Source organism: Streptomyces sp. NPDC023723, from assembly GCF_040639815.1.
GTDB lineage: Bacteria > Actinomycetota > Actinomycetes > Streptomycetales > Streptomycetaceae > Streptomyces.
On sequence record NZ_JBFAAP010000003.1, the window covers coordinates 57672 to 112200 of the forward strand.

The 54529-nt window shown below is 73.1% G+C and carries 57 protein-coding genes and 2 pseudogenes (2 of these 59 only partly in view); 34 read left to right on the top strand and 25 right to left on the bottom strand.

Annotated elements, in window-relative coordinates:
* The 3 genes in view from AB0G32_RS05270 to AB0G32_RS05280 are tightly spaced (at most 56 nt apart) and all read right to left on the bottom strand, a layout consistent with a single transcriptional unit that may run on beyond the window.
* On the bottom strand, positions 1–94 hold the 5' portion of the coding sequence (locus AB0G32_RS05270; protein WP_361158372.1) for an STAS domain-containing protein. The gene continues 362 nt to the left of window position 1, outside the view; the window shows 94 of its 456 coding nt (coding positions 1–94); it begins with the start codon at positions 92–94; its stop codon lies off the left edge, out of view.
* 56 nt (positions 95–150) lie between these two features.
* Positions 151–390 (bottom strand): hypothetical protein, encoded by a 240-nt coding sequence (locus AB0G32_RS05275; protein WP_361158374.1) that lies wholly within the window; start codon positions 388–390, stop codon positions 151–153.
* A 5-nt stretch (positions 391–395) separates the two neighbouring features.
* Positions 396–986, bottom strand: a complete 591-nt coding sequence (locus AB0G32_RS05280; protein ID WP_361158377.1) for a DUF5994 family protein — start codon at positions 984–986, stop codon at positions 396–398.
* Between the two features lie 273 nt (positions 987–1259).
* Between AB0G32_RS05280 and AB0G32_RS05285 the strand changes: the two genes are divergently transcribed.
* A complete protein-coding gene (locus AB0G32_RS05285; RefSeq protein ID WP_361159065.1) occupies positions 1260–1484 on the top strand; it encodes a hypothetical protein in 225 nt (74 codons plus the stop codon).
* A gap of 240 nt (positions 1485–1724) precedes the next feature.
* On the opposite strand, the gene AB0G32_RS05290 is transcribed toward AB0G32_RS05285, so the two are convergent.
* The 3 genes from AB0G32_RS05290 to AB0G32_RS05300 form a co-directional block, all read right to left on the bottom strand.
* Positions 1725–2729 carry an amidohydrolase family protein gene (locus tag AB0G32_RS05290; protein WP_361158380.1) on the bottom strand — a complete coding sequence of 335 codons (1005 nt, stop codon included), beginning with the start codon at positions 2727–2729 and terminating at the stop codon, positions 1725–1727.
* Positions 2726–3478, bottom strand: coding sequence for a glucose 1-dehydrogenase (locus tag AB0G32_RS05295; protein ID WP_361158383.1), 753 nt, complete (start codon positions 3476–3478; stop codon positions 2726–2728). The genes AB0G32_RS05290 and AB0G32_RS05295 overlap by 4 nt, the downstream gene beginning before the upstream one ends.
* A 111-nt stretch (positions 3479–3589) precedes the next feature.
* Positions 3590–4201, bottom strand: coding sequence for an NAD(P)H-binding protein (locus tag AB0G32_RS05300; protein WP_361158386.1), 612 nt, complete (start codon positions 4199–4201; stop codon positions 3590–3592).
* A gap of 155 nt (positions 4202–4356) precedes the next feature.
* On the opposite strand from AB0G32_RS05300, the gene AB0G32_RS05305 reads away from it, so the two are divergent.
* Together AB0G32_RS05305 and AB0G32_RS05310 are read left to right on the top strand one after the other, a co-directional pair.
* A complete protein-coding gene (locus AB0G32_RS05305) occupies positions 4357–5088 on the top strand; it encodes a TetR/AcrR family transcriptional regulator (protein WP_361158389.1) in 732 nt (243 codons plus the stop codon).
* A gap of 197 nt (positions 5089–5285) precedes the next feature.
* Positions 5286–6047, top strand: a complete 762-nt coding sequence (locus tag AB0G32_RS05310; RefSeq protein ID WP_361158392.1) for a polysaccharide deacetylase family protein — start codon at positions 5286–5288, stop codon at positions 6045–6047.
* A 16-nt stretch (positions 6048–6063) separates the two neighbouring features.
* Here the strand turns inward: AB0G32_RS05310 and AB0G32_RS05315 are convergent, their stop codons facing one another.
* The 4 genes from AB0G32_RS05315 to kdpF are packed head-to-tail and all read right to left on the bottom strand — an operon-like array spanning position 6064 to position 10646.
* Positions 6064–6735 carry a potassium-transporting ATPase subunit C gene (locus tag AB0G32_RS05315; RefSeq protein ID WP_361158396.1) on the bottom strand — a complete coding sequence of 224 codons (672 nt, stop codon included), beginning with the start codon at positions 6733–6735 and terminating at the stop codon, positions 6064–6066.
* Between the two features lie 5 nt (positions 6736–6740).
* Positions 6741–8888 (bottom strand): potassium-transporting ATPase subunit KdpB, encoded by a 2148-nt coding sequence (kdpB, locus tag AB0G32_RS05320; RefSeq protein ID WP_361158399.1) that lies wholly within the window; start codon positions 8886–8888, stop codon positions 6741–6743.
* Positions 8885–10549: a potassium-transporting ATPase subunit KdpA gene (gene kdpA, locus AB0G32_RS05325; RefSeq protein WP_361158402.1), complete on the bottom strand. Its 1665-nt coding sequence runs from the start codon at positions 10547–10549 to the stop codon at positions 8885–8887. The genes kdpB and kdpA overlap by 4 nt, the downstream gene beginning before the upstream one ends.
* A gap of 7 nt (positions 10550–10556) precedes the next feature.
* Complete coding sequence (gene kdpF / locus AB0G32_RS05330; protein ID WP_361158405.1) at positions 10557–10646, bottom strand: K(+)-transporting ATPase subunit F; 90 nt, start codon at positions 10644–10646, stop codon at positions 10557–10559.
* A gap of 380 nt (positions 10647–11026) precedes the next feature.
* On the opposite strand from kdpF, the gene AB0G32_RS05335 reads away from it, so the two are divergent.
* Both AB0G32_RS05335 and AB0G32_RS05340 read left to right on the top strand, forming a co-directional pair.
* Entirely contained in the window at positions 11027–11668 is a 642-nt protein-coding gene (locus tag AB0G32_RS05335; protein ID WP_361158408.1) for an SRPBCC family protein, read from the top strand.
* 41 nt (positions 11669–11709) lie between these two features.
* Positions 11710–12144, top strand: coding sequence for an ester cyclase (locus AB0G32_RS05340; protein WP_361158411.1), 435 nt, complete (start codon positions 11710–11712; stop codon positions 12142–12144).
* 21 nt (positions 12145–12165) lie between these two features.
* Here the strand turns inward: AB0G32_RS05340 and AB0G32_RS05345 are convergent.
* Positions 12166–12572, bottom strand: a pseudogene (locus tag AB0G32_RS05345) (ATP-binding protein).
* A 123-nt stretch (positions 12573–12695) separates the two neighbouring features.
* Between AB0G32_RS05345 and AB0G32_RS05350 the strand changes: the two are divergent.
* Positions 12696–13460: a GntR family transcriptional regulator gene (locus AB0G32_RS05350; protein WP_361158414.1), complete on the top strand. Its 765-nt coding sequence runs from the start codon at positions 12696–12698 to the stop codon at positions 13458–13460.
* 151 nt (positions 13461–13611) lie between these two features.
* On the opposite strand, the gene AB0G32_RS05355 is transcribed toward AB0G32_RS05350, so the two are convergent.
* Positions 13612–14922 (bottom strand): lanthionine synthetase LanC family protein, encoded by a 1311-nt coding sequence (locus AB0G32_RS05355; protein ID WP_361158417.1) that lies wholly within the window; start codon positions 14920–14922, stop codon positions 13612–13614.
* 219 nt (positions 14923–15141) lie between these two features.
* Here AB0G32_RS05355 and AB0G32_RS05360 point away from each other — a divergent pair, with 219 nt between their 5' ends.
* The 5 genes from AB0G32_RS05360 to AB0G32_RS05380 all read left to right on the top strand — a co-directional run bounded on the left by AB0G32_RS05360 (position 15142) and on the right by AB0G32_RS05380 (position 20302).
* On the top strand, positions 15142–15885 hold the full coding sequence (locus AB0G32_RS05360; protein WP_361158420.1) for a GntR family transcriptional regulator: 744 nt from the start codon (positions 15142–15144) through the stop codon (positions 15883–15885).
* Between the two features lie 348 nt (positions 15886–16233).
* Complete coding sequence (locus AB0G32_RS05365; protein ID WP_361158423.1) at positions 16234–17220, top strand: phosphotriesterase; 987 nt, start codon at positions 16234–16236, stop codon at positions 17218–17220.
* 34 nt (positions 17221–17254) lie between these two features.
* Positions 17255–18208 carry a phosphotriesterase gene (locus tag AB0G32_RS05370; RefSeq protein ID WP_361158425.1) on the top strand — a complete coding sequence of 318 codons (954 nt, stop codon included), beginning with the start codon at positions 17255–17257 and terminating at the stop codon, positions 18206–18208.
* A 48-nt stretch (positions 18209–18256) separates the two neighbouring features.
* Positions 18257–19372, top strand: coding sequence for an FAD-dependent monooxygenase (locus AB0G32_RS05375; RefSeq protein WP_361158428.1), 1116 nt, complete (start codon positions 18257–18259; stop codon positions 19370–19372).
* Between the two features lie 3 nt (positions 19373–19375).
* Positions 19376–20302, top strand: a complete 927-nt coding sequence (locus AB0G32_RS05380; protein ID WP_361158431.1) for an alpha/beta hydrolase — start codon at positions 19376–19378, stop codon at positions 20300–20302.
* 55 nt (positions 20303–20357) lie between these two features.
* On the opposite strand, the gene AB0G32_RS05385 is transcribed toward AB0G32_RS05380, so the two are convergent.
* Positions 20358–21287 (bottom strand): MBL fold metallo-hydrolase, encoded by a 930-nt coding sequence (locus tag AB0G32_RS05385; protein WP_361158434.1) that lies wholly within the window; start codon positions 21285–21287, stop codon positions 20358–20360.
* Between the two features lie 35 nt (positions 21288–21322).
* Between AB0G32_RS05385 and AB0G32_RS05390 the strand changes: the two genes are divergently transcribed.
* The 7 genes from AB0G32_RS05390 (at position 21323) to AB0G32_RS05420 (ending at position 29021) form a co-directional block, all read left to right on the top strand.
* On the top strand, positions 21323–23065 hold the full coding sequence (locus AB0G32_RS05390; protein ID WP_361158437.1) for a CocE/NonD family hydrolase: 1743 nt from the start codon (positions 21323–21325) through the stop codon (positions 23063–23065).
* A 191-nt stretch (positions 23066–23256) separates the two neighbouring features.
* Positions 23257–24126, top strand: a complete 870-nt coding sequence (locus tag AB0G32_RS05395) for an alpha/beta fold hydrolase (protein ID WP_361158440.1) — start codon at positions 23257–23259, stop codon at positions 24124–24126.
* A 103-nt stretch (positions 24127–24229) separates the two neighbouring features.
* The gene (locus AB0G32_RS05400; protein ID WP_361158443.1) at positions 24230–25063 is read left to right on the top strand and encodes a type II CAAX endopeptidase family protein; all 834 of its coding nucleotides are present in this window, start codon (positions 24230–24232) and stop codon (positions 25061–25063) included.
* Positions 25060–26241 (top strand): histidine kinase, encoded by a 1182-nt coding sequence (locus AB0G32_RS05405; RefSeq protein WP_361158446.1) that lies wholly within the window; start codon positions 25060–25062, stop codon positions 26239–26241. Before AB0G32_RS05400 ends, AB0G32_RS05405 begins: the two co-directional genes overlap by 4 nt.
* Complete coding sequence (locus AB0G32_RS05410; protein ID WP_361158449.1) at positions 26238–26903, top strand: response regulator transcription factor; 666 nt, start codon at positions 26238–26240, stop codon at positions 26901–26903. The genes AB0G32_RS05405 and AB0G32_RS05410 overlap by 4 nt, the downstream gene beginning before the upstream one ends.
* A gap of 67 nt (positions 26904–26970) precedes the next feature.
* The gene (locus AB0G32_RS05415) at positions 26971–28323 is read left to right on the top strand and encodes a histidine kinase (RefSeq protein WP_361158452.1); all 1353 of its coding nucleotides are present in this window, start codon (positions 26971–26973) and stop codon (positions 28321–28323) included.
* Positions 28320–29021, top strand: coding sequence for a response regulator transcription factor (locus AB0G32_RS05420; protein ID WP_361158455.1), 702 nt, complete (start codon positions 28320–28322; stop codon positions 29019–29021). Before AB0G32_RS05415 ends, AB0G32_RS05420 begins: the two co-directional genes overlap by 4 nt.
* Before the next feature lie 51 nt (positions 29022–29072).
* Here AB0G32_RS05420 and AB0G32_RS05425 read toward each other — a convergent pair.
* Positions 29073–29726: pseudogene (locus AB0G32_RS05425) on the bottom strand (phosphatase PAP2 family protein); the annotation flags it as partial.
* Positions 29727–29938: 212 nt separating this feature from the next.
* Between AB0G32_RS05425 and AB0G32_RS05430 the strand changes: the two are divergent.
* From AB0G32_RS05430 to AB0G32_RS05440, 3 genes are all read left to right on the top strand, one after another.
* Positions 29939–30205 (top strand): GlsB/YeaQ/YmgE family stress response membrane protein, encoded by a 267-nt coding sequence (locus AB0G32_RS05430; protein ID WP_361158457.1) that lies wholly within the window; start codon positions 29939–29941, stop codon positions 30203–30205.
* Between the two features lie 51 nt (positions 30206–30256).
* Positions 30257–30832 carry a TerD family protein gene (locus AB0G32_RS05435; RefSeq protein WP_361158460.1) on the top strand — a complete coding sequence of 192 codons (576 nt, stop codon included), beginning with the start codon at positions 30257–30259 and terminating at the stop codon, positions 30830–30832.
* Positions 30833–30918: 86 nt separating this feature from the next.
* Positions 30919–32160 carry an acyltransferase gene (locus AB0G32_RS05440; protein WP_361158463.1) on the top strand — a complete coding sequence of 414 codons (1242 nt, stop codon included), beginning with the start codon at positions 30919–30921 and terminating at the stop codon, positions 32158–32160.
* A gap of 121 nt (positions 32161–32281) precedes the next feature.
* Here the strand turns inward: AB0G32_RS05440 and AB0G32_RS05445 are convergent, their stop codons facing one another.
* Together AB0G32_RS05445 and AB0G32_RS05450 are read right to left on the bottom strand one after the other, a co-directional pair.
* Complete coding sequence (locus AB0G32_RS05445; RefSeq protein ID WP_361158465.1) at positions 32282–32590, bottom strand: hypothetical protein; 309 nt, start codon at positions 32588–32590, stop codon at positions 32282–32284.
* The gene (locus AB0G32_RS05450; protein WP_361158468.1) at positions 32587–32805 is read right to left on the bottom strand and encodes a hypothetical protein; all 219 of its coding nucleotides are present in this window, start codon (positions 32803–32805) and stop codon (positions 32587–32589) included. Before AB0G32_RS05450 ends, AB0G32_RS05445 begins: the two co-directional genes overlap by 4 nt.
* Before the next feature lie 161 nt (positions 32806–32966).
* Here AB0G32_RS05450 and AB0G32_RS05455 point away from each other — a divergent pair, with 161 nt between their 5' ends.
* The 6 genes from AB0G32_RS05455 (at position 32967) to AB0G32_RS05480 (ending at position 39185) form a co-directional block, all read left to right on the top strand.
* Complete coding sequence (locus AB0G32_RS05455; protein ID WP_361158471.1) at positions 32967–33263, top strand: winged helix-turn-helix domain-containing protein; 297 nt, start codon at positions 32967–32969, stop codon at positions 33261–33263.
* A 67-nt stretch (positions 33264–33330) separates the two neighbouring features.
* Positions 33331–33588: a winged helix-turn-helix domain-containing protein gene (locus tag AB0G32_RS05460; RefSeq protein WP_361158474.1), complete on the top strand. Its 258-nt coding sequence runs from the start codon at positions 33331–33333 to the stop codon at positions 33586–33588.
* A 129-nt stretch (positions 33589–33717) separates the two neighbouring features.
* On the top strand, positions 33718–36036 hold the full coding sequence (locus tag AB0G32_RS05465) for an esterase-like activity of phytase family protein (RefSeq protein WP_361158477.1): 2319 nt from the start codon (positions 33718–33720) through the stop codon (positions 36034–36036).
* A 70-nt stretch (positions 36037–36106) separates the two neighbouring features.
* Positions 36107–37234, top strand: coding sequence for a histidine kinase (locus AB0G32_RS05470; protein WP_361158480.1), 1128 nt, complete (start codon positions 36107–36109; stop codon positions 37232–37234).
* Entirely contained in the window at positions 37231–37998 is a 768-nt protein-coding gene (locus tag AB0G32_RS05475; protein WP_361158483.1) for a response regulator transcription factor, read from the top strand. The genes AB0G32_RS05470 and AB0G32_RS05475 overlap by 4 nt, the downstream gene beginning before the upstream one ends.
* A 2-nt stretch (positions 37999–38000) precedes the next feature.
* On the top strand, positions 38001–39185 hold the full coding sequence (locus AB0G32_RS05480; protein WP_361158486.1) for a serine hydrolase domain-containing protein: 1185 nt from the start codon (positions 38001–38003) through the stop codon (positions 39183–39185).
* A gap of 22 nt (positions 39186–39207) precedes the next feature.
* On the opposite strand, the gene AB0G32_RS05485 is transcribed toward AB0G32_RS05480, so the two are convergent.
* The 3 genes from AB0G32_RS05485 to AB0G32_RS05495 are packed head-to-tail and all read right to left on the bottom strand — an operon-like array spanning position 39208 to position 42866.
* The gene (locus AB0G32_RS05485; RefSeq protein WP_361158489.1) at positions 39208–40542 is read right to left on the bottom strand and encodes a DUF3500 domain-containing protein; all 1335 of its coding nucleotides are present in this window, start codon (positions 40540–40542) and stop codon (positions 39208–39210) included.
* A 33-nt stretch (positions 40543–40575) separates the two neighbouring features.
* On the bottom strand, positions 40576–42132 hold the full coding sequence (locus tag AB0G32_RS05490; protein ID WP_361158492.1) for an ATP-binding protein: 1557 nt from the start codon (positions 42130–42132) through the stop codon (positions 40576–40578).
* Positions 42129–42866: a response regulator transcription factor gene (locus AB0G32_RS05495; RefSeq protein WP_361158495.1), complete on the bottom strand. Its 738-nt coding sequence runs from the start codon at positions 42864–42866 to the stop codon at positions 42129–42131. Before AB0G32_RS05495 ends, AB0G32_RS05490 begins: the two co-directional genes overlap by 4 nt.
* A gap of 473 nt (positions 42867–43339) precedes the next feature.
* Here AB0G32_RS05495 and AB0G32_RS05500 point away from each other — a divergent pair, with 473 nt between their 5' ends.
* Together AB0G32_RS05500 and AB0G32_RS05505 are read left to right on the top strand one after the other, a co-directional pair.
* Positions 43340–43546, top strand: coding sequence for a cold-shock protein (locus AB0G32_RS05500; RefSeq protein WP_361158498.1), 207 nt, complete (start codon positions 43340–43342; stop codon positions 43544–43546).
* A gap of 218 nt (positions 43547–43764) precedes the next feature.
* The gene (locus AB0G32_RS05505) at positions 43765–45300 is read left to right on the top strand and encodes a DEAD/DEAH box helicase (protein WP_361158501.1); all 1536 of its coding nucleotides are present in this window, start codon (positions 43765–43767) and stop codon (positions 45298–45300) included.
* A gap of 27 nt (positions 45301–45327) precedes the next feature.
* Here AB0G32_RS05505 and AB0G32_RS05510 read toward each other — a convergent pair whose 3' ends face one another.
* The gene (locus AB0G32_RS05510; protein WP_361158504.1) at positions 45328–45699 is read right to left on the bottom strand and encodes a hypothetical protein; all 372 of its coding nucleotides are present in this window, start codon (positions 45697–45699) and stop codon (positions 45328–45330) included.
* 135 nt (positions 45700–45834) lie between these two features.
* Between AB0G32_RS05510 and AB0G32_RS05515 the strand changes: the two genes are divergently transcribed.
* Positions 45835–46173 carry a helix-turn-helix domain-containing protein gene (locus AB0G32_RS05515; RefSeq protein ID WP_361158507.1) on the top strand — a complete coding sequence of 113 codons (339 nt, stop codon included), beginning with the start codon at positions 45835–45837 and terminating at the stop codon, positions 46171–46173.
* Here the strand turns inward: AB0G32_RS05515 and AB0G32_RS05520 are convergent.
* Positions 46121–47008 (bottom strand): CPBP family intramembrane glutamic endopeptidase, encoded by an 888-nt coding sequence (locus AB0G32_RS05520; RefSeq protein ID WP_361158510.1) that lies wholly within the window; start codon positions 47006–47008, stop codon positions 46121–46123. The genes AB0G32_RS05515 and AB0G32_RS05520 overlap by 53 nt on opposite strands.
* A gap of 146 nt (positions 47009–47154) precedes the next feature.
* On the bottom strand, positions 47155–48084 hold the full coding sequence (locus tag AB0G32_RS05525; RefSeq protein WP_361158513.1) for an alpha/beta fold hydrolase: 930 nt from the start codon (positions 48082–48084) through the stop codon (positions 47155–47157).
* A 101-nt stretch (positions 48085–48185) separates the two neighbouring features.
* Here AB0G32_RS05525 and AB0G32_RS05530 point away from each other — a divergent pair, with 101 nt between their 5' ends.
* Positions 48186–48767 (top strand): helix-turn-helix domain-containing protein, encoded by a 582-nt coding sequence (locus tag AB0G32_RS05530; protein ID WP_361158514.1) that lies wholly within the window; start codon positions 48186–48188, stop codon positions 48765–48767.
* A 58-nt stretch (positions 48768–48825) separates the two neighbouring features.
* On the opposite strand, the gene AB0G32_RS05535 is transcribed toward AB0G32_RS05530, so the two are convergent.
* Both AB0G32_RS05535 and AB0G32_RS05540 read right to left on the bottom strand, forming a co-directional pair.
* Positions 48826–49851, bottom strand: a complete 1026-nt coding sequence (locus AB0G32_RS05535) for a hemolysin family protein (protein ID WP_361158517.1) — start codon at positions 49849–49851, stop codon at positions 48826–48828.
* On the bottom strand, positions 49848–51299 hold the full coding sequence (locus tag AB0G32_RS05540) for a hemolysin family protein (RefSeq protein ID WP_361158520.1): 1452 nt from the start codon (positions 51297–51299) through the stop codon (positions 49848–49850). Before AB0G32_RS05540 ends, AB0G32_RS05535 begins: the two co-directional genes overlap by 4 nt.
* Before the next feature lie 223 nt (positions 51300–51522).
* Here AB0G32_RS05540 and AB0G32_RS05545 point away from each other — a divergent pair, with 223 nt between their 5' ends.
* Both AB0G32_RS05545 and AB0G32_RS05550 read left to right on the top strand, forming a co-directional pair.
* Entirely contained in the window at positions 51523–51978 is a 456-nt protein-coding gene (locus AB0G32_RS05545; protein WP_361158523.1) for a TerB family tellurite resistance protein, read from the top strand.
* Positions 51979–52011: 33 nt separating this feature from the next.
* Positions 52012–52230, top strand: coding sequence for a twin-arginine translocase TatA/TatE family subunit (locus AB0G32_RS05550; protein WP_361158526.1), 219 nt, complete (start codon positions 52012–52014; stop codon positions 52228–52230).
* 508 nt (positions 52231–52738) lie between these two features.
* On the opposite strand, the gene AB0G32_RS05555 is transcribed toward AB0G32_RS05550, so the two are convergent.
* On the bottom strand, positions 52739–54364 hold the full coding sequence (locus AB0G32_RS05555) for a right-handed parallel beta-helix repeat-containing protein (protein WP_361158529.1): 1626 nt from the start codon (positions 54362–54364) through the stop codon (positions 52739–52741).
* Between the two features lie 113 nt (positions 54365–54477).
* Here AB0G32_RS05555 and AB0G32_RS05560 point away from each other — a divergent pair, with 113 nt between their 5' ends.
* Positions 54478–54529: the 5' end (the start) of a DUF6479 family protein gene (locus AB0G32_RS05560; RefSeq protein ID WP_361158532.1), read on the top strand. 323 nt of this gene lie beyond the right edge of the window; the window shows 52 of its 375 coding nt (coding positions 1–52); the start codon lies at positions 54478–54480; its stop codon lies off the right edge, out of view.

The following is a 54529-nucleotide window of genomic DNA, read 5'->3' on the forward strand; positions in this document are numbered from 1 at the left end:
GCGACACCGTGGTCAGGTCTATGTCGCCCACGACGGTGAACTCGGCCCGCGAGCCGCGGTTGTGCTGCTGGACACCGAACCGCGCAGGAGGCACGACATCTCCCCCGGTGGGTCCCTCGGCGGCACTCCGCAGGGCGAGCCGGGCCGGGTTCACACCGGCTTCTGGTGGGTACGGCGCCGGGGGCGCAGCCGGCCGCGTCCGCCGGCCCGGTGGTCCCGGCGGCCCGACGGCTGCCCGGCAGTGGGTTTCCGGTCCGGTACGACCGCGCCGTAGCGGCCGTAGTGGAAGGAGGCGATCCGGGCGCCGTGCTGAGAGTTGAGCCGGTGGATGAGGAACACGCCTGCCGCGACCACCGCCAGCAGCACGATCACCGTCACGAGGAGCTCCATCGTCCTCACACCCTTTCCGCCCGGTCCGCGGGCGCCGCGGTCACCACTCGGTCTCTCGGCGGGACGACCGGAGCACCGGCCGCCCGTCCCCCTTCGGACTCCCAGGCCGCTTCGCCGGTGCGGTCGGCCGCCGCGGTCGCCGACCGGTGCCCGGCCTCCGCCAGCAGCCGGCTCGCGGTCACGGCGCGGTGCGGATCGCTCCCGGCGGCCATCAGCCAGGCGGCCTCGGCGGACGGCGTGTGCGGGGGAACCACCAGCAGGTTCCAGCGGCCCAGGTGGTAGGAGAGCAGCAGGAGTTCGTGCGCGTCCTGTTCGAAGCGGAACCAGCCCACCTTCACCACGTGTCCGGCGACGGACACCTTGCGCGGGACGTCCGGCCACCGGACGGGATTCACCGTGACCCGGGTGATCCGTCCCCACAGCGGATCGAGCACGGACGCAAGGGCGGGCAGTTCGGCGGCGAGATCACGCGAGTGCGGCCACCAGGCGCCGTCCAGCAGGAGCGGCGACGAACCGGCGGGGGCGAGCGACAGACGCACGGGAGCGGCGGGGAGTCGGACTTCGGACGGCATCGGGCGGAAGACGGTCGCAGTCATGACGCGGACCCTGCCCCGGGCGGGCCGGAGCCGGCCCGGCGTAGTCGATCACCGGGAACGACACGGGCGCGAATGCCCGTACGCGGAATGCCCTCGGTACTTCGAGCCTACTCCTCGCGACGTCCGAGCGGGCCGTGCGGCCGACGTCCGTGCGACCCCGGTGCCCCGGGCCGACCGCGCGTTCGGACGTCGTCCCGGTCGCCCGGGGGGGCTCGGCGGCGCGGGCCGCGTAGAGTGGTCGGCACTCCGTTCGTGCCGCACAGCGAGGTCGTCATGACGTCCCAGGAAGCACCCGCCGCCGGGTACGCCGAGGTCCAGATCGTCGCCGCGTCGCCCGAGGTCGCCCGGCGGGTGGCGGAGGTCCTCCGCCACAGCTTCGCCGCGGCCGAGCAGCGCAGCTTCCCCGCCGGCGACGAGGGCGGGACCCGTCTCGAACTCACCGTGGACACCACCCGGGTGGAGGAACCGGCCCGCTCGTGGCTGGAGTCCAGCCGCTGAGCGGGTGCCCGCGCGGGCGGCGCGCCTCGCTCCGGGATCGGCCGACCGTTTCCGTTGACCGGACGGCGCGCTTGATCGCGCTCAGGCAGTGCCCGTCCGTACCGTCAGGGCCCGTCCGTACCGGCAAGGCCCGTCAGTGCCGCGGGTGCGGCGGCAGTCGCGGGCTCATCGGCTCCGTGAAGCCGGTGGTCCGCTCCGCGACGCGCTCCTCGGGGAACGGGGGGTGCCCGGGTGGCCCGGTCAGCGGGCCGCGGCGAGGGTGAACACCCGCTCGGCCGTGCGGTGGGCGATGGCCGTGCGGCGGGTCTCGGTCAGCGGGGTGTTCCGCAGGAAGTCGACGGCCGCCCGCGCGTCCTCGTACGGGGAGTCGATCGCGAACATCACGCGGTCCTCGCCCACCGCGCGCAGGGCCAGGTTCAGTACGTCCGGGTCGTCGATGCCGCTCGTGGTGAGCACGAAGTTGCGGCGGAAGTACTCGCTCGGTGTCAGTGCCAGCCGCGGCATCGGCGTCGCCGCGCCGGCCGTGGCGGTGGCGAACGCGTGCCGGTTGTCGATGCGGCGCAGCCAGTACGGAATGCCCTCGCCGAGGTGGCCGAGGACGAGGGTCAGATCCGGGTGGCGGTCCAGCGTGCCGCTCAGGATCAGCCGCATGGCGTGCAGGCCGGCCTCGGCCTGGTAGCCCCAGATCGCCCCGGGCAGCCCGTATGGGCGGTAGGGCGCCAGCATGCTCGGCACCCGTGGGTGCAGATAGACCGGCGCCCGGCTCGCCTCGGCCGCCGTCAGCAGCGGAGCGAACTCCGGCTCGTCCAGGTAGCGGCCGCCGGTGTGTGAGTTGATCATGATGCCGTGGAGGCCGAGCGGGCCCGTCGCCCGTTCGATCTCGGCGGCCGCGGCGGCCGGGTCCTGTGGTGCCACCGCGGCCAGTGCGCCGAAACGGTCCGGGTGCCGCCGTACGATCGCGGCCAGCGCGTCGTTGAAGTCCCGGGCCAGCGGCACCGCGTCGGCCGCCGGGTACGGCTGCACACCGGGCGGATTCAGGCTCAGTACCGCCATGTCCTGGCCGAGCGCGTCCATCTCCCGCAGCCGGGCGTCGAGGTCGACCAGCCGGGTACGGAACGCGGGCGTGCGCTCCATCGTGCGCATGCCGTGCATCTCGGTCGCGTCGCCCGGCCCGACGTCCAGGCCGTGCGCGACGCGCAGGAACGCCTCGGTGGCCAGGTGCTCCTCGACCGCGACGATCCTCATGCCCGGCGCCCGCCGTCGACCGACAGCGCGATCCCGGTGACATAGGACGCGGCGTCCGAGCCGAGCCAGACCGCGGCCGCGGCGGCCTCCTCGGAGGTGGCCATCCGGCCGAGCGGAGTCGTCGCCGACTGCAACGCGATCATGTCGGTGCCGGCCGCCACCCGTTCGAAGCCGGGGGTGCGGGTCGGGCCCGGGCAGACGGCGTTGACCCGGATGCCCTGCGGCGCGTAGTCCACGGCGGCGGCCTTGGTGAGGCCGACGACGCCGTGCTTGGCGGCCACGTAGGCGGGGGCGGTGGGGATCGCGTACAGACCGCCGTTGGAGGCCACGTTGACGATCGCGCCGCCGCCGCGGGTGCGCAGCGCGGGCAGTTCGTGCTTCATGCACAGGAAGGTGCCGGTCAGGTTGACGTGGACGACGCGCTCGAACTCGGCCGGGGGCAGCTCGTCCAGCCTGCGGTGGTGCGAGTCCAGGCCGGCGTTGTTCACGGCGAGGTCGAGACCGCCGTAGGCCGCGACCGTGCGCTCGACGGCCGTCCGCACGTCGTCCTCGTCGGCGATGTCGACGCGGAGCGCCTGGGCCCGGCCGCCGTCCTTCCTGATCGTCTCGGTGGTCTCGGCGGCCGTGGCCTCGTCGATGTCGGTGACCGTGACGGCGGCGCCCTGCCGGGCCAGTTCGATGGCCGTCGCGCGGCCGATACCGCTTCCGGCGCCTGTGACGAGTGCGGCTTTCCCCACGAATGCGTTCATGATGACCTCTGGATCTCGATGTGGGATCTCGATGTGGTTACTGCGGTGGCCACGCGTGCGGCAACAGGCCCTGACTCAGGGGCTCTAGCTCAGGGGCCCTAGCTCAGGGGCCTAGCTCAGGGGTACGACGATCCCGGCGCCGTGCCTGCCCGCCTCCGCCTCGTCCAGCAGCAGGGACGCCAGCGTGGTCCGGGAGATGCGGGGCGGCAGCAGGGGGCGGCGCAGCTCTGCCAGCGGCACGGTGCGGCGGGTGGGGCTGAGCGGGCCGTCGGTGACGTCCGGGGCGTGGAACACCGTGGCGCCGGCGGCCAGGGCGATCTGGTCGGCCTCCGCCTTCTCGGCCAGTTCCCTGCCGACGAACATCCGCATCACCCCGGCGTAGATCAGCCCGCCCGACCGGCTCGACACGCCGGCGCCCAGCGCGCCGAGCCACACCGTGCGCACGTCCGCCGCCGCGAGCGCCCGGGCCCCGGCGACCAGCGCGCCCGGCCCGTCGCCCTTGCCGATGCCGATGGCCGAGACGGCCACGTCGACGTCACCGAGGCCGGGGAAGTTCCGCTCCACGGTGACGTCCGCCTGCCGGACCTCGACCCGGCTCGGCGCGGGCACCGTGACCTTGGCCGGCGTCCGGACCAGGGCCACCACCTCGTGGCCTCGCTCCAGCGCCTGGCCCAGCAGCGTGCCGCCGGTCCGTCCCGATGCTCCGAGTATGGCGATGCGCATGATCATTCCCCTTGACTGAACAACTGTTGGTTACTTAAGTAAACAACCGTTGGTTACGGACGTCAAGGCGGGGCCGAGGCGACGGCCGAGGCGACGGCTCCCTGTACGGTGAACATCTGTTGTCGAACCGTTCGCACTGGTCAGAAGGGGCGAAGATGTCGGACGCGTCGGACCCGCCGGAGGCGTCGCCCGGGAAGCGGTCCGCTCCGCGGCGCCGCAACCCGCGAGGGCAGGGACAGCTGCTCAAGGCCCAGCTCGTGGACGCCGCGGCACGGCTGCTGGCCACCCTGGAGCAGCCGGAGACGCTGACCCTGCGGCAGGTCGCGCGGGAGGTCGGCGTGGCGCCGGCCAGCATCTACAGCCACTTTCCCGACCTGAGCGCGCTGATCCAGCACGTACTGCGGCTGCGCTACGACGAACTGGCCCAGCTGATGGACCGGGCCGCGCGGTCCGCCGCGGACCCGCTCGCCGAACTCGTCGCCCGCTGCACGGCGTACGTGCGCTGGGGGGTCGGCCAGCCCGGCCACTACCGCACCCTGTTCGGCGGGCGGATGCCGGACGACCTCGTCCCCGGGTCGGCGCACGGCGGCGGGGCGGAACTGCTCGAGGCGGTCGTTGCCGCCCTGGCGGCCGCCGCGGAGGGGGAGCGGCGGCAGCCCTCGCCGGCCCGGCAGTGGCAGGCCGGCCTCATGCTCTGGACCGCGCTGCACGGCCTGGTCAGCCTCTACAACGACCACGGGAACATGCCCTGGCCACCCCTGGACGACCTGATCGCCGACCTGGTCGGCCTGCACACCGGCCGGCCGGCCGCACAGATCGCGGCGCTGCTGCCCGGCCCCGGGGACGGCCCGGGGAGCGCCGGCCCTCCTCCCGTGCCGACCGCCTGACCCGCCGTGCCGACCGCCTGACCCGCCGGGTTGTCCGCCGGGTTGTCCGCCCGGTTGTCCGCCGGGTTGTCCGCGAACTCCCCCGGGATCGTCCGTGATCGGTAACGGACGCATCCCCCGGCCACCGGCCACCGTCCTGCCCAGTGATCCCGACGCGAACGAGGGACGACGGGCAACTGCGTGAAAGCGGGGCGGACATGGCACGGCACAACGGCGGACGGGGCTGGTACGGCAAGGTCGTCGGGGCGGCGCTCGGAGTGACGCTGCTGACCGTCGGCGCGTCGATGTGGACCGCGCAGGCCGGCTCGCCCCACAGGACGACGGCGTCCGCCCCGCAGAAGAGCGTGGTCAAGCCGGTCGCCGTGTCCATCGCGCACGCCTCCGACCAGGGCACCCGCGGCGTCAACATCACCATCGACGACGGCCCGGACCCCGTATGGACCCCGCAGGTCCTCGACCTGCTGGACGAGTACGGGGTGAAGGCCACCTTCTGCATGGTGGGGACGCAGGCCGAGGCCCACCCGGACCTGGTGCGGAAGGTCGTCGCGGCCGGGCACCGGCTGTGCGACCACACGGTGTCGCACGACACCGCCATGGACCAGAAGTCCGAGTCCTACCAGGCCAAGGAGATCCTCGACGCCGAACGCATGATCACCAAGGCGTCCGGGGGCGTACGGCCGATGTACTACCGGGCCCCCGGCGGCGCCTTCACCCCCTACAGCCGCAAGCTCGCCGCGTCCGAGGGCATGCGTCCGCTCGGCTGGAACGTGGACACCCGGGACTGGGAACTGCCGGGCACCGACGCCATCGTCTCCACCGTCGAGCGCGAACTCCCCAACGGCCCGACGCTCCTCTTCCACGACGCCGGCGGCGACCGCGCCCAGACCGTCGAGGCTCTGCGCCGGGTCCTGCCCTGGCTCAAGGAACAGGGCTACTCCTTCGGCTTCCCCGTGCGCTGAGCCCCGCCCCGGCCGGTCAGTCGTCGGCCGCGAGTTCCTTGAGGGAGAGGTTCAGTTCGAGCACGTTGACCCGGGGGTCGCCGAGGAAGCCGAGGGTGCGGCCCTCGGTGTGCTCGTCGACGAGTTTCTCGACCCGGGCCAGGGCCAGTCCGTTCTTCTCGGCGACGCGGTGGACCTGGAGTTCCGCGTACTCGGGGGAGATGTCCGGGTCCAGGCCGGAGCCGGAGGAGGTGACCGCGTCGGCGGGTATGTCGGCGGGCCTGACGGTGTAGCCGGGCACGGAGTTGTCCTTGACGACGGCGGCCTTGGCGGCCTTCACCCACTGGACCAGTTCCGCGTTGTCGGCGGAGCGGTTGGTCGCGCCGGACAGGATCAGGTCGTACTGGGTGTTGACGCTGTTGCTGCCGAGGCCGTTCGCCGGGCGCCCCTGGAACCACTTGAGGTCCGGCTCGGGGGTCTCCTGGCCGTCCTTGAGCGGCAGTTGGTACGCCTGCCCGATCAGTGACGAGCCGGCCACCCGGCCGTCCGCCGCCTCGATCTCGGAGCCGTTCGCCCGGCCGGGGAACAGGCCCTGGGCGATGCCGGTGATCACCAAGGGGTAGACGATGCCGGTGACGACGGTCAGCACGAGGAGGGCGCGCAGGCCCGCCCCGAGCAGCCGGGCGGTGCTGGTGATGGAGGTGTTCATGTCCTTCAGCCGATCCCGGGGATGAGCGAGACGATCAGGTCGATGACTTTGATGCCGACGAACGGGGCGATCAGCCCGCCCAGCCCGTAGACCGCGAGGTTGCGGCGCAGCAGCCGGTCCGCGCTGACCGGCCGGTACCGCACCCCCTTGAGGGCCAGCGGGACGAGCGCGACGATGATCAGCGCGTTGAAGACGACGGCGGACAGGATCGCGGAGTCCGGCGAGGACAGGCCCATGATGTTGAGCTTGTCCAGGCCCGGATAGACGGCCGCGAACAGCGCCGGGATGATCGCGAAGTACTTGGCGACGTCGTTGGCGATGGAGAACGTGGTCAGCGCGCCCCGGGTGATCAGCAGTTGCTTGCCGATCTCGACTATCTCGATCAGCTTGGTCGGGTCGGAGTCGAGGTCGACCATGTTGCCGGCCTCTTTGGCGGCCGACGTACCGGTGTTCATCGCCACGCCGACGTCGGCCTGGGCGAGCGCCGGGGCGTCATTGGTGCCGTCGCCGGTCATCGCGACCAGCTTGCCGCCGGCCTGCTCCCGTTTGATCAGGGCCATCTTGTCCTCGGGGGTGGCCTCCGCGAGGAAGTCGTCGACGCCGGCCTCGTCCGCGATCGCCTTCGCGGTCAGCGGGTTGTCGCCGGTGATCATGACGGTCTTGATGCCCATGCGGCGCAGTTCCTCGAACCGGGCGCGCATGCCGTCCTTGACGACGTCCTTGAGGTGGATGACCCCGAGGACACGGGCCCCGGCCGCGTCCTCGACGGCGACGAGCAGCGGGGTGCCGCCCGCCTCGGAGATCCGGGCCACGGTCGCGTCCGCGTCCCCGGCCACCGGGCCGCCGCGCTCCTCGACCCAGGCGAGGACCGAACCGGCCGCGCCCTTGCGGACCTTGCGGCCGGCCACGTCCACGCCGGACATCCGGGTCTGCGCGGTGAACTCGATCCACGCGGCGCCGGCCAGCTCGCCCTGGTGCCGCTCGCGCAGCCCGTACTTCTCCTTGGCGAGGACGACGACGGAGCGGCCCTCGGGGGTCTCGTCGGCCAGCGACGAGAGCTGGGCGGCGTCCGCCAGTTCGGCCTCGGTGGTCCCGCGCACGGGGACGAACTCGGCCGCCTGCCGGTTGCCGAGGGTGATGGTGCCGGTCTTGTCCAGCAGCAGGGTGGACACGTCACCGGCGGCCTCGACCGCGCGGCCCGACATGGCCAGCACATTGCGCTGCACCAGCCGGTCCATGCCCGCGATGCCGATCGCGGAGAGCAGCGCGCCGATGGTGGTCGGGATCAGGCAGACCAGCAGCGCCACCAGCACGACCATCGTCAGATGGGTGCCGGCGTAGTCCGCGAACGGCGGCAGGGTGGCGCAGGCCAGCAGGAAGACGATGGTCAGCGAGGCCAGCAGGATGTTCAGGGCGATCTCGTTGGGCGTCTTCTGCCGGGCCGCGCCCTCCACCAGGCCGATCATCCGGTCGATGAAGGTCTCGCCGGGCTTGGTGGTGATCCTGATGACGATGCGGTCGGAGAGCACCTTGGTGCCGCCGGTGACGGCGGACCGGTCACCGCCGGACTCCCGGATGACCGGCGCCGACTCACCGGTGATCGCCGACTCGTCGACCGACGCGACGCCCTCGACGACGTCCCCGTCCCCGGGGATGACGTCTCCGGCCTCGCAGACGACCAGGTCACCGACGCTCAGTTCGGTACCGGGGACCGTGCTGCCGTCGACCCGGGTGGCGACCGTGTCGGTCTTGGCCTTGCGCAGGGTGTCGGCCTGCGCCTTGCCGCGGCCCTCGGCGACCGCCTCCGCCAGGTTGGCGAAGAGCACGGTCAGCCAGAGCCAGGCGCTGATCGTCCAGCCGAACCAGTCGCCGGGGTCGGTGCAGGCGAAACCCGTGGTCAGCACGGAGCCGACCAGCACCACGAACATGACCGGCGACTTCACCATCACCCGCGGGTCGAGCTTGCGGAAGGCGTCCGGCAGCGACTTGACGAGCTGCTTCGGGTCGAACAGGCCGGCGCCTACGCGGGCCGGGGCGGGCTGCTGCCCGGTGGGGGTGGCTGTGGACACGACGTCCTCGTGCTGGTGCGTATCGGTGTCGGTGTCGGTGTGGGTGTCGTGGGTGTCGGTGTGGGTGTCTGTGTGGGAGGTCATGCCGCCAGTCCCTCCGCGAGCGGGCCCAGGGCCAGGGCCGGGAAGTAGGTGAGACCGGTGACGATCAGGACAGCGCCCACCAGCAACCCGGTGAACAGGGGCTTCTCGGTGCGCAGGGTGCCCGCGGTGACCGGCACCGGCTTCTGTTCGGCCAGTGAACCGGCGAGCGCCAGGACGAACACCATCGGCAGGAAGCGGCCCAGCAGCATGGCGAGGCCGAGGGTGGTGTTGAACCACTGGGTGTCGGCGTTCAGACCGGCGAAGGCCGATCCGTTGTTGTTCGACGCGGAGGTGTAGGCGTAGAGGATCTCGGAGAACCCGTGCGCCCCGCTGTTGGTCATCGAGTCGCCCGGGGTGGGCAGCGCCATCGCGCACGCGGTGAGGACCAGGACCAGCGCGGGGGTGATGAGGATGTAGCAGGCGGCGAACTTGATCTCGCGGGTGCCGATCTTCTTGCCCAGGTACTCGGGCGTGCGGCCGACCATCAGACCGGCGATGAACACCGCGATGACCGCCATGACCAGCATGCCGTACAGGCCCGAGCCGGTGCCGCCGGGCGCGATCTCGCCCAGCATCATGCCGAGCATGGTGATGCCGCCGCCCAGCCCGGTGTACGAGGAGTGGAACGAGTCCACCGCGCCGGTCGAGGTCAGGGTGGTCGCCACCGCGAAGATCGAGGAGCCGCCGATGCCGAAGCGGGTCTCCTTGCCCTCCATCGACCCGCCCGCGAGTTCCAGCGCCGGGCCGTGGTGGGCGAACTCGGTCCACATCATCAGGCCGGTGAAGGCGATCCAGATGCCGGCCATCGTCGCGAGGATCGCGTAGCCCTGCTTGACCGAGCCGACCATGAGCCCGAAGGCGCGGGTCAGGGCGAAGGGGATGAGCAGGATCAGGAAGACCTCGAAGAGGTTGGTGAAGGGGGTCGGGTTCTCGAAGGGGTGGGCGGAGTTGGCGTTGAAGTAGCCGCCGCCGTTGGTGCCCAGCTCCTTGATGGCCTCCTGGGAGGCGACCGCGCCGCCGTTCCACTCCTGCGAGCCGCCCATGAACTGGCCGACCTCGTGGATACCGGAGAAGTTCTGGATCACTCCGCACGCCACCAGCACCACGGCCGCGACCGCCGCGATCGGCACCAGGACACGGACCACTCCGCGCACCAGGTCGGCCCAGAAGTTGCCCAGCTCCCCGGTGCGGGACCGGGCGAACCCTCGGACGAGGGCCACGGCGACGGCGATGCCGACGGCCGCCGAGACGAAGTTCTGCACCGCCAGACCGGCGGTCTGCACGACGTGGCCCATCGCCTGTTCGCCGTAGTACGACTGCCAGTTGGTGTTGGTCACGAAGGAAACGGCGGTGTTGAACGCCTGGTCCGGGTCGATCGAGGCGAAGCCCAGCGAGCCGGGCAGCACGCCCTGGAGCCGCTGGAGCAGGTAGAGGAAGAGGACACCGGCGAGGGAGAAGGCGAGGACCCCGCGCAGGTAGGCGGGCCAGCGCATCTCCGTGTCGGGGTCGGCACCGATGCCCTTGTAGATCCACTTCTCGATCCGCAGGTGCTTGGGCGAGGAGTAGACCTTGGCCAGGTAATTGCCGAGGGGGACGTAGGCGAGCGCCAGCGCGGCGATGAGCGCGAGCAGCTGGAGCACGCCGGCGAGGACGGGGCTCATGTGCTGCTCAGAACCTCTCCGGGTAGATCAGGGCGAGGGCGAGATAGCCCAGCAGGGCGACGGCCACGAGCAGGCCGATGATGTTCTCGGCGGTCACAGCTTCGTCACCCCCTTGGCGACGAGAGCCACGAGCGTGAACACCGCGATCGTGGTGACGACGAAGGCCAGGTCGGCCATCGCGAGCTCCTAGTGAGGTCCGGAGAAGAATCTGCCACGTCGAGGAAAGCCCCTCTCTGGCCGGATTCGTACCGTCGTTGATGGCTCCCTTACGGCGGCGCGAGCACCTTTGACGCTTCTCTTACGACGGCGCTCCGGTCGTGCCTGGCGGACCGTGAACTAACAAACGCAAGTTTACGACCGTAGCCCCTTGTGACACCCGCCTTCACAGCCGTAGCCTTACACACGTAAGGCCGACCCGGGCGACGAGGAATCAGGCGTTCGGGCCCCGCTCGCCCCGCTTCGGAAGGAAACCGTCCCATGACTGCCACCCGCTCCCGCCTCGGTACGCACCTCGCAGCTCTCACCCTCTCCCTCGCCGCGGCCGGCAGCGTCCTCGCGGCCACCGCCGCCCCCGCCCAGGCGCACACCGGCCGTCCCGCCGACGCCGCCGTCGAGTGCCGGGGACAGGGCACCGACCCGGACGCCCTGGTGCGCTATGGCTCCGAGATCCTGATCCACGCGTCGCCGAGCACCGTCTTCAAGACCCAGACCGACGTGGAACAGTGGCCGTCCTGGCAGGACGCCGTCGCCACCAGCGAGCGCCTGGACTCCGGCCGCCTGCGCCCCGGTTCGTCCTTCCGCTGGACCACCCCGGTGGCCGCGACCCCCGTGACGCCCGCCACCACCCTCACCGTCACCTCCACCGTCCAGCAGCTCCAGCGCGACAAGTGCGTCCGCTGGACCGGCCCCGCGAACAGCGACGCCATCAACATCGACGAGGGCACCCACGTGTGGACGTTCACCAAGGTCAAGGGCGGCACCCTCGTCCGCACCGAGGAGACCTGGACCGGCGACCAGGCCGAGGCCGACGTCGACCTCTCGACCCAGGCACTGGGCGCGGGTCTCGAAGTCTGGCTGACGGACCTCAAGGCCGCCGCCGAGGCCCGCACCTCCTGCTGACCCGCCCGCCATCCGAACCGACCGACTGCCGAGGCACTCCCATGACCACAGACCGGACCCCCACCCCGACCGCCATGCTCGACACCTGGCTCGCCCTCTGGAACGGCGACGTCGCCCTGGCCCCCGGCCTGGTCGCGGACGACTTCCGCATCCATACCGTCCTCGCCGCCGGCGGCGACAGTGCCGCCATCCAGGGCGTCGACGGCCTGGTGGCCTTCGTGAGCGAGGGCCGCGCGGTCTTCCCGGACCTGAAGTTCGCCATCGACGTCCCGCCGCTGTTCGACGACGACCGCCTGTCCGTACGCTGGACGGCGACCGGCACCTACGGCGGCGGCTTCCCCGGCGCCGAGGCCGCCCCCGGCACCACGGTCACCTTCACCGGCACCGACACACTCCGCATCCGGGACGGCCGGTTCACCGAGTACTGGCTGAACTCCGACTCCCTGCACATGCTCAGGCAGCTCAAGGCGATCTGACCGCCCGCGGCCCGGTCCGTGTCAGAGGGCTGCCGGACACCCGGGCTCGGGAGGCCAGGCATCGGTCATCGCGAAGGAGACGACCGTTCCCCCGTAACGGCTCGGGCCGCAATGCCAGTAAGCGGCGAGGGAGGCGACCAGCAGCAGTCCGCGTCCGTGTGTGTCGTCGGCGTCCGGTCGGCGCGGGCACACCGACGCGGGGAGGCCCGGGTTGTGCACCTCCACACGCAGCACGGTCCCCTCTCGATACCACTCGACCCGTACGAGCCACGTCTCGTCCGACCGTCCGTGGAGGACCGCGTTGGTCACCAACTCCGAGACCATCAGCACGCAGTCGTCGACCGAGCAGAGCGGCCGGTACGGGGCAATGAACCGCCGGAACCAGTGCCGGGCCCGGGGGACGGACTCCGGGCCGGCCACAGGGCCATCGCCCCCAACCGAGGTGACTCCTCACGGGTCTGCCCCTTGGGGCAGTCCCGTGCGGCTACACGCAGCGAGCGGGCGCCCGACCTATGGCCTAAGGTGTCTAGAGAAGCGAGGAGGGTTCCGGAATGGCCACTACCGACGGCGACCGTCGGCCCAAATACCAGCGGATCGCGGACTCCTTGCGCGAGGCGATCCAGTCGGGCCAGTACGGTCCCGGTGACCGGCTTCCGGGCGAGAACGACCTCATGGCCACGTACGGCGTGGCCCGTATGACAGCCCGGCAGGCGCTGAGCGTCCTGCGGGACGAAGGTGTCGCCGAAGCCCGCAAGGGCGCCGGCGTGTTCGTCCGGGAGTTCCGCCCGCTCCGCCGCCGGGGCATCCAGCGGCTGGGCCACGACCAGTGGGGCAACGGACGTTCCATCTGGTCGGCGGACATCGACGACCGGGAGCTCGAGGTCGACCGGATCACCGTGACCGAGGAGGCGGCGCCCGCCCGCATCGGCGCGGTCCTGAACCTGGACGGCGAGGAGACGACCTGCGTGCGGCGCCGGCGCTTCGTGCTGGACGGCAAACCGGTGCTCCTCGCGACGAGTTACCTCCCCGCCGCTCTGGTCGCCGGATCAGCGATCACCCAGGAGGACACCGGACCGGGCGGCACGTACGCCAGGCTCGCCGAACTCGGCCACGAGCCCGTGCACTTCCGGGAGGAGATCCGCTCGCGCATGCCGTCGCAGGACGAAGCCGCGCAGTTGGACGTGTCCGCCGGTACCCCCGTCATCCTCATCCACCGCACCGCCTTCACAGCCGAGGGCCGCCCCGTCGAGGTCAACGAGATGACGCTGGACGCCGCCTCGTACGTCCTGGAGTACGACTTCGACGCGAGCCGCTGACCACCGCTCCCAGCAATCGCGACGTGCGGGTGCGAGGGGCGCGGACCGGGGCGCGAGGGGAAGCGCGGTTGAGACCGGACCGGGTTCCGCTCCTCCCGCGTACGTCAGCACCCACCTTCACCACACTCCCGCGAGCTACCGCGACCGCGAGTTACCGCGCCCGCGAGCTGGAGACCTGCGGCTGGTCCGGCCACGTGAACGCGTACCGGGGATCGCCGCCGCGGTTCAGCCGGACGAAGCGGAGGAGTTCGCGGACGATGCCCGCGTTGCCCATCGCCCAGCCGGCGTGGGGTTCGAGGTCGCCGGTGCCCGGGGTGGCCCGGTGGTCGAAGTTGGACCACCGGGCGCCCTCGGCGTCCCGCAGCGCGCGGGTCGCGAGGTCGGTGACGAGGACGTGGGCGAAGGCGTTGGCGTCGTCGTCACCGGCCCCGCCGCCGGACGGGGACCGCTGCTCGGCGATGCGGTCGCAGGCCAGGGCCAGGACGCCCGCGGTCCCGCAGCAGCGGCCGTTGTTGTCCCAGAAGCCGGGGCGCAGCCGTCGGGGCAGGCCGGAGTGGGTGACCGTGTGCCAGCAGCGGTCGGCGAGGGCGGACCAGCGCGGGTCGGCGGTGACGTCCCGCAGCAGCCGGAAGACCTGCGCGTCACCGGCCGGACCGTGGCACCAGCCGTAGCTGATGGGCTCGACCACATCCGGGCGGTGCTGCGGAGTGGAGTGCCGTACCAGGAGTCCCTCGGGGCCCGCTTCGTCGCGCGCCACGAAGTCCGCCGCGCCGGCCAGGGCGAGTTCGAGCAGGTCCGTACGGCCGGTGTCATGGCCGACCCTGGCCAGTGCCAGGACGATGCCCAGCGTGCCGTGCGAGATGTGGTGCAGTCGGGCGTCGGTGCCCGGCCGGTGGGCCCACCGCACGCCCGCCGAGGTCGGTTCCGCCGTGCGCAGATACGGCTCCAGGGCCAGCACGGCCAGTTCGGCGTCGCCATACTGGAGCGCGCCGAGGCCGATGCCGGCGTTGCCTCCCATCAGCTCGAACAGTTCGCCCCACCGCGTCCCGTCGAAACGGGACCGTACGAGGCCGGGCACACGGTCGGCGGCGGCACCGGCGGCCGTGTCGCCGAGGTCGTCGCCCACGGCCCGCAGGGCGACGCCGATCCCGGTGCGGCCGAAGTAGAGGGAGTCGTCGTCGAAGCCGTCGACGGAGTCCGCGAGGCTGCGGGACGCGCGCAGGGCGGTGTCGGCGTAGGCGTCGTCGCCGAAGTGCCGCCACGCCTCCAGGAGTACGGGGACGACGCCGGCCGTTCCGCTGTACAGCGTCGGGTTCACCTCGTCGCCCGTAGCGCTGTCCGACCAGGTCAGACCGCCGCCGGAGGTGTCCCGCGCCGCCCCCGTCAACCATCGCAGCCCGTCCACCGCGAGCGCCTCGGCCTCGTCGGCCGTCCTGTCCGTGGTGTGCACCGCCGCCGTCATGGTCCCAGGCTCGCACGACCTTCCGGGCCGCCCAGGGACGGACGGTCCAAGGTGCGGCCTCGCTTCGTCCCGCCGCCCCCTCGCGGCCGGAGGACGGGAAGGTACGCTCCTCCCCTGCCGGCCGTCCGTCCGTCCGTCCGTAGAATGTAATGCCAAATGATCTAATGCCAAGATCAGGCGGCGGCCCGAGACAGACGCGGAAGGTCAGGTCCAGGACTCATGGCGAACGGCGAACTCGACCTCTCGTCCGGGGTCCCCCTGTACCGGCAGATCAAGGACATCCTGCGGGCCGAGATCACCGGCGGCGGCGCCGATCCCCGGACGCCGATGACCGAGGCCCAGTTGCTGGACCGGTTCGGGGTCAGCCGGGCGCCCATCCGGCAGGCGCTGAAGGAGCTGGTGGACGAGGGGTACGTCTACCGGCGGCAGGGCAAGGGCACCTTCCCGGTCCCCGGCGCCCGGGTGCGGCGGCCCGCCGACGTGAAGCCCGGACAGTTGTACGAGTACCTCTACGACAGCGGGCTGCACCCCGCCTCCCGGGTGACCGGCATCGAGCGGACCGAGCCGCCGGCCCGGATCCGGCACCGCCTCGGGATCGAGAGCGGCGAGCGGCTGCTGCACTTCACCCGGCTGATCCTGGCGGAGGGCGAGCCGCTGGTGGAGGCGTCGGTGTACATCCGGGCGCCGGAGGAGTTCGGCCCGACCGCCGCCGAGCTGGAGGACAAGGGCTCCGCCTTCCAGTTGCTGGAGCGCGGCTTCGGCATCACCCTCGACCGGGCCGAGCACGAGGCCTGGGCGACGGCGGCGACCGCCGAGCAGGCGGCGACGCTGGGGGTGCGGGAGGGCAGTCCGCTGCTCGTCATCGAGACGACCTTCTACACGACCGGCGGCCTGCCGGCGGGCTGGCGGTCCGCGGTGCACCGCGCGGAGGAGTTCAAGTACCGGTTCGTCACCAGCGGATGACCGACGGGTGACCAGCGGCGGGTGCGATCCGTCGTCGCATCCGGCAACTCAGCCGTCACCTCATTCGGCACCCCAGCCGCCACCTCATTCGGCACCTCATTCGGCACCTCTCATTCGGCACCTCATTCGGCACCTCTCATTCGGCACCTCACTGCCCTTGACTTTAACATTACATTATATCAATATTTACAGGAGCCACCTATACGGCAGTGGACTACGACCCGCGCCCGCCAGGGCTGACGTCAGGTCCCCCGGTGCACTGCCCTCCGCTGTGGAGCCCCCGAAGGGACGTCGGGCCACAGCGCGCGTCACGCCGCGGCGGCCTGACGCCGACGAAAGGAAGTGCCCATGACGGCACCCACCGACCGGAGCGGCACCGTCGACACGGTCCTCGGCCCGGTTCCGGCCCACGACCTCGGAGTCGTCGCGGTCTACGAGGCCCTGCTCTCCGTGCTCCCGGGCGCCGAGCACGCCTTCGACATCCCGATGGACCGGGCCGCGATCTTCGAGACCCTCGCCAGGAAGCTGACGGACTTCCGCGCCCACGGCGGCGGCACGGTCGTCGACTCCACCGGCATGTTCCACGGGCGGGACGTGAAGCTGTACGAGGCGCTCTCGCGGTCGACCGGCGTGCACATCGTGGCGTCCACCGGCATGGGCCCCGAGGCGCTGCTCGGCGGCTACTTCCTCACCCCGCAGACCAACCCGCCGACGCCCTGGCCGGCCGAGAAGTTCGCCGATCTGTTCACCAAGGAGATCACCGAGGGCATGGTCGTCCCGCGCGTCGAGCGCCGGGGCGCCGCGGGTCTGGTGGCCACCGCCGCCACCCGCGCCGGCCTGACCGCGACCGACGAGAGCCTGCTGCGCGGCGCCGCCCGCACCGCCCTGGCCACCGGCGTCCCGCTGTCCGTCCGGTACGGCGCCGACCCGCTCGGCGACCTGGACGTCGTACTGGACGAGAAGCTGCCCGCCGGCCGCGTCGTCGTCGGCGGACTGGACCGCACGGACGCCGTGCTGGCCGGCGCCCCGCTCGCCGTCGCCCGGCGCGGCGCCTACGTCGCCCTGGACCACGTGGGACTGGACGACGATCCGGCCCACGTCACCGACCGCGAGCGCGCCGCCCTGGTACTCGAACTCGTCGCCGCCGGCCACGCGGACCGCGTGCTGCTGTCCGGCAACGCGATCGGGGTCGCCAAGGGGCTGCCCCCCTACGACCTGCCCTACAGCCACGTCTCCGCGGCGTTCGTGCCGCTGGTCAAGTCCCTGGGCCTGAGCGACGAGGACGCCCGGCGCATCCTCGTCGACAACCCGCGCGACCTGCTGACCCGGCGCTGACCGGACCGGACCTTCCGAACTTTGTGAGTGAGACATGTCAAGGGTAAACACCGTCCTGGGTCCGATCGCCGCCGAGGAACTGGGCATCGTGGCCATCCACGAGCACATCGGGTACGGCATGCCCGGCTCGGAACTGGACACCAAGTGGTGGCGGACGCCGGAGCAGCGGTACGCGGAGACCGTCCCGAAGCTGCGGAAGTTCCACGAGTACGGCGGCGGCACCTTCGTCGACGTCACCGGCATCTGCAACGGCCGTGACGTCGACTACTACAAGTCGCTGTCCGCCAAGACCGGCGTGCACATCGTCGCCTGCACCGGCTTCGTCGGCGGCGACACCGCGCTGCCGTTCTTCGAGCGGGCCGGCGTCGACTACCTGACCCGGCAGTTCGTGCACGAGATCACCGCGGGCATCGGCGGCACCGGCGCCCGGGCCGGGATCATCAAGGTCGGGGTGAGCCGCGGCGGCCGGATGACCGAGCTGGACCGGCGGATCTACCGGGCGGCGGCACGGGCCGCCGTGACGACCGGGGTACCCGTCCTCACCCATCTCGCCATCGACGCGGAGCCCGCGGTCGCCATCTTCCAGGAGGAGGGCCTCCCGCTGGACCGGGTGCTGTTCGGGCACGTGGACGACGGGGTGAACGCCTCCAGCACGCCGTGGACCTGGCTCGCCGGGCTCGGCGCCCGGATCGGCTTCGACACCTGGGGCTACGAGACGGAGCTGGCGGACCCGCCGTTCTGGGCCCGGCCCCGGCAGGAACGCCTGGACCACTTCATCGAGTTCACCGACGCGGGCTTCTTCGACCAGGCCCTGGTCTCGGCGGACGCCAACTGCTCCCCGCTGGGCTGGCCCGGCGTCGAGGGCCACACCGTGAACTACATCTTCGAGGACCTCATCCCCGACCTGCGCGGCGCGGGCATCGACGAGGCGCGGATCAAGCGGCTGTTCCAGGACAATCCCGCCGACTTCCTGACGATCCAAGACTGATCCGGCCGTGCCGCGCCGGGGACCTGAAAACATGAAAGCGAAGCAGCAATGAAGCCTTCGGAACTGAAGAACCTGAACGTCGCCGTGGTCGGCGCGGGATACGGCGGCGCGGCCACCGCCAAGGCGCTGAGCCTGCTCGGCGCCCGGGTCGACGTCTACGAGCAGGCGAGCCGCATCCGCGAGGTCGGCGCCGGCATCGGGCTGCGGCCGGCCAGCGTCGCCCGGTTCCACGAGTGGGGCATCTTCGAGGCGATCGCGGCGGTCAGCTCGCCCAGCGAGTACTTCGAGATCCTGTCCGCCACCGGTGAGCCGATCATGCGGGAGTCCTGGCCGGCCCACGGCGAGCTGACCCGGACCCACCTCATCCACCGCGGCGACTTCATCGACGCCCTGCTCGGCGTACTGCCCGACGGCATGGTCAAGGTGGGCCACAGACTGGAGCGCGTCCAGGACCACGGCACCGGCGCCACCCTGGCCTTCGCCAACGGCACGACCGCCGAGGCCGACCTCGTGGTCGGCGCCGACGGCATCAAGTCGGTGGTGCGCAAGGAGCTGTTCAGCGACCGGGAGCCGGTCTTCTCGGGCGAGCACGCCTACCGCGCGGTGATCTCCGTCGACGACGCCCGGGGCATGGTCACCGACGACAACCTGCGGATGTACATCGGCAAGGGCACCAAGGTCTACCTGCTGCCGCTGCGCCACCGCGGCCAGGTGTCGTTCGACATCACCGCGCTGTGCCCGGACCCCACCTGGGCGCCGAAGGTCACCCGGGACGACATCGTGGCCACCGTCCAGGGCTTCGACGAGCGCCTGGTCGACATCACCCGCGGCCTCGACCTGGACACCGTGAACATCCGCGCGGTCTACGACATCGACCCGGTCGACACCTGGCACTCGGACTCCGTCGTCCTCATCGGCGACGCGGCCCACTCGATGCTGCACCACCAGGGCCAGGGCGCCAACTCCGCCATCCAGGACGCCGGGGCGCTCGCCGACGCGCTGCGCGAGGCGGACACGCTGCCCGCCGCGCTGGCCCTGTTCCAGTCCGTCCGCAAGCCGGTCACCGACGAGTTGCAGCGCATCTCGCGCCAGGGCTGGACCGAGGAAGAGATCAGCGACGTCTTCCCCGGCCAGAAGCCGGCCACCGCCCCCAGGAGCCAGTGACCCATGCCGATCCACCCCGAGATCGCCAAGATCCTCGCCACCCTCCCGCCGCAGGACCACAGCGCCCCGCCGGACCCCGGCGCGCTGCGCGCCGCCGAGGCCGCCCGGGTCCCGCCGCTCGCGGACCGCCTCCCGCTGCACGCCGTCGAGGACACCGTCGCGGCCACCCCGGCCGGCGACGTCCCGGTACGGATCTACACGCCCGTCGAAGCGGACGCGTACGGCCTGCTGGTGTACTTCCACGGCGGCGCGTTCTTCTCCGGGAGCCTGGACACGCACGACACCGTCGCCCGGTCGCTGGCCAGCGAGACGGGGCACAAGGTCGTCTCGGTCGGCTACCGGCTGGCGCCGGAGGCCGCGTTCCCGGCCGGGCTCCAGGACTGCTACGGCGTGGTCCGCTGGGCCGCCGGGCCCGGCACCGGGCTGAAGTGGGACGGCGGCAACCTCGCCGTCGCCGGGGACAGCTCCGGCGGCACCTTCGCCGCCGCCGTCACGGCACTCGCCCACGACGACGGCTTCGACCGCATCACCCACCAGGTCCTCTACTACCCCTCCGTGGACCTGGACCTCGACACCGGCCGGTACCCGTCGATGACGGAGAACGCCGAGGGGTACGGGCTGGAGACAGCCGGTCTCAAGCCGTTCAACTCCTTCTACCTGGACGGCGGCGCCGACCCGGCGGACCCGCTGGTGTCCCCGGTCAAGCGCGCGGACCTGTCCGGTCTGCCGCGCGCCCTGGTGGTCACGGCGGAGTACGACCCGCTGCGGGACGAGGGCGAGCTGTACGGGCGGCGGCTCGCGGACGCCGGGGTCCCCACGACGGTCAGCCGGTACGCGGGGGCGAACCACGGGTTCGTGGTCAACTTCGGCTGGCTGCCCGAGTTCCAGCGGGTCTTCGCGCAGACCGCGCGGTTCCTCGGCCGGCGCTGAGGCCACGGGAGACGGAAAGGGGCGGCACGGTTGCCGTGCCGCCCCTTCCGGCCGCTCAGCGGAGGTAGCCGTAGCCGTGCAGCGTCGTGAAGAACGGCGACGGCTCCAGGCGCGGGTCGCCCGTGTAGCCGAGCTCCTCGGCGACCGGCGCGAACGGCGCGTACACGGAGTCCGGCTGCTGCGGTGCGCCGGGCGGGCACCGGCGTGCGGCGCGCGCGATCCGCGCCTCGATGTCCAGGCTCTCGTCCAGCGCGCGCCGGGCCCCCGCCGCGTCCAGCCGGACGTCGTACGGCACCCCGTCGGCGCCCCGGTAGGGATGACCGAGGAACAGCTCGCGCGGGCGGACCGCGTCGCGCAGCCGGCGCAGGCTCGCGCGGTAGGCGGCCGGATCCTCGTAGCCGGGGAAGCCGTTGGCGGCCCCGTGGATCTGCACCGCGTCGCCGACGAAGACCGACCGCTGCCCGTCGACGACGTAGCCGACGGAACCGGGCGTGTGCCCCGGCAGGTGGTGCGCGGAAACGGTGACGCCGCCGCCGAGGGAGAGGGTCTCGCCGCCCGTCAGCAGCACGTCCGGCTCCATCTCGCCCGAGATGACCGCCTGGGCCGTACGGGTCTGCTCGGCCTCGCCGTCCGGGTCGTTCAGATAGGACTGCCGTACGTCCAGGTACTGCCGCACATGCGCGCGCCGCGAGCGCAGCAGGTGGGCGTCGGCCTCGTGGATGACCACCCGGGCGCGGCGGCCGGTCAGCTCCCACAGGGCGTGGGCGCCGCCGAGGTGGTCGATGTGGCCGTGGGTGAGCAGGATCCAGCGCACTTCCTCGACGCTCCGGCCGAGCTTCTCCAGCGCCGGGACCATGCCGCCGGCCGGCGAGGAGGCGATGCCGGTGTCGACGATCGCCGGTTCGGGCGCGTCGATGAAGAAGCTGTAGAGGCCGAAGCGGCCCCACGGCGACCACAAGGGGTGGATGTCGACCTCGCGCGTCATGGCGTCTCTCCTCAGATACGGTTTAATATAATAATATGCCTAACATTGACATCCGCAAGGACCTTCACATCCGCAAGGACCTTCACGTCCGCAGGGACCTTCACGTCCGCAAGGACCTCCGCGTCCCGATGCGCGACGGCGTCACCCTCGCCGCCGACGCCTACACCGCGCCCGACGACGACACCCCGCGCCCGGCCCTCGTCGCGCTCAGCCCCTACGGCAAGGAACTCCAGGCCCTCGCCCTCACCACGCCCCCGCAGCGCCGCCCGAGCCCGATGTGGGACGGCTGCATAGAGGCCGGCGACATCCGGCGCGTCGTCCAGGAGGGCTACGTGCACGTCATCGGCGACCTGCGCGGCTCCGGCGCCTCCGAGGGCGAGCACATCGGCAACTACAACGCCGGCGGCGTCTCCCTCGGCCAGGACGCCCACGACTTCATCGAGTGGGTCGCGGCGCAGCCGTGGTGCGACGGCAACGTCGGCATGATCGGCATCTCCTACTTCGGCTCGATGCAGGTGCTGGCGGCGGCCGAGCGCCCGCCGTCCCTGAAGGCGATCTTCGTCAGCGGCGGCCACTACGACTTCTACGAGACGACGTACCACGGCGGTGTCATGTGGTTCATGCCGCGCGCCGCCCGGGAGGGGCGCGGCGGCGACTCCGGCTGGGCGTTCACCGACCGGGTGCGGTCCCGGATGCTGGAGACGTTCTCGCCGCAGGAGATCAAGGAGCGGGTCGCCAGGCGGCTGGCCGACCCCGACGTGGCCGCCTGGCCGAACCTGGTCCATGTCCTCAACTACCCCACCAACCACGAGGCATGGTTCGACATCGTCATGAACGAGGTCGACGGCGACTGGTACGAGGAGCGCAACCCGATCACCCTCGCGCCGAACATCGACATCCCGGTCTGGCTCCAGATCGACCAGGGCCGGGGCTGGACGATGGACGGCACCATCGAGCTGTTCCACGCGCTGAAGGGCCCGAAGAAGCTGGACATCGGCCCGTACCCGCCGATGCAGTCGCGCCCCTTCGTCGAGGAGCACGACAAGATGTTCCGCTGGTACGAGTACTGGATCAAGGGCATCGACAACGGGGTCATGGACGAGCCCGCCGTCACCGTCCACGTCGAGGGCTCCCGCGAGACGGTCACCGGCACCAGCTGGCCGCCGAAGGACGTCGAGCACCGCGCCCTCCACCTGCGCCCGCGCCGCAGGCTGTCCTTCGAGCCGGAGCCGATGGGCGCCGAGCACGCCGCCCCCGACGGCTTCTACCAGGCACCGCTGACGGTGACCGACAAGGTGGAGATCCTCAGCTGGTCCACCGCCCCGTTCACCGAGCCGACCGAGCTGATCGGCCAGGGCGCGGCGCACCTGTTCGCCGAACTCGACCAGAGCGACACCAACTTCATCCTCCGCCTGTGGGACGAGGCCCCCACCGGCGGCCGGCAGCTGATCACCTCCGCCTACCTCAAGGCGTCGCACCGCGAACTGGACGAGCGGCGCACCCGCGAGGGCGACCCGTACCACCCGCACACCCGGGCGGTGCCGGTCGAACCGGGGACGGTCGAGGAGTACGTGCTGCGCATCTACCCGTTCGCGGCCACCCTCCGGCCCGGCCACCGGCTGGTCGCGGAACTCTCCAACGCCGAACCGCTCGCCGACGAGCACAACGCGCTGCTCCCGCCGGACGCCTTCCACCTGCCGGTCGGCCGCCCGGTCACGCACAAGATCTACCGGGACGCCGACCACCCGTCCCGCCTGGTCCTGCCCTTCACGGTGTGACCGGTCACCCGCCTGTCCCCCGGTTCGTCCCCTAGCTCGTCCCCCAGCCCATCCCCCGCTCGTCCCCTGCTTGTCCCCCTGGTGAGCCACAAGCAAGTGCGCGCCAGGGGGTGACGCTTTCTCATCCGCCGATCCATAGCGTTCTGTTCGTGGCCGCAGGGCCCGGAACACACCGCTTACGGGAGGCAGAGATGAACCGCGTGATCAGGGCAACCGCCGTCGCCGCACTGTGCACCAGCTTGGCCGGCGCCGCCCTCGTGGCCGGCACCGTCTCCGCCCCGGCGGCGGACCGGTCCGGGGCCGCGCGCACCCAGACCGGGAAGATCCGGATCGACGGGTACTCGGTGAACGTCTCCTGCTCGGGCGACGCGCGGGCGAAGGGGCCGCTCGTCCTGCTGATGGCCGGCGGCGGCGACGGACTGGACACCATGGCCGGCCTCCAGAAGACACTGAGCGAGAAGTCCCGGGTCTGCTCCTACGACCGGCTCGGCGAGGGCGCCAGCGACCAGCCGGCCGGCCTCCAGACCGTCAACGACAGCGGCCGGATCCTCACCGGCGTCCTGGACCGCCTGGCCGGCCACCGCCCGGTCGTCCTGGCCGGCCACTCGCTCGGCGGCTACCTCGCCGCCCGCTACGCCCCCGCCCACCGGGACCGGATCAAGGGCCTGGTGCTGCTGGACGCGACCATTCCCGCCCTGACCGCGGGCCTGAACAAGGCGATCCCGCAGTCGGCCACCGGCCTGGCGGCCGAACTGCGCGACCAGACCCTCGCGGCCAACCAGGGCCAGAACCCCGAGCAGCTCGTCATCGCCGACACCGAGGTCCGCTCGGCCGGCCGCATCCCGGTGCGGATCCTCAAGCACGAGTCGCAGTACGCCGAGGTCCCCGAGTACGGACCCGCCCTGGAAGAGATGTGGACCGCGGGCCAGCGGCAGTGGCGCGCACTGTCCCCCCGCGCCACGCTGCGCACCGCCCCGGGCACCGGCCACTACATCCACGTGGACCGTCCCGACCTCGCCGTCGGGGCCATCCGGAACGTCACCGCCCAAGCCTCCCGCTGACCGACCACCAGACCGGCCGCCAGACCGACCGTCAGACCCACCGTCAAACCGACCGTCAGACCCACCGCCAGACCCACCGCCAACAAGACCGGAAAGTTCTCCCATGCGATTCATATGGCAGCTCCTGGCCGTCGTGGTCATCTCCATGGCCGGCGGCCAGGCCACCGCCGCGGTGGACGGCAACCCGTGGCTCCAGCTGGTCATCGGCGGTCTCTCCGCCGTCCTCGCCGTCCTCCTCTACGGCTGGGTGGTCCGGCGCACCGAGCACCGCCCGTCCACCGAGGTGGGCCGGGAGGGCGCGCCGGCCGCGCTCGGCCGCGGGGTGCTGATCGGCGCCGCGATGTTCACCGCCGTCATCGCGAACCTCTTCGTCGGCGACTACTACGAGGTCGACGGAGTGGCGTCGCCGTCCGGCGCGGCCGGACTGCTCGGCTTCATGGCCGCCGCCGCCGTCACCGAGGAACTGCTCTACCGGGGCGTGCTGTTCCGCTACGTCGAGAAGCTCACCGGCACCTGGATCGCGCTGCTCCTGACCGCGCTGGTGTTCGGCGGCATGCACCTGCTCAACCCGGACGCCAGCCTGTGGGGCGCCGTCGCCATCGCGGTCGAGGCCGGCGGCATGCTCGGCGCCGCCTATGTCGCCACCCGCCGGCTGTGGGTGCCGATCGGCGTGCACTTCGGCTGGAACTTCGCCGCGTCCGGTGTCTTCAGCACCGAGGTCTCCGGCAACGACACCCAGCAGGGCCTGCTGGACTCCGCCACCCACGGCCCGGTCGCGCTCACCGGCGGCGACTTCGGCCCGGAGGGCAGCGTCTACTCGGTGCTGTTCGGCGTGATCGTGACGATCGTGTTCCTGTCGCTGGCCCGCAACCGCGGCCACCTCGTCCCCCGCCGCCGCGCCGACCGCCAGGCCGCTCTCGCTAAGCTCGCCCGGTGACCTCGGTGACCGCCCTGCGCGCAGCCCTCGTCCGCCGCGGCGGCTGGCGCCGGCTGGACGTGACGGCCTGGTACCTCCCGCTCGGCCCGGTGCTGCTGGCCACGTCGTTCCTCCCCTCGTTGCAGAGCCACGGGACCCGGCTCGGCGGCGTGCCGGACCGGCCGTTCGACGCGCTGGCGGTGGCGGTCATCGCCCTGGAGAGCCTGCCGCTGACGCTGTTCCGGCGGTGGCCGGTGACCGGCCTGTCCCTGGTGTCGGCGGGCTTCGCGCTCGACCAGTTGCTCGGCTACCACTCGGTGGCCGGTACGGCGATGGCCTTCGCGCTGCTGGCCGCCGGCTCCCGGATCGACCGGCACCGCCGGGCCACCGTCCTCGTCCTCTCCGCGGCGTACGCGGTGCTGGCCGTCAGCCTGGCCCGGCTCGGCCCGGGGGAGTCGGCGAGCGGGTTCGTGATGTTCTACGGGGTGACGGCCCTGGTGTGGGCCGCGGGGTCGTGGCTGCGCACCGCCCGGCTCGCGGAGGCCGAACGCCGGCTGCGGGTCGCCGAGGAGTCCCGGATCGCCGAACGCACCCGGATCGCCCGTGAGTTGCACGACGTGGTCACCCACCATGTGACGGCGATGGTGGTGCAGGCGGAGGCGGCCCGCTATCTGACCGCCGCGCCCGACCGCCTCGAACAGACCCTGACCGCCGTCTCGGACACCGGCCGGCAGGCCATCAGCGACCTGCGGCACCTGCTCGACCTGCTCAACCCGGACCACGGCACCCGGCCGCCCGAGGACCGCGCGCCGCATGTCGGTACCCTCGGCACGCTGGTGGAACAGACCCGACGGGCGGGCCAGCCGGTGGAGTTCACCGAGGAGGGCACCGCTCCCCAGGCGGCCGGCAGCGCCCAGCTGGTCGCGTACCGGGTGGTGCAGGAGGCCCTCACCAACGCCCTCAAGTACGCCCACGGCATCCGCACGTCGGTCGCGGTGCGGCACGGCGAGAAGGAGACGACCGTGGAGGTCGGCACGGAGGCGACCGGTTCGGGGGCGGGGTCCCCCGGCGGCAGCGGGCGCGGGCTGGCCGGGCTGCGGGAGCGGGTCGAGCTGCTGGGCGGCGAGTTCAGCGCGGGCCCGCGCGCGGGCGGCGGCTTCGTGGTCCGGGCCCGCATCCCCGCCGGGAGCCCGTCATGAGCGCGGCGCCCACCCGGGTCCTGGTCTGCGACGACCAGATGCTGATCCGCACCGGCCTGGTGACGATCATCGACGCCCAGCCCGACATGGAGGTGGCCGGCGAGTGCGGCGACGGCCGGGCCGCCGTCGACCTGTGCGCCGAACTGCGCCCGGACGTCGTGGTGATGGACATCCGGATGCCCGGCCTGGACGGCATCGAGGCCACCCGCCTGCTGGCCGGCGCCGGGGTGGCCCATCCCGTCAAGGTCCTGGTGGTGACGACGTTCAACCTCGACGAGTACGTCTACGAGGCGCTGCGCGCCGGAGCCGGCGGCTTCCTCCTCAAGGACGCGCCGCCGGACCGCCTGCTGCTCGGCATCCGCACCGTCGCCTCCGGCGCCGCCCTGCTCGACCCCGACGTCACCCGCCAACTGGTCGGCAAGTACGCCGCCCGCATCCGCCCCACCGACGCCGGCCCGGCCGGGGACGTCCCGCTCACCCCCCGGGAACTGGAGGTCCTGCGCCTGATCGCGGACGGCCGGTCCAACACCGAGATCGCCGCGGCCCTGCTGATCAGCCGGGAGACCGTCAAGACATTCGTCTCCCGCATCCTCACCAAACTCGGCCTGCGCGACCGCGTCCAGGCGGTGGTGTACGCCTACCGGCACGGCCTGGTGACGTAACCCTCCCGGTATTCCCCGTACTTTCGGCAGTGTCCGGGTCCGGTCCGCGTCCCTAGGGTCGGGTTCCGTGAGGTCACTGATCAGGTCGGGGGTGCCGCCGCTCGTCGCCGCGGCGGGGACGGTCGTGCTGAGCGCCGCGAGTCCGTGGTGGGCGGTGGCGACGGCGGTGCTGGCGGGCCTGGGCGGCGCGCGGCCGGGGTCCGGGCGGGCGGCGGCCGGGGTGCTGGCGGGCGTACTGGGCGTGGCCGTCGGGGCGGTGGGTCTCGTCCCGTCGTGGATCGGGTACGGCGACCGGTTCGTGGCCGTGCTGGTCGGGGCGGGCGTTCTGCCGTGGTGCGCGGGCCGGTTCCGGCGCCAGTACCGGGCGCTGGTGCGGGCCGGCTGGGAGCGGGCCGAGCACCTCGAACGCGAACAGCGGCTGGTGGCCGACCAGGCCCGACTGCGCGAACGCGCCCGGATCGCCCAGGACATGCACGACCTGCTCGGCCACGACCTCAGCCTCATCGCCCTGTCGGCGGGCGCCATGAAACTCGCTCCCGGCCTCTTGGCCGAACACCGGGAGGCCGCCGGGGAGATACGGGCCCGCGCCGCCGCGGCCGTCGACCGCCTCGGTGAGGTGATCGGCATTCTGCGGGAGGACGCCGCCCCGGCGGCCACCGCCCGTGTCGAGGACCTGGTCGACGGCGCGGCGGCGGCCGGGCTGCCGGTCACCCTGACCATCGAGGGCGAGCCCGGCGACCTGCCCCCGGCCGCCGAACGGGCCGTGCGCCGGGTGGTGCAGGAATCCCTGACCAACGCGGCCAGGCACGCGCCGGGCGCGGCGGTTTCGGTGGCGGTGCGGTACACGGCGCGGGAGGTGGCGGTGCGGGTGACGGACGAGGGCACGGGTGCCGGTCCGGTGCCGGGCGGCGGGCGCGGACTCATCGGGCTGGACGAACGGGTCCGGCTGGCCGGGGGTGCACTGGCGTATGGCCCGCGGGGGGCCGGTTTCGCGGTCACCGCGCAGGTGCCCCGCGCCCCCGGGGCGGCGCCTGCGCCCCGCCTGGCGACGCTGCCCCAGGAGCACCAGCGCGAACGGCGGCGGCTCAGGCGCGTCGGGTGGGCGGCCCTCTGGATGCCGCTGACCGCTGTCGTCCTGCTCGGCGCGGGGCTGCGAGCCTGGGACGTGTACCTGGTCCGGGCGTCGGTGCTGCCCCCCGACACCTATGCCGGCCTGCGCACGGGCCAGGACCGGGCACGGCTGGCCCCGCTGCTCCCGGCCCGGCAGTCGCCGCACCGCCCGGCCGCGCCGGCCCCCTCGGGCACCCGGTGCGAGTATTACGCGATGACCGCGAACCCGTTCGCCGACGACTCGGGCGACGTCTACCGTCTCTGTTTCCACGCGGACCGGCTGGTGCTGAAGCAGAAGGTCTCCCCGTGAGCCGGGCGGCCCGGGCGGCCCGAGTGCTGATCGCCGACGACGAACCCCTGGTCCGTGCGGGCGTCCGCGCGGTCCTTTCCACCGACCCCGGCCTCGAGGTCGTCGCCGAGGCCGCCGACGGTCACCAAGCGGTGGAGCTGACCCGCGGCCACCGACCCGACGTGGCCGTACTGGACATCCGGATGCCGGGCCTGGACGGTCTGGGCGCCGCGGCGGAGATCCGCCGGACGGTGCCCGGCACCGGCATCGTGATGCTGACGACGTTCGGTGAGGACGAGTACATCCTGCGCGCCCTCGGCGACGGCGCGGCCGGCTTCCTCGTGAAGTCCGGCCCGCCCGAGGAACTGGTCGCCGGGGTACGGGCCGTGGCCGACGGCGCCGCCTATCTGTCACCCAAGGTCGCGGCCCGGGTGATCGCCCACCTCGCGGACCGGGGCAGCGGCGCGCGGGCCGAGCGCCGCGCCGCCGCCCGCGACCGGGTCGCCGCCCTCACACCCCGGGAGCGGGAGGTGCTGGCCTTCCTCGGCGCCGGGCTGACCAATGGGCAGATCGCCCGCCGACTGGGCCTGGTCGAGGGCACGGTGAAGGCGCACGTCAGCTCCGTCCTGGCCCGGCTGGCCGTGGACAACCGGGCCGCGGCGGCCGTGGTCGCCCACGAGGCGGGGATCGTCGTACCGCCGTCCGGACCGGGCCAGTAGGACGGTCGCGGCGCGGGTGGCGGGCGGCAGGGCGAGCGGCAGCAGGGCCGCCGTGGCCGCGGCCCCGAGCGCCGCGCCGGCCAGTACGTCGTGCGGGTAGTGGACGCCCGCCGCGACCCGGGCCACCGCCACGGCCGCCGCGAGCGGCAGGGCGACAGCGGCCAGCCGGGGACGGAGCGCGGCCAGGCCGACGGCGAGCCCGGCGGCCAGCGTGGCGTGGTTGCTGGGGAAGGACCAGTCGCCGGTCACCGGGCACTCGGCGACCGGTGCGGCCCCCCGCACCGCCCGGCAGGGCCGCTCCTCGTCCACCACCAGCTTCAGCGCCTCACTGACCGCGTAGGCCACCGCCGTACCGGCGACGGTGAGGCCGGCACCGGCGACCGCACGGGCGGCACGGTCCCGCAGCGCCGTCCAGCCCAGGTGGACGGCGAGCAGGCCGAGGACGGCCAGCAGCCCGTCGCCGGCCATGTCCGCCACCGCGGCCACCCAGGACGGCGCGTCGGCCACGGCCCCGTTCACCTGCCGGAACACCGCGGCCGAGGCCCCGCCGGTCACCCGGACCGGCCGCGCCTGTCCCAGCCCGCCCGGATACAGCAGCGCGACCGCTGCGGCGCCCAGCAGCAGTGCGGCCACGGCACGCGGGACGGCCGTCCGGGAGGTTCTCGTCTTGTCGGTCGTACGGGCCGACGCCGTCGTGTCAGTCATACGGCCCGACGCTAGGGACGGCCCCCCGGCACCACCCGGGCCGAAGGAGCCGCCGGACCCCCGACCTTCGTCACCCTTGACACGGCCGGCACCTGCCCCGCCGCCCTTCCGGCGCCCGAGGGAGGCATCCGCGCAGAATCTACAGACATGTAGAAGTTAGGCTGTCCGCAGTCGGCCCGACAAGCGGGGCGGTGGCAAGGAGTGTGGGAGACATGGGCATCGTCGCCTGGCTGGTACTGGGACTGCTCGCCGGAGCGATCGCGAAACTGATCCTGCCCGGGCGGGACCCCGGCGGCTGCGTCGGCACGACGGTGACCGGCATCGCCGGTGCCTTCCTGGGCGGCTGGCTGTCGGCGACGTTCCTGGACCGGCCGGTGCGGCAGGACTTCTTCGACGCCGCGACCTGGGGCTCCGCCGTCGTCGGCGCCCTGGTCCTGCTGATCGCCTACCGGCTGCTGTTCGGCCACTCCCGGCGCTGACGGCCCGCACCGCACCACCGACCCGGCACCAGAACCGAGAAGGAGTACGCCATGGGAGTTTCCCTGACCAAGGGTGGCAACGTCTCGCTCAGCAAGGAGGCCCCGGGACTGACCGCCGTCCTGGTCGGCCTCGGCTGGGACGTGCGCACCACGACCGGCACCGACTACGACCTGGACGCCTCCGCGCTGCTCCTGGACGCCGCCGGCCGGGTCCCCACCGACCAGCACTTCGTCTTCTACAACAACCTCACCAGCCCCGACGGCTCGGTCGAGCACACCGGCGACAACCTCACCGGCGAGGGCGAGGGCGACGACGAGTCGGTGAAGGTCGACCTGGCCGCCGTGCCCGCCGGCATCGACCGGATCGTCTTCCCGGTCTCCATCCACGACGCCGAGAGCCGCGGCCAGAGCTTCGGCCAGGTCCGCAACGCCTTCATCCGGGTCGTCAACCAGGCGGGCGGCCAGGAGATCGCCCGCTACGACCTCTCCGAGGACGCCTCCACCGAGACCGCGATGGTCTTCGGCGAGCTCTACCGGCACGGCACGGAGTGGAAGTTCCGCGCGGTGGGCCAGGGCTACGCCTCCGGTCTGGCGGGCATCGCGGCCGACTTCGGCGTCAACGTCTGAGCGAGCGGAGGAATACGGTTCCGCTTCTCGGGCAGGCGCCCCCGGTCACCGCTCATTCAGCCGGCAGATGGGAAGCGTTCTCCTTCATGGCCGAGGGACCGGACTCGACGACCGCGGAACCAAGCGCCCCGGCGACCCCCCGGAGCCCCAGCGGCCCCCGGGGTGCCCGCCGGGGCTTTCCCTCGGCGCCGGCCCGGTGCGGCCGCGTCGACGGACTGGACGGACTGCGTACCCTCGCCGTGGCGCTGGTCCTCGTGTACCACGTGGAGCCGGACCTCATGCCGGGCGGCTCGGTCGCCGTGGACCTGTTCTTCACCATCAGCGGCTTCGTCATCACCCGGCTGCTGCTCGCCGAGTACGTCCGCACCGGCCGCATCGCGCTGCTGTCCTTCTACCGCCGGCGCTGGCGCCGCCTGGTCCCCGCGCTGCTGGTCCTGTGCGCGGTCTGCGCCGTACTCGGCGCGGCCACCTCCCTGTGGGCCTTCGACGGCGCCTGGCAGGCGGCGGGCCTCGCGGCGGCGTTCGTCGTCAACCTCGTACGCGCCGCGCAGCCGGGACCGTACTCCGGCCTCACCGGCCCGCTCGCGCACACCTGGTCGCTCGGCGTGGAGGAGCAGTTCTACCTGCTGTGGCCGCTGATCCTGCTCGCCCTGCTGCACCGGCTGCGGGCCCGCGCCGTCCTGCTGTGCACGGCCGCCCTGTGCGCGCTGCCGGTCCTGTGGCGCTGCGTCCTGTGGGCGCCCGACGCCGCGCACCGCATCTACAACGGCACCGACACCCGGGCCGACCAGTTGCTGGCCGGCGCCCTGGTGGCGGTGGTGCTGGCCCGGCTGCGGGCCGACGATCCCCGGCTGGCCCTCCTGCGCACCTGGACGGCCCGGCTGTGCTGGCCCGCCCTCGCCCTGCTGCTGCTGGTGGGCTGGCGGGTGCCGGTCACCCAGGACGCCGGCGCCTGGACCGCGCTGTGGTACACCGCCGGTTTTCTCGCGGTGGCGGCCGTCTCCGCCACCCTGGTCACCGCCCTGGAACTGCACCCCGACGGCCGCCTCTCCCGCCTGCTGTCCCTGGCCCCGCTGTCCTGGACCGGCCGCAACCTCAGCTACGGCCTCTACCTGTGGCACTACCCCGTCGTCCGGCTGCTCGCCTCCCTCGGCATGACGGAGGGCCGGCTGGCGACGACGGTGCTGCTGACCGGGGTGCTGGCGCTGCTGTCGTACTGGTTCGTCGAGCGGCCGGTACTGCGGCGCGGGCGGCAGCGGAAAACCACCGGACAGCGAGGAGACACGAATGTTCGAGGGCTTCGAGACAGCGCGGGTCGAGGTCGCTGACGCGTCCGTCTGCCGGCACCTGCCCGACGCTGGTCCTCTGGTCCGGCCACCACATGGCGGAACAGGCCCCCGCGGAACTGACCGCCTTCGTCCACTGAACGCCACCCGGCCCGGACCCGCCCTACACCGGACCGCCGGACGGCCCGACCGCCGCTGAGCGCCTCCCGCGCGACTCCGCCACCCGCAGCACGTCGGCCAGACACTCGCACAGCCGGATCGCCGCGTACCGCACCTCGGCGTTCGGGGTCAGCGGGTCGCTCAGCACCCGGCCGGCGGCACCGAGCACGTCCGCCGCCACGGCGAGCTGCCGGGCCTCCGTCTCGTCAGCGAGCCGCGAGACGATCCCGCCGTCGTCACCCGGGGCGAGGAAGCAGGGCTTGCCTTCGGCGGACAGCCAGGGCAGCAGGCGCAGTTCGACGGGTGCGCTCATGCCGCCGCCTCCAGCACGTAAGGACGGACGAGGCGGGTCGCGGCGCCGTCGAGGGGAACGTGCCGGCAGTACGGGGAGTGCGGGAGGTCGAGACAGTCGGGCGCGGTGATCGGTGGGACGTGGCGGTGGCGAGGGCCGCCCGCCCGGTGGATGCCGGTGCCCGGACCGAGCAGAAGGCTCAGTTTCCGGGCGACGCGACGGATAAGGTCGTACATGTCGACGCTCCTCAAGCAAGCGTTGGCCGTGCCCCGGGGCCCTGCCAGGCCGCCGGGGTGTTCTCCGATCACCTTGCTACAGGACGCGTTAGGTAGCAATAGGAAGCATGCGGTTGCACCCGTACGTGGTGCGCTGCGATGCACCGCCTTAGCGTGCAGACATGGCTGACGAACACGACTGGACACCCGACCCGGCGAGTCACGTCTACGTGTACGTGCAGGTCGTGCACCACATCGCTGGACAGATCCGGTCGGGACGGCTTCCGGCGGGCGCTCGCCTCCCGGCCGAGCGCGACCTCGCCGATCAGTACGGCGTGGCCGTCAACACCGTGCGTCGAGCCATCCGCGAGCTGCGCGACCAAGGACTGCTGATCACCGTTCCCGTCAAGGGCACCTTCGTGCGCGCGGAGGAACCTCCCGCCGACCCGCCCCAGGATCAAGACGGCCCCACCGGCTGACACCACGTCGCCCCGCGTCTTGCCGCGTTCCGGCCCGAGGCGCACACCGGTGCAGCACCGTAGAGGGATGACTGCTCCCCCGCGCTACGAATACGTCAAGCTGGCAGACGCCATCGCCGCCGAGATCGCCGCCGGCAAGCTGCCCCAAGGAGCGGCGCTGCCGGGCGAGCGGGCCATGACGGAGCTGTACGGCGTCAGCATCGGCACCGTGCGGCGGGCCGTCGTCGAGCTGCGCAAGCGCGGCCTCGTCGCCACGCTCCCCGCGAAGGGCACCTATGTGATCGGGACCCCTGAGTCACCCGCCGACCCGGGATCCGGCGACTGACCGTCACGCCGATCCGGCCGGGAGGCGTACGTGATCTTCGCCTGCCGTTCACCGTCCCGTCCACCGGTCCCGGCCGCGTGATGGGACGATCCGGCCGCAGTGGACGTACCCACCCGTACCGGAGGACCGATGCTCCCGAAGAGAACCTGTGCCGCGCTCGCCACCCTGGCGGTCACCGCGGGCGCCCTGGCCGGCACCGCCTACGCGGGGACGGGCAAGGGCACGGACCACAGCTCGGGGCAGCGCACCGCCGCCTTCGCGCGCACCGCCACCTACCCGGTCTTCCAGAACCGCCCGGCCGGCGAGGACGCCGCCGCCCAGACCGTCGCCGAGATATCCGCGGTCAGCGAGGACGGCCGCACCCAGGTCTACACCGACGCCGCCGGCAAGCGGATCGGCTTCCTCGACATCAGCGACCCGAGCCGCCCCAAGGGCCTGGGCACCCTCTCCCTCGCCGAGCTGGGCGACGCCGAGGACGAGCCGACCTCGGTGACGGTCGTCGGGCAGTACGTGCTGGTCGTCGTCAACACCAGCGCGAGCTACACCGAGCCGTCCGGCCGGCTGGACGTCGTCTCGCTGCGTACCCGCGAGCGGGTCGCGTCGTACGACCTCGGCGGCCAGCCCGACTCGATCGCGCTCAGCAAGGACAAGCGGTACGCCGCCATCGCCATCGAGAACGAGCGCGACGAGGAGGCCACGCCGGCCGGCGGCGAGGAGGGCGACCTGCCGCAGGCGCCCGCCGGGTTCGTGCAGATCGTGGACCTGAAGGCCGCGAAGCCCACCGCGTGGGGCCTGCGCAAGGTGGCGCTGACCAAGGCCGACGGGTCGGCGCTGCCGGTCCTCACCGCCGCCGGGATCACCGAACCGACCGACCCCGAGCCCGAGTACGTCTCCGTCAACAGCCGCGGCCAGCTCGTCGTGACGCTCCAGGAGAACAACGGCATCGTCACCATCGACCTCGCCGCCGGCCGGATCACCAAGGCGTTCAGCGCCGGCACGGCGACCGTCACCGGCATCGACACCGTCGAGGACGGCGTCATCGACCAGACCGGCTCGATCACCGACGTGCCGCGCGAGCCGGACGCCGTCGGCTGGATCGACGACCGCTACCTCGCCACCGCCAACGAGGGCGACTGGAAGGGCGGCACCCGCGGCTGGACCGTCTTCGACAGCCGTACCGGCAAGGTGGTCTGGGACGCCGGCAACAGCTACGAGCACCTCGCCGCCCGCTACGGCCTGCTCAACGAGGACCGCTCGGAGAACAAGGGCACCGAGCCGGAGGGCCTCGCCATCGCCACGTACGACGGCGTCCGGTACGCCTTCGTCGGCTCCGAGCGCTCCAACTTCGTCGCCGTCTACGACATCAGCGAGCCCACCGAGCCGGTCTTCAAGCAGATCCTCGAAACCACCAACGGGCCCGAGGGGCTCCTCCCCATCCCCTCCCGGGGCCTGTTCGCCGTCTCCAGCGAGGAGGACGACGCGGAGGCCGGCGTGCGCGCCTCGGTGAGCCTGTTCAAGCTCGGCAGTTCCGCCGCCGGTCAGCCGACGATCTCCGCCGCCTCCGACTCCTCCGGCACCCCCATCGGCTGGGGCGCGCTCAGCGGCCTGTCCGCCGTGCCGGGCCGCGACGACGAGGTGTACGCGGTGACGGACGCGGCGTACGACACCACCCGCGTCCTCACCATCGACACCAGCGGCGGCCAGGGTGCCGTCATCCGCCGCGAGCTGACCGTCAAGGACGCCGCCGGCCGGCCGACCGGCTACGACGCCGAGGGCGTGTACGCCCGTCCGGGGGGCGGCTTCTGGCTGGCCGTCGAGGGCGCCACCGGCACCGGCAACCAGCTCGTCCGCCTCGACCGCGACGGGGTGACCCAGCAGGTGGTCCCCCTCCCCTCGGACGTCGCCGCCGGCCTCGGCTCGCAGGGCTTCGAGGGCGTCACCGCCACCACCGACGCCCGCGGCCACGAGATCCTGTGGACCGCCCTGCAGCGCGAGGTGAAGACCGACCCGTCCGGCACCGTCCGGCTCGGCCGCTACGACGTGACGGCCGGCACCTGGAGCTGGTACGGCTACCGGCTCGACAGCACCACCACGGACGGCGACTGGATCGGGCTGTCCGAGATCACCGTGGTCGGCGACCGGCTGGCCGTCATCGAGCGGGACAAGCTCAACGGCCCGGCCGCGAAGGTCAAGCGGATCTACACCGTCCCGCTCCCGAAGACCGCCGCCCCGGCGGGCACCCTCCCGGTGCTGGACAAGACCCTCGCCCACGACGTCCTGCCCGACCTGCGGGCGACCAACGGCTGGACGCAGGAGAAGCTGGAGGGCCTGACCGTCGCCGGGAACGGCCGGGTCTACGCCGTCACCGACAACGACGGCCTGGACGACTCCACCGGCGAGACGGTCTTCCTGGACCTGGGCCGCGGCCGCCAGGTCCTCGGCCGCTGAATCCCCGGCTCCCCGCTCCCCCTGGTCCGTTAGCGTATGGGCCCGCTGTTCCGGTCCAGGGGGGACTCAGATGAGAAGAGCGCTGTCCGACGCGGGCGTCGCACTGCTGGTGCAGGCCGCGACGACGATGCCGTTCGTGATCCCGCGCGCACCGGAGCTGGAACCGGCGACCTGGACGGCGTACGGGCTGAGTTCGCTCGCCGTGCTGCCGCTGGTGTGGCGGCAGCGGGCCCCCGTCGCCGTCCTGCTCGCGGTCCTGACGGCCACCGGTGGGTACGGGCTGACGGTCGACGGTCCCGGGCAGCCGCTGCCGTACGCCGGGCTCGTCGCCGTGTACACCGTCGCCGCGCTGTCCACCCCGGTCGAGCGGCTGGCCACCGGGGCGCTGGTGCTGGTCGCGGTGCCGGTGGGGGTGTGGTTCAACACGCGGTCGGCGCGCGAACTGGGCTTCTCCCTCATCGTGTTCGCGGCCGCCTACGCCTTCGGGCGGCTGACCGACGCCCGCCGCCGGGCCGCCCGGGTGGCGGCCGACCGGGCCGCCGCCCGCGAACGGGCCCGCATCGCCCGCGAGATGCACGACATCCTGTCCCACGCGGTGAGCCTGATGCTGGTGCAGGCGGAGGCCGGGCCGGTGGCCGTGCGGACGGCGCCGGCGAAGGCGGAGGCCGCGTTCGAGGCCATCGCCGCCACCGGGCGGGACGCCATGACCCAGCTCCGCGCCATGCTGGGCGTACTGCGCGACCGCGACGAGCCGGGCGACCAGCCGGGGAACGAGCCGGACGGTGATCCGCGCGCCCCGCAGCCCGGCCTCGACGACCTCCCCGCCCTGCTCGACCGGGTCCGGGCCGGCGGCCCGCCGGTGCGCTACGAGACGGCCGGAGACCCCCGTCCGGTGCCGGCGGCCACCGGCAGCACCGTCTTCCGGATCGTCCAGGAGGCGCTGACCAACGCGGTGCGGCACGCGGGCGCCCGCGAGGTGACCGTACGGATCGCCTACGGGCCGCCCGAGGTCCGGGTCCGGGTGACCGACGACGGACGCGGCGCCCGGACGGCCGCCCCCGCCGCCGGTCACGGACTGACCGGCATCCGGGAGCGGGCGGCGGCCCACGGCGGCACGGCCACCGCCGGACCGGGCCCGGACGGCCACGGCTTCGAGGTCGACGTCCGGCTTCCGGTTCCCGAGGAGGTGCCCCGGTGACCACGCCGATCCGGGTCGTCGTCGCCGACGACCAGGAACTGGTGCGCAGCGGCTTCGCGATGATCCTGGACGTCCAGCCGGACATCGAGGTGGTCGCGGAGGCCGGGGACGGCGCCGAGGCCGTCGAGGCGGTCCGCCGGCACCGCCCGGACGTGGCACTGCTCGACATCCGGATGCCGCGCGTCGACGGCATCGAGGCGTGCCGCGCCATCAGCGCGCTCGGCGGCGGCTGCCGCACGGTGATGCTGACCACCTTCGACTCCGACCGGTACGTGTACGACGCGCTGCACGCGGGCGCGAGCGGCTTCCTGCTGAAGGACGTGCGCCGGGACGACCTCACGCACGCGGTCCGGGTGGTGGCCCGGGGCGACTCGCTGCTCGCCCCGTCCGTCGCCCGCCGCCTGGTCGAGCAGTACACCCGCCCGGCCACCCGCCCGCGCCGGACCGACCCCCGGCTGAAGCTGCTCACCGACCGCGAACGCGAGACGCTGCTGCTGCTCGCGCGCGGCCTGTCCAACGCCGAGATCGCCGCCGAACTGCTGATCAGCGACCACACGGTCAAGACCCACGTCGGCAACCTGCTCGCCAAACTGGGCCTGCGGGACCGCATCCAGGCGGTGATCTGCGCGTACGAGACGGGTCTGGTGACGGCGGGCGATCCCCCGCCCGGGCGAGGCCCGCTCCCCCGCGCGGGCGATCCGCCGGGAGCGGCTGTTCGGGAGGGTGGGGTCCGTCCGAACGACGGCTCACACCACCGGAGTTGACCATGCGGAACACCGTCCGCGCCGCCGCCCTGCTCGGCACCGCGCTGCTGCTCGGCGGGCCGGCCGCCCCGGCGTCGGCCCTGCCCGCCACGACCGCCGCCGCATCCGCATCCGCGCCCGCGCCCGCGCTCGACCCGGCGGTACGGGCCGCGCTGGCCGGCGCCCTGACCGGACTGCCGACCGCGGACACCACCGCCGCCCTGGTCCGGGTCGGCGGCACCGCGGGCACCTGGCGGGCCGGCGCCGGCCTGCACGACCTGGTGAGCGGCCGCCCGGCCGACCCGGCCGGCCGCTTCCGCGCCGGCTCCGTCACCAAGGTCTTCACCGCCGCCGTCGCCCTGCAACTGGCCGCCGAGGGCCGCCTCGACCTGGACCGCACCGCCCGCTCCTACCTCCCGGACCTGATCCCGGCCGGGTACGCGCGGGTGACCGTACGGCAGTTGCTGAACCACACCAGCGGCATCCCGGCACCCGACCTGCCCGGCGCCACGGTGGAGGAGGCGTACGCGAACCGCTTCCTGCGCCACCGGCCCGAGGACATGGTCCGCTCGGCGACGTCGAAGGACCCGGAGTTCGCCCCGGGCACGCGGCAGCACTACCTCAACATCGGCTACACCGTCACCGGCCTGCTGATCGAACGCGTCACCGGCGACTCCTACGAGGACCAGGTCACCCGCCGCGTACTGGCCCCCCTGGGGCTGCGCGACACCCGCCTGCCCGGCGCCGACCCGCGCATCCGCGGCCCGCACAACCACGGCTACCAGACCATGACGCTGGACGACGGCACGACCGGCCCGCGCGACGTGACCGTGTGGGGCGCGACGGACGCCTGGGCGGCGGGCGACCTGATCTCCAGCACCGCCGACCTGGAACGGTTCACGACGGCCCTGTTCGCCGGCCAGGTGGTCCGCGGCCCGCTGCTGGCGGAGATGTTCACCCTCCCGGACGTCGTGGACCACGAGACCGGCGACCCGGCGGCGTACTCGGCGGGCCTGTCGATGAAGAAGCTGGGCGGGCGGGAGGTGTGGGGCAAGACCGGTGGCCGCTGGGGCTACAACACCGCCATCGCCTCGACCCGCGACGGCTCCCGCACCCTCGTCTACAGCGTCAACTCCACCGACGCCAAGGGCGAGGGGATGAACGAGGTGGCCCAGCGGCTGATGGTGGCGGCCTACGGACGGCCGTAGGCCGCCGCCTTCAGGAGTCCCCTCAGCGGTGGTGCGGGGACGTCAGGTAGTGCTGGCGGAGCAGTTCCCGGCCGTAGTCGTTGCCGTTGGGGGTGCGGATGACGGAGTGGACGTGCTTCTGGGTGGGGGTGCCCGCCGTCGAGTCGTAGGCGCCGGCCAGCGGGCCGGGGGCCTGGCAGTCGACCTCGATCCAGACCACCGGGCTCTGCACCCGGACGTAGAACGCCGAGTCGTCGGCGGTGCCGCCGGCCCAGGTGACGTAGGTGTCGTCGAGGTGGCCGGCGATCTCCGCCATCCGGACCTGCGCGGCGTCGGCCCTGGCGCGGTCCACGAACGCGGCGGCGACGGCGAGGAGTTTGCCGCGCTGGGCGGCGGTCAGGATGTCGGCGCGCAGCCCCTCGTACGCCTGGACCGCGTTGTCGGAGAAGGCGCCCGCCTTCATCGACTCGGCGGACTTGGTGGCGGAGGCGATGGCGGTCTTCCGCTGGGCGGCGGTCAGCGAGTTGATGAAGGCGAGGCTGGCCGCGACCTCCTCCTGGCAGACCTTCACGGTCGTGCCGTCGATGTCCATCTCGGTCGGCTCCGAGCCCCAGAAGCAGGGGCTCATGACCACCTGGTCGCCGAGCACGAAGTAGTTGATCACCAGGTGGTGGCCGTCGAACTGGAAGCCCCAGGGCTCGGTGGCCGACGGGGTGCCGAGCAGCGTCCAGTAGTAGGCGTCCTCGTTGAAGCGGTCGGTCTGGCTGATCGCCTCGCCGGCCGCCTGGTTGATCGCGCGGATCTTCTCCGTGGTCTCCAGGCCGTCCGCGCTCAGCGCCGACTTCAGCAGCGCGGTGCCCAGTTTCTTCTGCGCGTCGGTGAGGTCGGCCAGGCTGACGCCCTGGCGTTCGTAGGCGTCGACGTTGCTCCACAGCCGCCACTCGGTGGAGTGCACGGTGAACTGGGTGGCCGTCTTCTGGTCGTCGGTGAGACCGGCCAGGAAGGCTTCCGCGGCGGCAATGACCGGGGCGGTGGCGACCTTGGTGGAGTGGATCGCGTACAGGTCGTCGATCCGCTTGCCGTCGGTGGTCAGGCCGAAGAAGTCCTCGGTGATGGTCTGGTTGCCGGGGCCGCCCGCGCCGCCGCCCGGGTCGCCGCTGGGCGCGGCGCTCGGGGACGCGGTGGCCGAGGCGCCGGCCGTGGCGGTGTCGTCGGCCTGCGCCGCCCAGGCGGCGGCCCCGCCCATCGTGGCGACCGCCGTGGCGCCGGACGCGAGGAAGACCTTGCGCATGAAGCTCCGGCGGTCCGCGTGGGCCCGGCGGCCCGGCGCCGGACCCGGCTCCGGCTCGTCCTGCCGCCCGGTGTCGAGCTCGGTCATCGTCGCTGGCTCCCTTCGTTCCGGCCCGCCTTCCTACGGCCGGCCGCCTGAGCGCAACCCTGGTCGGCCGAGCTGAGGCCGAGCTGAAATGCCAGGACTTTCACAGGCGCCCGACAGCGCCGGCCACGCGTCGGGGGCGCTCGGCAGGGTGACGGTGAACTCGGTGCGGCCCGGCTCGCTCTCGACGGTGACCCGGCCGCCGTGCGCCCGGGTGATCGCGGCGGCGATGGCCAGCCCCAGACCGCTGCCGCCGCCCTCGCCCGGCTTGCGGGAGCGGGAGGTGTCGGCGCGGGTGAAGCGTTCGAAGACGGCGGGCAGCAGGGCGGGCGGGATGCCGGGGCCGTCGTCGCGGACCCGGATCAGCCGGCTGCCGGGCGCGCTCTCCACACAGACGTCGACGCGGGTGCCGGGCGGGGTGTGCGCCCGGGCGTTGGCCAGCAGGTTGGCGACGACCTGGGTGAGCCGGGCGGGGTCGCCGGTCACCGTGGCCGCGTCGGCCACGCGCAGCGCCAGCCGCCACTCGTGCCCCGCGCCCGCCGCCCGCGCGTCCCACACCGCCTCCGCGACCAGGGTGGCGAGGTCGACCCGCGTCGACTCCAGCGGGCGGCCCTCGTCCAGCCGGGCGAGCAGCAGCAGATCCTCCACCAGGCCGGTCATCCGGGCCGACTGGGCCAGGACCCGGCGCCAGGCCAGGCCCGGTTCGAGGTCCGCCGCGCCCCGGTCCATCAGCTCGGCGTACCCGGCGATCGAGGCGAGCGGGGTGCGCAGTTCGTGGCCGGCGTCGGCGAGGAACCGGCGCATCCGCTCCTCGCTGCGCCGCCGTCCGGCCAGCGAGGACTCGACGCGGTCGATGAGGTGGTTGAGCGCGACGCCCACCTGCCCGGCCTCGGTGCGCGGGTCGGTGTCCCGGGCCGCGACCCGGGTGAGCCGGCCGCCCTCCGGACTCTCCAGCGGGGCGCCGGCCACCTCGGCGGCGGTCGCGGCCACCCGGCCCAGCGGGCGCAGCTCGCGGCGGATGACCACCGCGCAGCCGCAGCCCGCGACCAGCAGACCGGCGCCGGCGATCACCGCCTCGGTGACCGCCATCCGGTGCACGGCGTCCTGCACGTGGTCCATCGGCAGCCCGGCCAGCACCGGCGCGCCCGCGCCGGCCACCGCGGTCACCCGGTAGGTGCCGAGGCCGGGGACGGTACGGGTGTGCAGGGCGCCGTCCGCGGTGAGGCCGGCCAGCGCGGCGCGCTGCGCGGCGGTGAGCGCCGCGCGGCCGCCGTCCTCGGTCACCACCTCGGCGGCGGTCACCGCGCCGCCGGCCGCGCCGGCCAGCCGGGCGGCGACGGTGCCGGCGCTCTGCCCCTGTTCGCTGAGGAAGCTCAGGTCGGTGGCGCCGCCGGTGCGGTGCCGGGCACCGCCCTGGCTGCGCGCCACGGCGTCCTGGACCCGCTGGTCCAGGTCGGCCAGCAGATGGGCGCGCTGCACCAGGATCGTGGTGACCCCCATCGCCGCGCACACCGCGCACAGCACGACGGTGGTGAACAGCACCAGCCGGGTGCGCAGCGACAGCCCCCGCACCCGGGCCCGTACGGTGCTCATGTGCCGTCGTCCGCGGCCCGCAGCACATAGCCGGCGCCGCGCACCGTGTGGATCATCGGCGCCCGGCCCTTGTCGATCTTCGCGCGCAGCCCGTAGATGTAGACCTCGACCAGGTTGCCCTCGCTGTCGAAGGCGCTGCTCCACACCGCGGCGAGGAGCTGCGCCTTGCTGAGCACCTGGCGCGGGTGCCGGATCAGGAAGGCCAGCAGGTCGAACTCCTTCGCGGTGAGCGCGATCGGCTCCCCGCCGCGCTGCACCTGCCGGGTCCGCTCGGCCAGCACCAGGTCGCCCAGGGTCAGGACCGGCCCGTCGGCCGCCGTCGCCCGCTCGGCGCCGGCCCGGCGCAGCAGCCCGCCCAGCCGCAGCATGACCTCCTGGAGCGAGAACGGCTTGGTCACGTAGTCGTCCGCGCCCGCCGACAGCCCGTCGATACGGTGTTCCAGCGCGTCCCGGGCGGTCAGCATCAGCACCGGCAGCCGGGCGTCCTCGTAGCGCAGCCGGCGCAGTACCTGGAGGCCGTCCAGGTCGGGCAGCATCCAGTCCAGGACGACGGCGTGCGGGGCGCAGCCGCGGGCCAGGGTGAGCGCGCCGCGCCCGTCGCGGGCCAGGAACGGCCGCCAGCCGGCCTCGGTGACGGCCCAGGCGAGCAGTTCGGTCAGCTCGGGCTCGTCGTCGACGATCAGCACCCGGACCGTGCCCGGGCGGGCTTCGGGGACTCCACGAGCGGCAGGCATACGCACACTCTGTCCGGGGACGCTGAGAGGTCCCTGTGCGCCACCCGTCACCCAGGTGGGTGTCTGTGGCGTTTGTCTCTCCGGCGGCCCCCCGGTGGCGCCGGGACGGTTCCCGGAGGCTGCCGGGTGGTTCCCCGGCGGACCGGCACGCGCGGGCGTCGCGGGAGGTCACAGCCGTGCGGCGCCGGGCCGGCGCGGCGCCGGCCCGAAGAGCCTGCACCGCGAGCGGAGCAATATCTGTGCTGACGAGGTAAGAAATTTTCGCGACCTCCGGGGAATATTCCCGAAAACGCCGCGCGCGGTCCGCCGACCCGCGCCCACGTGCGGAAATCGCCACCCCACTCGCCGAACGCGCCGTGCTAGTGTCGACGTCAGTTGCAGTTGGTTGCCAGTCTTTCCGACGGGGTGATCATCGCGGCGACCGAAGTACACACAGGGTGTGCTTCGTGCACCGTCCTCCTAAGGAGATTCTTATGGCTTCCGGTACCGTGAAGTGGTTCAACGCCGAAAAGGGCTTCGGCTTCATCGAGCAGGACGGCGGCGGCCCCGACGTCTTCGCCCACTACTCCAACATCAACGCCCAGGGCTTCCGTGAGCTCCTGGAAGGTCAGAAGGTGACGTTCGACATCGCCCAGGGCCAGAAGGGCCCGACGGCGGAGAACATCGTTCCCTCCAACTGACGACGCCGTCAGTCAGCTGACGCGTACTTCACAGCTGGGGCCCGCACCGTGGGGTGCGGGCCCCAGCTCATTGCATTCCGGAGCAGAACAGACGTGAATTCCACCGGAATTCACCCTGGCTCCCCGCCCCGTCATTCCGGCTCGTTCTCGCGATTCTCTGCGCCGCTTCACCGCTGCGGGAATTCCTTGACACGCGCCGCGTCAAGGAAGGTTCCCGTATGAACCGTGCACGTGCCGACCGCCCGTACGACCGCTCCGGCGGCTCCGGCGGTTCCGCCCGCCGCTCCGGCGGCGGCCCCCGGCGCCGTCCGCAGTCCGCCCAGGGCGGCGGACGCCGCCCGGCCGCGGCCCAGGGCGGCGAGTTCGCGCTGCCGAAGACGATCACGCCCGCGCTGCCCGCGGTCGACTCGTTCGCCGAACTCGAGCTGCCGCCGCGGGTGCTGGCCACCCTCACCGCCGAGGGCATGAGCGTCCCGTTCCCCATCCAGGCGGCGACCCTGCCGAACTCGCTGGCCGGCCGGGACGTCCTCGGCCGCGGCCGGACCGGCTCGGGCAAGACCCTGGCCTTCGGGCTCGCGGTGGTGGCCCGTACCCAGGGGCTGCGCGCCGAGACGAAGCGCCCGCTGGCCCTGGTCCTGGTCCCCACCCGGGAACTGGCCCAGCAGGTCACCGACGCGCTGACCCCGTTCGCCCGCTCGGTCGGGCTGCGGCTGGCCACCGTGGTCGGCGGCATGTCCATCGGCCGGCAGGCCGGCGCGCTGCGTTCCGGCGCCGAGATCGTGGTCGCGACGCCGGGCCGGCTCAAGGACCTCATCGACCGCGGCGACTGCCGCCTGGACGACGTCGCCGTCACCGTCCTGGACGAGGCCGACCAGATGACCGACATGGGCTTCCTGCCCCAGGTCACCGCCCTGCTCGACCAGGTGCGGCCGGACGGGCAGCGGCTGCTGTTCTCCGCCACCCTGGACCGCAACGTCGACCTGCTGGTCCGCCGCTACCTGACGGACCCGGTGGTGCACTCCGTCGACCCGTCCCAGGGCGCCGTCACCACCATGGAGCACCACCTGCTCCACGTGAACGACGACGACAAGCAGCGCACGGCCACCGAGATCGCCGCCCGCGACGGCTCGGTGATCATGTTCCTGGACACCAAGCACGCGGTGGACCGGCTCACCAAGCACCTGCTCAAGAGCGGCGTCCGGGCGGCGGCCCTGCACGGCGGCAAGTCCCAGCCGCAGCGCACCCGCACCCTCGCCCAGTTCAAGAGCGGCCAGGTGACCGCGCTGATCGCGACCAACGTCGCGGCCCGCGGCATCCACGTCGACAACCTCGACCTGGTCGTCAACGTCGATCCGCCCGGCGACCACAAGGACTACCTGCACCGCGGCGGCCGTACCGCCCGTGCGGGCGAGTCCGGCAGCGTGATCACCCTGGTCACGCCCGGTCAGCGCCGGGAGGTGACCCGGCTGGTGTCGGCCGCCGGGATCGTCCCGCAGGTCACCCGGGTACGGCCGGGCGAGGAGGAGCTGAGCCGGATCACCGGCGCGCAGGCCCCCTCCGGCGTCCCGGTCGTCATCCCCGCGCCGGCCCCCGCCCCGGAACGGCCGCGCCGTGCGCAGTCCGCCGGGGGTTCGGGTTCCGCGCGGCGCGGCCGCCGCCGCTCCCCGGCCGCCGGGCGCTCCGGTGGCGGAGCGCCGCGTCGGCAGGGCACGGGCGGCGGCACCGGAACCGGCACCGGCACCGGCACCCGCTGATCCGCCGGACCGCCGCGGCCCGGCGGATCACTGGTCCGAGTAGCTGAAGTCGCCCACGGTCCAGGCGCTGACGTCCCTGATCGCCACCCGGTACATCCCGCCGGTCTCCGGAATTCCGAGGCTGCCCTGGAGGATGCGCGCGAGGTGGAAGTGCAGGTGCGTCGGCGCCGGTCCGTCGGGCCGCTCCTTCCTCCGCTGCCGGACGAAGGCGTCGGCGAACGGGCTCAGCCGGTCGGAGGCGCGCAGCACCTCCGCCACCCGCTCCCGCCAGGTGTTCTCCGGAGCCAGGCGGCCGGTGATGACGGCGCCCTGGGCCACGACGGTCAAGGACATCTGATTGCTCGGCTCCGACTCCACCATGGCGGCGATGGAGACGAGCAGCTCATCAGGGTTCGGCATGAGATCGAGTCTATGGGTCACCCGCGGGGGCCCGTCCGCCGCAGCGGCCACAAGGCCCGATGGTGTTGAATTCCTCAGGGGCCCGGCAGCGCCGTATCGGCGCCGGGCCCCTGAGGAATTGCACTACGAGGTGACATGACAGCAGGCAATCCGCTCAGCGCACGGCTGGACGACGACGACTACCCCGCGTACACCATCGGCCGGGCCGCCGAGATGCTCGGCACCACGGCCGGCTTCCTGCGGGCCCTCGGCGAGGCCCGGCTGATCACCCCGCTGCGCTCCGGAGGAGGACACCGCCGGTACTCGCGCTACCAGTTGCGGATCGCCGCGCGGGCCCGCGAGCTCGTCGACCAGGGCACTCCGATCGAGGCCGCCTGTCGCATCGTCATCCTCGAGGACCAGTTGGAGGAGGCGCAGCGCATCAACGGCGAGTACCGGCGCGCGGCAGCCGAGAACGGGCCGCCGCGGCAGTGACCCGGTCCGCCGGCCGGCCCGTGACCAGCAGCAGCGCGACGAGGATCAGCTGCATGCCGATGATCAGCGCCTGGACGGCGGGGTCGGTCACGCCCAGCAGGACCATCGTGGTGTTGACCGCGAAGTGCACGGCGATCGAGGCGACCACCCCGGCCCGCTGGTAGGCGCAGGTCACCAGCATGGCCATCGGAACGTTGCCGGCGGCGAAGAGCACCCCGCTCGGGGTGAACAGGCCCAGGTCGTGCTGGACGGTCCCGTCCACGAAGAACAGCGGCAGGTGCCACACGGCCCAGACCACACCGAGCACCAGCGCGATCCGCAGCGGTCCCATCGTGGCGCGCATCCTCGGGTAGGCGGTGCCGCGCCAGCCCGGCTCCTCGGACAGCGGGCCGGAGACAATCATGCTGACCAGGAACGCGGCGGGCCCGCCCATGTCGTTCATGACGTCCTTGGCGTCCGCCCAGCTCGGCGCGGGGCCGCCGGCCGCGTGCCCGATCACCCCGGCGGCCAGTACGGCCGCGGCGGCCGCCACCATCAGCAGCAGCGCCCAGGGCAGCGCCGCCGCGCGGTAGCGCACCGCGTGCGGCGGCACCGGCTCGCCCCGGCGGCGCCGGCGGATCCGGATCACCAGGGCGCCGATCAGCGGGCCGAAGGCGCCGAGCAGGAACGGGACGTAGGAGGGTTCGCCGTTCTTCGCCGGGCCGCCGATCGCCATCGCGGCGGCCCAGCAGCCCCAGCTCACGGCGAAGGCGATGACCATGAAGAGGGTCAGGTCGGCGCGGCGGCGGTCGGGAGTGGTGGGCGTGAGCGGCTCTGTGACTACTGACGTGGGCATGCCAAATTGTCCTTTGTCGGAGGTCCGGGCTGTTCGCGGCAATCGGGTAATCGGGTATTGGGGGATGGGGCGATGGGGGGATGGGGCGATGCGGGGATGGAGGGATGCGGGGACGCGGTGCTGGGGCGGGCGGGCGGCGCCCGGCGTCAGGAGGCGGCCGTCTCCCGCGAGACGGGGGCCAGGTGGCGGGTGAGCCAGTCGGCGACGAGGGCGAGCAGCGCGGGGTCGACCGGTTCGCGCAGCAGGCGGCGGTAGGCGCCCAGGGTCGGGCGGCCGGCGTACGGCCGCAGCACGTGGGTGAGATCGGCGAGGCGGTGGGTCTCGGCGCCGCCCGGCACCAGCCGGCGGATCTCGTCGAGGTCGGCCGGGTCCACCTGGAGGTCCTTGTCGCCGGTGACGGCCAGCACGGGCGCGTGGATGGCGGCCAGGTCGTCCCGGCTGTCGTGCACGAGCATCTCCCGCATCCAGCGGGCGTTGACCGGCGCGCCGGCGATCCGCGCCACGTCCGTACGGGTCCGCTTGATCCGGGCCAGCACCCGGTCGCCGAGCGCCCCCAGCGGGCGCCGCAGCAGCCGGACCGGCGCGGGCAGGCTGCCGACCACCGAGCGGCCCTGCCACCGGAACGCCGCCTCGCCGACGCCCGCGAACCCGGCCAGCAGCACCACCGCCCGCACCTCGGTACGCGCCGCGAGGGTCATGGCGTGCAGGGCGCCCTCGCTGTGGCCGACCACGCCGACCGCGCCGGCGTCGATGTCGGGACGGGCGGCCAGGGCGCGCAGCGCCGCGGCGGCGTCCTTGCGGTTGTCGGTGAAGCCGGCGGTCCGCCAGTCGCCGGGGGTGGCGCCGGCGCCGCGCCGGTCGTGGCGGAGGGTGGCGATCCCGGCCGCCGCGAGGACCTCGGCCATCGGCCGGGCCAGGTTCATCAGCAGCTTGGGGGTGTTGCCGTCGCGGTCCAGCGGGCCGGAGCCGTGCAGCAGCAGGACGGCCGGGTGCGGGCCGGGGCCGGCCGGCAGCGTCAGGGTGCCGGCCAGGGCGGTTCCGTCGTCCGCGGGGACCGTCAGGTCGATGTCGGGCAAGGCTCCGCCTTTCGCATGGCTGACGCCCGGCCATCCGCCGACCGGACGTTCTCAACTACGAGAACGTTATCAGATCTGAGAGCGTGTGAGACCATGACGGCATGGCAACCGCGAATCTGCTTCTGCACCCCGTCCGGATGCGCATCCTCCAGACCCTGGTCGGTGCCGGTGAACTGACCACGGCCCAGCTGCGCGACCGGCTGCCCGACGTCTCCCCGGCGAGCATGTACCGGCACGTCGCGACCCTCACCCAGGCCGGCATCCTGGAGGTGGTCCAGGAAAGACGCGTACGCGGCACCGTCGAGCGCAGCTACCGGGTCCGGCAGGACGAGGCCCTCGTCGACGCGGACGCCCGCGCCGCCATGACCAAGGACGACCACCGGCAGGCGGTCACCGTCTTCACCGGCGCGCTGATGGACGGCTTCGACCGCTACCTCTCCCGGGACGACGCCGACCCGCCCCGCGAGGGCGTCCTCTACCGGCAGGGCGCGGTGTGGGTGACCCCCGAGGAGTTCACCGAACTGGTGACGGAGCTGGAGGAACTGGTCGCCCGCCGCACCGGGCACAGCGCGGGCGACGGCCGCATCCGGCACATCATCAGCCTGGCGCTGGTACCGGACAAGGCGGGGGAGGAGGACGGCGGGGACGGTCCGGACGGTCCGGAGGGCCCCCGCCCCCGCTGAGCCCTCCGGACCGCGGCGGGCTCAGCTCAGTTCACGGGGAGCCCTCGTACCCCGGCGGTCAGGCCACCGGCTCCGCCGCCGGTCCCACCAGCTCGGTCAGCACGTCCTCCATCGTCACGAAGCCGAGGACCGTGCCGGTCTCGCCGGTGACCGCCGCCAGGTGGCTGCCCGCGCCGCGCAGCGCGGTGAGGGTGTCGTCCAGCGGGGTGTCGATGCGGACCCGGGTGACCGGGTGCAGGGCCGTGCGCGGGAACGGGCGGTCCCGGTCGGTCAGGCCCAGCGTGTCCTTGATGTGCAGGTAGCCGAGCAGTGTGCCGCTCGGGCCGCTGACCGGGAAGCGGGAGTAGCCCGCCTCGGCGGCCAGCCGCTCCAGCTCCGCCGGGGTGACGGTGTGGGAGACCGTACGCATCTGCTGCGGCGGGACCAGGATCTCGCCGACCGGGCGGGTGCCCAGCTCCAGCGCGTCGCGCAGCCGTTCGCCGTCCGCCGGGGCGAGCAGCCCGGCCTCGCTGGCGTCGTCCACCATGCGGGCCAGCTGGTCGTCGGTGAAGACCGCCTCCACCTCGTCCTTCGGCTCGACCCGCAGCAGCTTCAGCAGCGTGTTGGCGACGGCGTTGATGCCGAAGATCACCGGCTTGAGCGCCCGGGTGAGGGCGACCAGCGGCGGGCCGAGCAGCATCGCGGTGGCGGCCGGGGCGGCCAGCGCGATGTTCTTCGGGATCATCTCGCCGATCAGCATGTGCAGGTAGGTGGCGAGCGACAGGGCGATCGCGAAGGCGATCGGGTGCACCAGCGCGTGCGGCACGTGCACCGCCTCGAAGGCGGGTTCCAGCAGGTGCGCGATGGCCGGTTCGGCGACCGCGCCGAGCACCAGCGAGGAGACGGTGATGCCGAGCTGGGCGGTGGCCAGCAGCGCGGAGATGTGCTCCAGGCCCCACAGCGTCATCCGGGCCCGCTTGTCGCCCTTCTGGGCGAGCGGCTCGATCTGACTGCGGCGCACCGAGATCAGGGCGAACTCGCCGCCCACGAAGAACGCGTTGGTCACCAGTGTCAGGGCGCCGACGAGGAGTTGGACGACGGTCATCGGGCCATCTCCTCGTGCTCGTGGCGGTCGCGGCGGTCCGGACGGTCTCGGCGGTCCCGGCTGTCCCGGCTGTCCCGGCTGTCCCGGCTGTCCCGGCTGTCCCGGCTGTCCCGGCTGTCCCGGCTGTCCGGACGGTCCTGCGCGGGTACCGGCCGCGCGTCCGGCGGCGGCGCGGTGACGCGCAGCCGGTCGGCGCGGTGGTGGTCGACGCCGAGCACCTCCAGCCGCCAGCCGTCCAGCTCCACCGCGTCACCCTTGGCGGGGATGCGCGTGAGGTACGTGGCGACCAGTCCGGCCACCGTCTCGTACGGGCCGTCCGGCGCGGTCAGTCCGATCGCGGCGAGCTGGTCGATGCGGACCGAGCCGTCCGCCTCCCAGGCGCCCTCGCCGGCCGGCTGGAGGTCGGGGACCTCGACCGGGTCGTGCTCGTCGCGGACCTCGCCGACGACCTCCTCGACGATGTCCTCGACCGTGGCCACGCCCGCCGTACCGCCGTACTCGTCGATGACGACGGCCATAGTGCGGGTGGCGCGCAGGCGCTCCAGGAGACGGTCGGCGGGCAGGCTGTCGGGGACCAGGAGGGGGGCGGTGGCCAGGTCGGTGACCGGGGTCACGGGCCGCCGGGCCGGCTCCAGGGCCAGCACGTCCCGGATGTGGACGGTGCCGACCACCTCGTCCAGGCTGTCCCGGTAGACCGGGAAGCGGGACAGGCCGGTGGCGTGCGACAGGTTGGCGGCGTCCGCGGCGGTGGCGTGCGCCTCCAGGGCCTTGACGTCCACGCGGGGCGTCATCACGTTCTCCGCGGTCAGCTCGCTCAGGTGCAGGGTGCGTACGAACAGCTCGGCGGAGTCGGCCTCCAGGGCACCCTCGGCGGCCGAGTGCCGGGCGAGGGCGACCAGTTCCTGGGGGCTGCGGGCGGACGCCAGCTCCTCGGCGGGCTCCAGGCCGAAGCGGCGTACGACACGGTTCGCGGTGTTGTTCAAGTGGCCGATGAACGGGCCGAAGGCGGCGGTGAAGCCGCGCTGCGGGGTGGCCACCACCTTGGCGACGGCCAGCGGCCGGGAGATCGCCCAGTTCTTGGGGACCAGTTCGCCGACCACCATCAGGACGACGGTGGAGACGGCCACGCCGAGCACGGTCGCCACCGTGGACGCGGCGCCGCCGAGGCCCAGCGCCGCCAGCGGGCCGCGCAGCAGCACGGCCAGCGACGGCTCGGCGAGCATGCCGATGACCAGGGAGGTGACGGTGATGCCGAGCTGGGCGCCGGACAGCTGGAGGGTCAGGCGGCGGACGGCCTTCAGGGCACCGTCCGCGCCGCGCTCGCCGTTCTCGGCGGCGCGCTCCAGGTCACCGCGCTCGACGGTGGTCAGCGAGAACTCCGCCGCGACGAACACGGCGCACAGCAGGGTGAGGAGGATGGCCAGCAGGAGCAGCAGGACCTCGGTCACCGCGGCACCCCCGCTCCCGTGAGACGACGGGTACGGCCGGTACTGGGAGGCTCCATTACGGAACGGGGCTCCTTCTACAGATCAGCGGGTCGGGTCCCATGGTAAAGGAAGGGCAAAGCCGGGCCAACGGCTCTACTCGACTGTAGAGAACGGCGGGCGATCGGGGAATGTTCCCCGGCGATCCCTGGTAGCTTCTACATAACTGTAGAGGAACGGAGTGCTCATGGCCCTGTGGGACCGCTTCAAGGAATCCGCGGCACAGATGCAGACCCAGCTCGTGGCGAAGAAGAACGACCTCAAGAGCGGCGCCTTCCGCGACGCGAGCATGGCCATGTGCGCCCTGGTCGCGGCGGCGGACGGACGTGTGGACGCGGCCGAGCGGCAGCGCGTCGCCCAGCTCATCGCGGGCAACGACGTGCTCCAGAACTTCCCCGCCGACGACCTGCGCCGGCGCTTCGAGCAGAACCTGGACAAGTTGACGACCGACTTCGCGTTCGGCAAGGTCAGCGTTCTGCAAGAGATCGCCAAGGCGAAGAAGAAGCCCGCCGAGGCCCGCGCGGTGGTCCAGATCGGCATCGTCATCGGCGGCGCCGACGGGGACTTCGACAAGGACGAGCAGGCCGTGGTGCGGGAGGCGTGCTACGCCCTCGACCTGCCGCCGCACGAGTTCGATCTCTGACCGATCCGACCAGATCAGAGGGGCAGGGGCGCGGTGTTCGGACTGAGCGAACTGGCGATCGTCCTCATCGTCATCGCCGTCGTCGTGGGCGTGCGGAAGCTGCCGGAACTGACCCGCTCGGCGGGCAGGTCCGCGCGCGTCCTGAAGGCCGAGGCACGGGCGCACGGGGAGAGCGAGGAGCCGTCGGCCCCGCCCCGGATCATCCAGGGCGAGGCGGTCCGCAAGGAGACGCCGGGAGACGGCGGGGGCTGACGTCGCCGCCCTGCGGGGGCGCGGGAGCGGACCGCTGCCGCGGGAGTGGGGCCGGGTCCTCGGGCCGTGGGGCCGGGCCCCCGGGCCGTGGGAGCCGGGCCCCCGGCCCCCGGACCGCGAGAGCCGGGCCGCGGAAGCCGGACCACTGACCGCGGGAACCGGACCACCGGACCGCAGACCACCGGACCGCAAGAGCCGGACCGCGGGACCCAGACCACTGACCGCGGGAACCGGACCACCGGACCGCAGACCACCGGACCGCAAGAGCCGGGCCGCGAGAGCCGGGCCGCAGGACCCAGCCCACCGGGCCCCCGGAGCGCGAGAGCCGGGCCGCAGGAGCCGGACCACTGACCGCGAGAGCCGACCACCGAACCGCAAGAACCGGGCCCGGGAGCGCCAGAACCGGGCCACCGGACCGCGAAAACCGAACCCCGGACCGCCGGGTCCGGGCCCCGGACCGTCGGGTCATGGAACCGGGCCATGGGGCCGGGCCGTGGGAGTCGGGCCGTCACCCGTCGTTGTCCCGCCAGCGGCCGCCCGCCGGGGGTGCGTCGAAGCGGGTGGCCGAGGAGCCGTTGCCGCCGAAGTCGTTGCCCGCGACCCGGCCGCCCGACCAGACCGCGTCCTCGGTGATCCACAGGGCGTGCGCCTGGGTGCGCGGGTGTCCGTCGTCGCGCACCCGGTTGCCGTGCACGCAGGGATGCGCGACGGGCGCGGCGGCGGTGAGGCCGGCCCGGGGCGCGGGGGCGGCCGGCAGTTCGTAGCCGGAGCCGGCGGCGGGGACGCCGTCCGGCCAGGCCGTGTCGGCGCCCGGCCGGAAGGGCGCCAGGGTCAGTACCGTCGCGGTGTTGTGCGTGACGACGGCGGTCCGGTCGCCGCTCACCGTGACCAGCTTGCCGAGGTGGCCGTCCGGCGGCCAGTCCGCCCCGGTGTCGGTGAGGGACAGCGGCCCGTGCCGCACCCCCGCGCCCTCCCCGGCCGCCGCGGGCGCGCAGCGCCGGCCGTTGTCGCGGACCCGGTTGCCGAGGAAGGCCGGTTCGCGCAGCGGGGCGTCGAGGCGGATGCCGTCCAGGGCGTTGCCGCGGATCTCGTTCGACTCCAGCACGATGTCGGTGGCGGGTTCCTGGTCGCCGCCCGCGAGGTTGTGCTGCCAGTAGCCGTACCGCCCGTTGCCGCTGATCCGGTTGCCCCGGAAGGCGTACGGCCCCGGGGTGTTGCCGAGCGCGATCCCGTCCTGCACGTTGCCGTCGACGACACAGCCGGTGACGATGCCGCCCCGCCCGCCGACGCTCGTCGTGCCCTGCGCGGACACGTCGAACCCGGCGACGTGGTTGCCGATCATCACGCAGCCGGTGACCAGCAGTCCGTCGGCGCCCCAGTCGGAGATGCCGTAGCGGTTGTCCTCGGTGTGGCAGGCGGTGACACGGATGCCGCGCGGCGGGGTCCACTCCTCCTGCTGAAGCTCGAAGAAGATTCCGTTGGTGCCGTTGCCGGTGGCGGTGCAGTCGGTCACCGCGAGCCGCTCGACCGGGCCCCACCCGCCGATGCCGACGCCGATCCCGGCGCCGCCCATCCCCTCGCCCGGGTCCAGCCGCCCGCACCGCTCGACCAGCAGGCCCTCCACGACGGTGTCCTGGAGGAAGTCGCAGCCGAAGCCGGTGGCGGCGGTGTCGTGGATGTACAGGTCGCTGAACCGGGCCCGGCGCACGTACTGCATCCCGAGCCCCTTGGCCAGCACCTCGTACTCCGGCGTCCTGACCTCGGAGCCGTCGATCTCGAAGTGCGCGAAGGTGAGGTCGGCGAGGTGGTTGCCGGGCCCGGCGCCGTGCTGGGCGGCGGTGAACCAGGCCAGCGGCACCGGCGTGGTCGGCGCCCCCGGGTTGCGCAGCACGAAGCAGGTGGCCCCGCGCCCCGCCCCGACCAGCGAGACGCCGCTGCGCCACAGCACCGCCCGGTCCTGGACGACGTACCGCCCGGCCGGGACGTACACGGTGCGCGGCCGGCCGTCCGCGGCGACGGCGTCGCCGAGCAGGTCCACCAGCTTCTGCAACGCGGATCCGTCGTCGGCCGAGCCGTCGCCGGCCAGGCCGTGTTCGCGGGCGTCGGCCGTCAGCGGCACGGTCAGGACAGTCATGGGCCACTCCTTCCGCCACCGCCCGGGTACCAGCGGCGCGTCGCTCCCAATCCCCTCCTCCGCAATCCCGACTTTCTATCGCTTTTCACCCCCACCGGGGCGATAATCACAGCATGAGTACGGCAACGTATGAACTGCTGGCCGCAGCGCAGCACACGCTCAACA

Coding starts and splice junctions, on each gene's coding strand:
- AB0G32_RS05360 (WP_361158420.1), top strand. CDS start 15,142: ATGGCGAACGGCGAACTCGACCTCTCGTCCGGGGTCCCCCTGTACCGG.
- AB0G32_RS05370 (WP_361158425.1), top strand. CDS start 17,255: ATGTCAAGGGTAAACACCGTCCTGGGTCCGATCGCCGCCGAGGAACTG.
- AB0G32_RS05515 (WP_361158507.1), top strand. CDS start 45,835: ATGACAGCAGGCAATCCGCTCAGCGCACGGCTGGACGACGACGACTAC.
- AB0G32_RS05440 (WP_361158463.1), top strand. CDS start 30,919: ATGGCCGAGGGACCGGACTCGACGACCGCGGAACCAAGCGCCCCGGCG.
- AB0G32_RS05375 (WP_361158428.1), top strand. CDS start 18,257: ATGAAGCCTTCGGAACTGAAGAACCTGAACGTCGCCGTGGTCGGCGCG.
- AB0G32_RS05430 (WP_361158457.1), top strand. CDS start 29,939: ATGGGCATCGTCGCCTGGCTGGTACTGGGACTGCTCGCCGGAGCGATC.
- AB0G32_RS05350 (WP_361158414.1), top strand. CDS start 12,696: ATGGCCACTACCGACGGCGACCGTCGGCCCAAATACCAGCGGATCGCG.
- AB0G32_RS05490 (WP_361158492.1), bottom strand. CDS start 42,132: ATGAGCACCGTACGGGCCCGGGTGCGGGGGCTGTCGCTGCGCACCCGG.
- AB0G32_RS05485 (WP_361158489.1), bottom strand. CDS start 40,542: ATGACCGAGCTCGACACCGGGCGGCAGGACGAGCCGGAGCCGGGTCCG.
- AB0G32_RS05280 (WP_361158377.1), bottom strand. CDS start 986: ATGACTGCGACCGTCTTCCGCCCGATGCCGTCCGAAGTCCGACTCCCC.
- AB0G32_RS05400 (WP_361158443.1), top strand. CDS start 24,230: ATGCGATTCATATGGCAGCTCCTGGCCGTCGTGGTCATCTCCATGGCC.
- kdpA (WP_361158402.1), bottom strand. CDS start 10,549: ATGAGCCCCGTCCTCGCCGGCGTGCTCCAGCTGCTCGCGCTCATCGCC.
- AB0G32_RS05435 (WP_361158460.1), top strand. CDS start 30,257: ATGGGAGTTTCCCTGACCAAGGGTGGCAACGTCTCGCTCAGCAAGGAG.
- AB0G32_RS05545 (WP_361158523.1), top strand. CDS start 51,523: ATGGCCCTGTGGGACCGCTTCAAGGAATCCGCGGCACAGATGCAGACC.
- AB0G32_RS05310 (WP_361158392.1), top strand. CDS start 5,286: ATGGCACGGCACAACGGCGGACGGGGCTGGTACGGCAAGGTCGTCGGG.
- AB0G32_RS05315 (WP_361158396.1), bottom strand. CDS start 6,735: ATGAACACCTCCATCACCAGCACCGCCCGGCTGCTCGGGGCGGGCCTG.
- AB0G32_RS05305 (WP_361158389.1), top strand. CDS start 4,357: ATGTCGGACGCGTCGGACCCGCCGGAGGCGTCGCCCGGGAAGCGGTCC.
- AB0G32_RS05290 (WP_361158380.1), bottom strand. CDS start 2,729: ATGAGGATCGTCGCGGTCGAGGAGCACCTGGCCACCGAGGCGTTCCTG.
- AB0G32_RS05410 (WP_361158449.1), top strand. CDS start 26,238: ATGAGCGCGGCGCCCACCCGGGTCCTGGTCTGCGACGACCAGATGCTG.
- AB0G32_RS05505 (WP_361158501.1), top strand. CDS start 43,765: ATGAACCGTGCACGTGCCGACCGCCCGTACGACCGCTCCGGCGGCTCC.
- AB0G32_RS05395 (WP_361158440.1), top strand. CDS start 23,257: ATGAACCGCGTGATCAGGGCAACCGCCGTCGCCGCACTGTGCACCAGC.
- AB0G32_RS05295 (WP_361158383.1), bottom strand. CDS start 3,478: ATGAACGCATTCGTGGGGAAAGCCGCACTCGTCACAGGCGCCGGAAGC.
- AB0G32_RS05300 (WP_361158386.1), bottom strand. CDS start 4,201: ATGCGCATCGCCATACTCGGAGCATCGGGACGGACCGGCGGCACGCTG.
- AB0G32_RS05335 (WP_361158408.1), top strand. CDS start 11,027: ATGACTGCCACCCGCTCCCGCCTCGGTACGCACCTCGCAGCTCTCACC.
- AB0G32_RS05460 (WP_361158474.1), top strand. CDS start 33,331: ATGACTGCTCCCCCGCGCTACGAATACGTCAAGCTGGCAGACGCCATC.
- AB0G32_RS05385 (WP_361158434.1), bottom strand. CDS start 21,287: ATGACGCGCGAGGTCGACATCCACCCCTTGTGGTCGCCGTGGGGCCGC.
- AB0G32_RS05355 (WP_361158417.1), bottom strand. CDS start 14,922: ATGACGGCGGCGGTGCACACCACGGACAGGACGGCCGACGAGGCCGAG.
- AB0G32_RS05390 (WP_361158437.1), top strand. CDS start 21,323: ATGCCTAACATTGACATCCGCAAGGACCTTCACATCCGCAAGGACCTT.
- AB0G32_RS05465 (WP_361158477.1), top strand. CDS start 33,718: ATGCTCCCGAAGAGAACCTGTGCCGCGCTCGCCACCCTGGCGGTCACC.
- AB0G32_RS05520 (WP_361158510.1), bottom strand. CDS start 47,008: ATGCCCACGTCAGTAGTCACAGAGCCGCTCACGCCCACCACTCCCGAC.
- AB0G32_RS05455 (WP_361158471.1), top strand. CDS start 32,967: ATGGCTGACGAACACGACTGGACACCCGACCCGGCGAGTCACGTCTAC.
- AB0G32_RS05470 (WP_361158480.1), top strand. CDS start 36,107: ATGAGAAGAGCGCTGTCCGACGCGGGCGTCGCACTGCTGGTGCAGGCC.
- AB0G32_RS05445 (WP_361158465.1), bottom strand. CDS start 32,590: ATGAGCGCACCCGTCGAACTGCGCCTGCTGCCCTGGCTGTCCGCCGAA.
- AB0G32_RS05340 (WP_361158411.1), top strand. CDS start 11,710: ATGACCACAGACCGGACCCCCACCCCGACCGCCATGCTCGACACCTGG.
- AB0G32_RS05285 (WP_361159065.1), top strand. CDS start 1,260: ATGACGTCCCAGGAAGCACCCGCCGCCGGGTACGCCGAGGTCCAGATC.
- kdpB (WP_361158399.1), bottom strand. CDS start 8,888: ATGACCTCCCACACAGACACCCACACCGACACCCACGACACCCACACC.
- AB0G32_RS05365 (WP_361158423.1), top strand. CDS start 16,234: ATGACGGCACCCACCGACCGGAGCGGCACCGTCGACACGGTCCTCGGC.
- AB0G32_RS05450 (WP_361158468.1), bottom strand. CDS start 32,805: ATGTACGACCTTATCCGTCGCGTCGCCCGGAAACTGAGCCTTCTGCTC.
- AB0G32_RS05500 (WP_361158498.1), top strand. CDS start 43,340: ATGGCTTCCGGTACCGTGAAGTGGTTCAACGCCGAAAAGGGCTTCGGC.
- AB0G32_RS05480 (WP_361158486.1), top strand. CDS start 38,001: ATGCGGAACACCGTCCGCGCCGCCGCCCTGCTCGGCACCGCGCTGCTG.
- AB0G32_RS05530 (WP_361158514.1), top strand. CDS start 48,186: ATGGCAACCGCGAATCTGCTTCTGCACCCCGTCCGGATGCGCATCCTC.
- AB0G32_RS05275 (WP_361158374.1), bottom strand. CDS start 390: ATGGAGCTCCTCGTGACGGTGATCGTGCTGCTGGCGGTGGTCGCGGCA.
- AB0G32_RS05555 (WP_361158529.1), bottom strand. CDS start 54,364: ATGACTGTCCTGACCGTGCCGCTGACGGCCGACGCCCGCGAACACGGC.
- AB0G32_RS05535 (WP_361158517.1), bottom strand. CDS start 49,851: ATGACCGTCGTCCAACTCCTCGTCGGCGCCCTGACACTGGTGACCAAC.
- AB0G32_RS05510 (WP_361158504.1), bottom strand. CDS start 45,699: ATGCCGAACCCTGATGAGCTGCTCGTCTCCATCGCCGCCATGGTGGAG.
- AB0G32_RS05495 (WP_361158495.1), bottom strand. CDS start 42,866: ATGCCTGCCGCTCGTGGAGTCCCCGAAGCCCGCCCGGGCACGGTCCGG.
- AB0G32_RS05380 (WP_361158431.1), top strand. CDS start 19,376: ATGCCGATCCACCCCGAGATCGCCAAGATCCTCGCCACCCTCCCGCCG.